The organism is Nonomuraea glycinis (assembly GCF_014646515.1).
In the GTDB taxonomy this organism is placed as follows: domain Bacteria; phylum Actinomycetota; class Actinomycetes; order Streptosporangiales; family Streptosporangiaceae; genus Nonomuraea; species Nonomuraea glycinis.
The window spans coordinates 763,701-821,145 of sequence record NZ_BMNK01000001.1 but is presented as its reverse complement, the minus strand read 5'-3'; the positions used below and the strand labels follow the sequence as shown (position 1 = coordinate 821,145).

50 protein-coding genes and 1 riboswitch (1 of these 51 running past the window's edge) are annotated in these 57,445 nt (G+C 70.4%); of the genes, 20 read left to right on the top strand and 30 right to left on the bottom strand.

Going from position 1 to position 57,445, the window contains the following annotated elements; translation table 11 throughout:
* A protein-coding gene (locus IEY87_RS03745) for a VWA domain-containing protein (protein WP_189137018.1) crosses the window boundary here: on the top strand, positions 1-920 show its 3' portion. Its footprint begins 262 nt before the window's first position; 920 of the gene's 1,182 nt are visible here — the last part of the coding sequence; its start codon lies off the left edge, out of view; the stop codon is at positions 918-920.
* Positions 917-1,819 (top strand): amidohydrolase family protein, encoded by a 903-nt coding sequence (locus IEY87_RS03740; RefSeq protein ID WP_189137017.1) that lies wholly within the window; start codon positions 917-919, stop codon positions 1,817-1,819. The genes IEY87_RS03745 and IEY87_RS03740 overlap by 4 nt, the downstream gene beginning before the upstream one ends.
* A 15-nt stretch (positions 1,820-1,834) precedes the next feature.
* Here IEY87_RS03740 and IEY87_RS03735 read toward each other — a convergent pair whose 3' ends face one another.
* The 13 genes from IEY87_RS03735 to IEY87_RS03680 form a co-directional block, all read right to left on the bottom strand.
* Positions 1,835-2,716, bottom strand: coding sequence for a radical SAM/SPASM domain-containing protein (locus tag IEY87_RS03735; protein WP_189137016.1), 882 nt, complete (start codon positions 2,714-2,716; stop codon positions 1,835-1,837).
* Positions 2,716-3,651 (bottom strand): hypothetical protein, encoded by a 936-nt coding sequence (locus IEY87_RS03730; protein WP_189137015.1) that lies wholly within the window; start codon positions 3,649-3,651, stop codon positions 2,716-2,718. The genes IEY87_RS03735 and IEY87_RS03730 overlap by 1 nt, the downstream gene beginning before the upstream one ends.
* Positions 3,652-3,661: 10 nt before the next feature.
* Positions 3,662-4,696, bottom strand: a complete 1,035-nt coding sequence (locus IEY87_RS03725) for a hypothetical protein (RefSeq protein ID WP_189137014.1) — start codon at positions 4,694-4,696, stop codon at positions 3,662-3,664.
* Positions 4,693-5,742: a hypothetical protein gene (locus IEY87_RS03720; RefSeq protein ID WP_189137013.1), complete on the bottom strand. Its 1,050-nt coding sequence runs from the start codon at positions 5,740-5,742 to the stop codon at positions 4,693-4,695. Before IEY87_RS03720 ends, IEY87_RS03725 begins: the two co-directional genes overlap by 4 nt.
* Positions 5,739-6,956: an MFS transporter gene (locus IEY87_RS03715; protein ID WP_189137012.1), complete on the bottom strand. Its 1,218-nt coding sequence runs from the start codon at positions 6,954-6,956 to the stop codon at positions 5,739-5,741. The genes IEY87_RS03720 and IEY87_RS03715 overlap by 4 nt, the downstream gene beginning before the upstream one ends.
* Positions 6,946-8,397: a DUF885 domain-containing protein gene (locus tag IEY87_RS03710; RefSeq protein ID WP_189137011.1), complete on the bottom strand. Its 1,452-nt coding sequence runs from the start codon at positions 8,395-8,397 to the stop codon at positions 6,946-6,948. The genes IEY87_RS03715 and IEY87_RS03710 overlap by 11 nt, the downstream gene beginning before the upstream one ends.
* Positions 8,398-8,409: 12 nt before the next feature.
* Positions 8,410-9,927 (bottom strand): amino acid--tRNA ligase-related protein, encoded by a 1,518-nt coding sequence (locus IEY87_RS03705; protein WP_189137010.1) that lies wholly within the window; start codon positions 9,925-9,927, stop codon positions 8,410-8,412.
* Positions 9,924-11,273, bottom strand: a complete 1,350-nt coding sequence (locus tag IEY87_RS03700) for a radical SAM protein (protein WP_189137009.1) — start codon at positions 11,271-11,273, stop codon at positions 9,924-9,926. The genes IEY87_RS03705 and IEY87_RS03700 overlap by 4 nt, the downstream gene beginning before the upstream one ends.
* 1 nt (position 11,274) lies before the next feature.
* A complete protein-coding gene (locus IEY87_RS03695) occupies positions 11,275-12,075 on the bottom strand; it encodes a class I SAM-dependent methyltransferase (protein ID WP_189137008.1) in 801 nt (266 codons plus the stop codon).
* Complete coding sequence (locus IEY87_RS03690; RefSeq protein WP_189137007.1) at positions 12,068-13,309, bottom strand: coproporphyrinogen-III oxidase family protein; 1,242 nt, start codon at positions 13,307-13,309, stop codon at positions 12,068-12,070. Before IEY87_RS03690 ends, IEY87_RS03695 begins: the two co-directional genes overlap by 8 nt.
* Before the next feature lie 174 nt (positions 13,310-13,483).
* Complete coding sequence (locus IEY87_RS46560) at positions 13,484-13,612, bottom strand: hypothetical protein (RefSeq protein ID WP_263651050.1); 129 nt, start codon at positions 13,610-13,612, stop codon at positions 13,484-13,486.
* Between the two features lie 121 nt (positions 13,613-13,733).
* Complete coding sequence (locus tag IEY87_RS03685) at positions 13,734-14,705, bottom strand: threonine ammonia-lyase (protein WP_189137006.1); 972 nt, start codon at positions 14,703-14,705, stop codon at positions 13,734-13,736.
* Between the two features lie 20 nt (positions 14,706-14,725).
* Positions 14,726-16,078 carry a helix-turn-helix domain-containing protein gene (locus IEY87_RS03680; RefSeq protein ID WP_189137005.1) on the bottom strand — a complete coding sequence of 451 codons (1,353 nt, stop codon included), beginning with the start codon at positions 16,076-16,078 and terminating at the stop codon, positions 14,726-14,728.
* A 182-nt stretch (positions 16,079-16,260) separates the two neighbouring features.
* Here IEY87_RS03680 and IEY87_RS03675 point away from each other — a divergent pair, with 182 nt between their 5' ends.
* A complete protein-coding gene (locus IEY87_RS03675) occupies positions 16,261-17,262 on the top strand; it encodes a helix-turn-helix transcriptional regulator (RefSeq protein WP_189137004.1) in 1,002 nt (333 codons plus the stop codon).
* Positions 17,263-17,270: 8 nt separating this feature from the next.
* On the opposite strand, the gene IEY87_RS03670 is transcribed toward IEY87_RS03675, so the two are convergent.
* Complete coding sequence (locus IEY87_RS03670; protein ID WP_189137003.1) at positions 17,271-17,543, bottom strand: hypothetical protein; 273 nt, start codon at positions 17,541-17,543, stop codon at positions 17,271-17,273.
* Positions 17,544-17,901: 358 nt separating this feature from the next.
* Here IEY87_RS03670 and IEY87_RS03665 point away from each other — a divergent pair, with 358 nt between their 5' ends.
* A complete protein-coding gene (locus IEY87_RS03665) occupies positions 17,902-19,056 on the top strand; it encodes a DUF455 family protein (RefSeq protein ID WP_189137002.1) in 1,155 nt (384 codons plus the stop codon).
* Positions 19,057-19,093: 37 nt separating this feature from the next.
* On the opposite strand, the gene IEY87_RS03660 is transcribed toward IEY87_RS03665, so the two are convergent.
* The 5 genes from IEY87_RS03660 to IEY87_RS03640 form a co-directional block, all read right to left on the bottom strand.
* Positions 19,094-19,540 (bottom strand): cupin domain-containing protein, encoded by a 447-nt coding sequence (locus IEY87_RS03660; RefSeq protein ID WP_189137001.1) that lies wholly within the window; start codon positions 19,538-19,540, stop codon positions 19,094-19,096.
* Positions 19,541-19,549: 9 nt separating this feature from the next.
* Positions 19,550-20,104, bottom strand: a complete 555-nt coding sequence (locus tag IEY87_RS03655) for an EF-hand domain-containing protein (protein WP_189137000.1) — start codon at positions 20,102-20,104, stop codon at positions 19,550-19,552.
* Between the two features lie 337 nt (positions 20,105-20,441).
* Positions 20,442-21,023 carry a C40 family peptidase gene (locus tag IEY87_RS03650; protein ID WP_225276780.1) on the bottom strand — a complete coding sequence of 194 codons (582 nt, stop codon included), beginning with the start codon at positions 21,021-21,023 and terminating at the stop codon, positions 20,442-20,444.
* Between the two features lie 3 nt (positions 21,024-21,026).
* Positions 21,027-21,164, bottom strand: a riboswitch (cyclic di-AMP (ydaO/yuaA leader).
* A gap of 378 nt (positions 21,165-21,542) precedes the next feature.
* On the bottom strand, positions 21,543-23,030 hold the full coding sequence (locus IEY87_RS03645; protein WP_189136999.1) for a carboxylesterase/lipase family protein: 1,488 nt from the start codon (positions 23,028-23,030) through the stop codon (positions 21,543-21,545).
* A complete protein-coding gene (locus tag IEY87_RS03640) occupies positions 23,027-23,953 on the bottom strand; it encodes an MBL fold metallo-hydrolase (protein ID WP_189136998.1) in 927 nt (308 codons plus the stop codon). Before IEY87_RS03640 ends, IEY87_RS03645 begins: the two co-directional genes overlap by 4 nt.
* A 179-nt stretch (positions 23,954-24,132) precedes the next feature.
* Between IEY87_RS03640 and IEY87_RS03635 the strand changes: the two genes are divergently transcribed.
* The gene (locus IEY87_RS03635) at positions 24,133-27,105 is read left to right on the top strand and encodes a helix-turn-helix transcriptional regulator (protein WP_225276781.1); all 2,973 of its coding nucleotides are present in this window, start codon (positions 24,133-24,135) and stop codon (positions 27,103-27,105) included.
* Here the strand turns inward: IEY87_RS03635 and IEY87_RS03630 are convergent.
* The 4 genes from IEY87_RS03630 to IEY87_RS03615 all read right to left on the bottom strand — a co-directional run bounded on the left by IEY87_RS03630 (position 27,102) and on the right by IEY87_RS03615 (position 32,893).
* Positions 27,102-29,018, bottom strand: a complete 1,917-nt coding sequence (locus IEY87_RS03630) for an FUSC family protein (protein WP_189136997.1) — start codon at positions 29,016-29,018, stop codon at positions 27,102-27,104. The two genes, IEY87_RS03635 and IEY87_RS03630, sit on opposite strands and share 4 nt — an antisense overlap.
* Before the next feature lie 181 nt (positions 29,019-29,199).
* Entirely contained in the window at positions 29,200-30,417 is a 1,218-nt protein-coding gene (locus IEY87_RS03625) for an FAD-dependent monooxygenase (RefSeq protein WP_225276782.1), read from the bottom strand.
* A 159-nt stretch (positions 30,418-30,576) separates the two neighbouring features.
* Positions 30,577-31,461, bottom strand: coding sequence for an RNA polymerase sigma factor SigJ (sigJ, locus tag IEY87_RS03620; protein WP_189137308.1), 885 nt, complete (start codon positions 31,459-31,461; stop codon positions 30,577-30,579).
* 220 nt (positions 31,462-31,681) lie between these two features.
* Positions 31,682-32,893, bottom strand: a complete 1,212-nt coding sequence (locus IEY87_RS03615; RefSeq protein WP_189136996.1) for an alpha/beta hydrolase family protein — start codon at positions 32,891-32,893, stop codon at positions 31,682-31,684.
* 266 nt (positions 32,894-33,159) lie between these two features.
* Between IEY87_RS03615 and IEY87_RS03610 the strand changes: the two genes are divergently transcribed.
* Both IEY87_RS03610 and pdxR read left to right on the top strand, forming a co-directional pair.
* Positions 33,160-34,494, top strand: coding sequence for a cytochrome b (locus tag IEY87_RS03610; protein ID WP_189136995.1), 1,335 nt, complete (start codon positions 33,160-33,162; stop codon positions 34,492-34,494).
* 80 nt (positions 34,495-34,574) lie between these two features.
* Positions 34,575-36,020, top strand: coding sequence for a MocR-like pyridoxine biosynthesis transcription factor PdxR (pdxR, locus tag IEY87_RS03605; protein WP_189136994.1), 1,446 nt, complete (start codon positions 34,575-34,577; stop codon positions 36,018-36,020).
* On the opposite strand, the gene IEY87_RS03600 is transcribed toward pdxR, so the two are convergent.
* Together IEY87_RS03600 and IEY87_RS03595 are read right to left on the bottom strand one after the other, a co-directional pair.
* Positions 35,992-36,885, bottom strand: a complete 894-nt coding sequence (locus tag IEY87_RS03600) for an NAD-dependent epimerase/dehydratase family protein (protein WP_189136993.1) — start codon at positions 36,883-36,885, stop codon at positions 35,992-35,994. The two genes, pdxR and IEY87_RS03600, sit on opposite strands and share 29 nt — an antisense overlap.
* A gap of 11 nt (positions 36,886-36,896) precedes the next feature.
* On the bottom strand, positions 36,897-37,295 hold the full coding sequence (locus tag IEY87_RS03595; protein ID WP_189136992.1) for a cupin domain-containing protein: 399 nt from the start codon (positions 37,293-37,295) through the stop codon (positions 36,897-36,899).
* Between the two features lie 170 nt (positions 37,296-37,465).
* Between IEY87_RS03595 and IEY87_RS03590 the strand changes: the two genes are divergently transcribed.
* The 6 genes from IEY87_RS03590 (at position 37,466) to IEY87_RS03565 (ending at position 46,435) form a co-directional block, all read left to right on the top strand.
* Complete coding sequence (locus IEY87_RS03590) at positions 37,466-38,194, top strand: sigma factor (RefSeq protein WP_189136991.1); 729 nt, start codon at positions 37,466-37,468, stop codon at positions 38,192-38,194.
* Between the two features lie 54 nt (positions 38,195-38,248).
* On the top strand, positions 38,249-39,190 hold the full coding sequence (gene sigJ / locus IEY87_RS03585; RefSeq protein ID WP_189136990.1) for an RNA polymerase sigma factor SigJ: 942 nt from the start codon (positions 38,249-38,251) through the stop codon (positions 39,188-39,190).
* A gap of 181 nt (positions 39,191-39,371) precedes the next feature.
* Complete coding sequence (locus IEY87_RS03580; RefSeq protein ID WP_189136989.1) at positions 39,372-40,304, top strand: ABC transporter ATP-binding protein; 933 nt, start codon at positions 39,372-39,374, stop codon at positions 40,302-40,304.
* Positions 40,301-41,113 (top strand): ABC transporter ATP-binding protein, encoded by an 813-nt coding sequence (locus IEY87_RS03575; RefSeq protein ID WP_225276783.1) that lies wholly within the window; start codon positions 40,301-40,303, stop codon positions 41,111-41,113. The genes IEY87_RS03580 and IEY87_RS03575 overlap by 4 nt, the downstream gene beginning before the upstream one ends.
* Positions 41,114-41,129: 16 nt before the next feature.
* Positions 41,130-44,327 carry an FtsX-like permease family protein gene (locus IEY87_RS03570; RefSeq protein WP_189136988.1) on the top strand — a complete coding sequence of 1,066 codons (3,198 nt, stop codon included), beginning with the start codon at positions 41,130-41,132 and terminating at the stop codon, positions 44,325-44,327.
* Positions 44,324-46,435: an ABC transporter permease gene (locus IEY87_RS03565; protein ID WP_189136987.1), complete on the top strand. Its 2,112-nt coding sequence runs from the start codon at positions 44,324-44,326 to the stop codon at positions 46,433-46,435. Before IEY87_RS03570 ends, IEY87_RS03565 begins: the two co-directional genes overlap by 4 nt.
* 78 nt (positions 46,436-46,513) lie before the next feature.
* Here IEY87_RS03565 and IEY87_RS03560 read toward each other — a convergent pair whose 3' ends face one another.
* From IEY87_RS03560 to IEY87_RS03545, 4 genes are read right to left on the bottom strand one after another with little or no spacing between them, the layout of a single operon-like run.
* Positions 46,514-47,554 (bottom strand): LysR family transcriptional regulator, encoded by a 1,041-nt coding sequence (locus IEY87_RS03560; RefSeq protein ID WP_189136986.1) that lies wholly within the window; start codon positions 47,552-47,554, stop codon positions 46,514-46,516.
* A gap of 32 nt (positions 47,555-47,586) precedes the next feature.
* Positions 47,587-48,717: a CaiB/BaiF CoA transferase family protein gene (locus IEY87_RS03555; protein ID WP_189136985.1), complete on the bottom strand. Its 1,131-nt coding sequence runs from the start codon at positions 48,715-48,717 to the stop codon at positions 47,587-47,589.
* Between the two features lie 7 nt (positions 48,718-48,724).
* On the bottom strand, positions 48,725-49,552 hold the full coding sequence (locus tag IEY87_RS03550) for an enoyl-CoA hydratase/isomerase family protein (protein ID WP_189136984.1): 828 nt from the start codon (positions 49,550-49,552) through the stop codon (positions 48,725-48,727).
* Positions 49,549-50,790: an acyl-CoA dehydrogenase family protein gene (locus IEY87_RS03545; protein ID WP_189136983.1), complete on the bottom strand. Its 1,242-nt coding sequence runs from the start codon at positions 50,788-50,790 to the stop codon at positions 49,549-49,551. The genes IEY87_RS03550 and IEY87_RS03545 overlap by 4 nt, the downstream gene beginning before the upstream one ends.
* Before the next feature lie 194 nt (positions 50,791-50,984).
* Between IEY87_RS03545 and IEY87_RS03540 the strand changes: the two genes are divergently transcribed.
* Genes IEY87_RS03540 through IEY87_RS03525 form a run of 4 tightly spaced genes read left to right on the top strand, consistent with a single transcriptional unit; the run spans position 50,985 to position 55,164 of the window.
* Positions 50,985-52,124: an acyl-CoA dehydrogenase family protein gene (locus tag IEY87_RS03540; protein ID WP_189136982.1), complete on the top strand. Its 1,140-nt coding sequence runs from the start codon at positions 50,985-50,987 to the stop codon at positions 52,122-52,124.
* Entirely contained in the window at positions 52,121-53,101 is a 981-nt protein-coding gene (locus IEY87_RS03535) for a tripartite tricarboxylate transporter substrate binding protein (RefSeq protein WP_189136981.1), read from the top strand. Before IEY87_RS03540 ends, IEY87_RS03535 begins: the two co-directional genes overlap by 4 nt.
* Positions 53,102-53,115: 14 nt before the next feature.
* Positions 53,116-53,604, top strand: coding sequence for a tripartite tricarboxylate transporter TctB family protein (locus IEY87_RS03530; RefSeq protein ID WP_225276880.1), 489 nt, complete (start codon positions 53,116-53,118; stop codon positions 53,602-53,604).
* Between the two features lie 15 nt (positions 53,605-53,619).
* The gene (locus IEY87_RS03525) at positions 53,620-55,164 is read left to right on the top strand and encodes a tripartite tricarboxylate transporter permease (protein WP_225276784.1); all 1,545 of its coding nucleotides are present in this window, start codon (positions 53,620-53,622) and stop codon (positions 55,162-55,164) included.
* 32 nt (positions 55,165-55,196) lie between these two features.
* Here IEY87_RS03525 and IEY87_RS03520 read toward each other — a convergent pair whose 3' ends face one another.
* Positions 55,197-55,580 (bottom strand): winged helix-turn-helix transcriptional regulator, encoded by a 384-nt coding sequence (locus IEY87_RS03520; protein ID WP_189136979.1) that lies wholly within the window; start codon positions 55,578-55,580, stop codon positions 55,197-55,199.
* A gap of 123 nt (positions 55,581-55,703) precedes the next feature.
* On the opposite strand from IEY87_RS03520, the gene IEY87_RS03515 reads away from it, so the two are divergent.
* The 3 genes from IEY87_RS03515 (at position 55,704) to IEY87_RS03505 (ending at position 57,400) form a co-directional block, all read left to right on the top strand.
* Positions 55,704-56,534 carry an enoyl-CoA hydratase/isomerase family protein gene (locus IEY87_RS03515; protein ID WP_189136978.1) on the top strand — a complete coding sequence of 277 codons (831 nt, stop codon included), beginning with the start codon at positions 55,704-55,706 and terminating at the stop codon, positions 56,532-56,534.
* A 16-nt stretch (positions 56,535-56,550) separates the two neighbouring features.
* Positions 56,551-56,715: a hypothetical protein gene (locus IEY87_RS03510; RefSeq protein WP_189136977.1), complete on the top strand. Its 165-nt coding sequence runs from the start codon at positions 56,551-56,553 to the stop codon at positions 56,713-56,715.
* Between the two features lie 286 nt (positions 56,716-57,001).
* A complete protein-coding gene (locus IEY87_RS03505) occupies positions 57,002-57,400 on the top strand; it encodes a hypothetical protein (RefSeq protein ID WP_189136976.1) in 399 nt (132 codons plus the stop codon).
* The last annotated feature ends 45 nt before the right edge of the window (positions 57,401-57,445 follow it).

Genomic DNA, 57,445 nt, shown 5'->3' with positions numbered 1-57,445 from the left:
AAGCGGACGACGGCGGCGCGCGGTCCCCCGGAGGACCCGGCGAGGACGATCCGCCGCCCCGCGACGCGCGGCCGGGCGACGGTGCCGAGGCCGCCGCCCTGAGCGTGCACCACACCCGCGACTTCGGCCGGACCGGCGAACACCGGACCGCGCTCATGCGCGCGCTCGAAGCCGCCTGGCCCGCCGTGCTGCCCGCCGTACCGTCACGGCGGCGGCGCCCGGCCCGGTCGGGAGACCGGCTGGACGTACGGCACGCGTGGCGACGGGCCCTCCGCCACGACGGGGAGATCATCCAGCTGCGCCGCCTCGCCCGCCCGCCGCGCCCGCGTCGGCTGCTGATCCTCATCGACGTCTCCGGCTCGCTCCGGCAGCACACCCCGGATCTGCTCCGCGCCGCGCACACCGCGCTGCGCGCGGCGCCGGCCCGCACCGAGGTGTTCACCTTCGGCACCCGGCTCACCCGGATCACCGCCGCGCTCGCGCGCCCGCACGCCGACCAGGCGCTGCGAGCCGTGTCGAGCCTGGTCACGGACGCCGATGGCGGTACGGCGATCGGCGCGGCGCTGGAATGCTTCCTGGGTAACCCGCGTTTCGTGGCGCTCGCCCGCGGAGCGCTCGTGATCGTGCTGTCCGACGGGCTCGAACGCGGCGACCACGCTCCCATGGTGCGCGCCACGGCACGCCTGTCCCGGCTCGGCCACCGGCTCGTCTGGTGGTCCCCGCTGGCCTGTTCGCCGACCTACCGTCCCGTCACCCGTGCCATGGCCGCCCAGCTCGCGAGCCTGGACCACCTCGGCGGCGTCCGGGATCTGCGCACCGCGCTGGAGGAGGTCCGCCGCCTCCCCGCCGTCCTGTCCGGCCCCCGCCACCTCGCGGCGAGGCGCTGGTCCGTCCCACGACCCAGGGGAACAACCCGATGACCCTCTCCCCCACCCACGAGATCGTCGACTCCCATCACCACATCTGGCGCGCCGCCGACCTGCCCTGGCTGCGAGGGGAGATGGTTCCGCGCATCTTCGGCCCGTACGAGCCGATCCGCCGTGACTATCTCGCGCCCGAGTACGCCGCGGAGGCCACCGCCTGCGGCATCACCTCGGCGGTCTACGTCCAGGCCAACTGGCCGCTCGACCGCTGCGTGGACGAGGTGCGGTGGATACGCGACGTCCACGCCGAGACCGGCTGGCCCTCCGCGGTGGTGGGCTCCGCCGACCTGTTCGACGAGGGCGCGGTGGAGGTCATGCGCCGCCAGGCCGCCATCACCCCGCTCGTCCGCGGCACCCGTCTGCAGCTGCACTGGCACGAGCGGCCGGAGTTCCGCTTCGCCGCCGCCCCCGACCGGATGAGGGACCCCGTCTTCCGGCGTAACATCGCGGCGCTCGCCGACCTCGGCTGGCTGTTCGAACTCCAGGTGTTCCCCGCGCAGCTGGCCGACGCCGCGGACCTGGCGGAGGAGTTCCCCGGCGTGACCTTCGTGCTCGTCCACGCCGGGATGCCGGTAGGCCCGGAGCCGGCGGCCATCGGCGAGTGGACCCACGGCATGAGACTCCTGGCCGAGCGGCCCAACGTCGTGGTGAAACTCACCGGTCAGGGGACCTTCGTGCACCGTGTGGACCGGCCGCTGATCGAGAAGGTGACGGCCACCTGCCTGGACCTGTTCGGCTCCCGCCGCTGCATGTGGGGCAGCAACTTCCCGATCGAGAAACTCTGGACCGACCTGGCCACCTTGGTCTCCACCTGGCAGAGCGTGCTCTCCGGCCGATCGGAGGAAGAGATCCGGGACGTGTTCACCGCAACGGCCACCCGGGTCTACCGCCTGTGAGATGCGAGCCCGCGATCAGGTGAGCGAAAGGCATCCCGTGCTCGCGCACGGTCCGGCCGGGCGGCGCGCGAGCACCGCGCCCTTGCCGGCCAGGAGCTCCGGCAGTGACACGTCCCTGATGTTCCCCAACGACATGTCCCCGCGATGGGCACAGACCCAGATCTCGCCGTCGGAGTTCACGAACACGCCTTCCTGGCCTGTCACGCACGACCGGATCATGGAGATTCGGCCGGCGGTCAGGAAATGCCGCAATCTCTCGAAATACACCCGGCTTTTGAAAACGTCCGCCGACTCGTCGATGACACGCAGCAGCTCGGTGCGTTCAGCATGGGTCAAGGTGCTCATGCTCAGCGGATGGCGGGACGGCACCGACACCGCGAGCAGCTCGACCTGCCAGGTTCGATCCCGCGCCCGGCGGACGAGCTCCTCGACCTCCCTCCAGTTGAGACTGGTCACCACCATGACGATCTGCAGCGGCACGCCCGCCGCGTCGAGACGTTCGATGCCCGCCAGGGTCGCTTTCGTGCCACCGCGAACCTGGTCGGCCGCGTCAGGACTCACATGATCGATGCTCACGTCAGCGCTGCATCCCACCCGCGCCAGCTCCTCGGCGATCTCATCGGTCACGCGTACCGCGTTGGTGAAGACGCGGACCATGTCGACGTGCCGGCGCGCCACGGCCGCCAGCTCCACGAGGTCCGGTCGGAGCAGGGGTTCGCCACCGGTGAGCGCCACGCTCCTGACAGGCAGGTGACTCGTGCACCGCCGCAACCAGCGGTCGTAGTCGGAAGCCGTGAGCCGGCTGGGCGTGTAGCTGTACTCCCCTGTCTCGAAATAGCAGTAGGTGCAGGTGAGGTTGCACTGGTCGGCCACCATCCACATCTGATGGGTGAGCATCACCACTCCTTGTCGAGGGAGGAGTCACGGGAGAGCGGCAGGTCGAAGTGGAGCCGTTCGCGGCGGCTGCCGCCGATCAGCCCGCTGTCGCCGAAACCCACGTGCAACCGCCCCTGGCTCTTTTCGAACAACGTGGCAGGCGGAAGCCAGGGTGCTGCCTTGTTGAGACCTATGCCGAGCTCCACCATCGGAGCATCGAACTCGGGCAACGCCCCAGCGCCCCCCTCATGTGAGAGCCTTCCGCGACGAACCCGGGCGCGTACGTGCCTGCCGCGGCCCGTGGACAGTTCGACGGCTCCATCGAACGACTCCGGCGGAGCCACGACCCACACCTCTCCGTACGGCAGTTGCAGCACGGGAACGTCGAGAAGCGCGGAGGTGAAGTCATCCCGCACCTCGAACGGCCGGCTGACCTCCAGCACCCCTGTGCTCCCCGATCGCACCCTGAGCCGTGTGCTGTCCTGGAGCACGGCGCGCAGTTCCGCACCGGCCGCGACCACGGTCTCCACATCGGCCGACAGCGCGCTCAGGTAGGCGCTCCGCAGCGGATCGGCAGCCACGGCAGAGGTCATGCCGTGCGGGAAGTCGACGAAGACCACTTTGACCCCGCAGTCCAGCAAGCGGTAGAGGGCCTGGAGGTCAGCGCCGGGACGCCCCGGGCCGAAGGGGTCGTGATAGATGAGCACGTCCGCGGCGTAGGCCCGGCCGCCGACGAGCAGGCGGCCGCGATCGTCCGGAGCGGGGGGCGCCCAGCAGCGGTCCTGCGGGGGCAGCCGGACATCGCTGACCTCCATGCCCAGCTCCCGTAGCGCCGGTGGCAGGCCGGTCCAGAGAGGATCGTCGCCGCGCCGCATGAGCACAACCGTCGCCATGCGTGGGTCCAGTCGCGTGACGGCGTCCGCGATCGCGGCGATCGCCTGCTTCTCTGGCGGCATCACGGACATCTCACCCCTGCCGTGCCGGGAGGAGGCGGGCGTCGGCCGGGCTGCGCAGGCCGCACAGGACGGTGATGAGCCGTTCCCAGAACACGTGAAGGAGGACGCCATCGCACTCGGCCACTCGATATCCGCCGAGATGCAACCAGTCGCGGCTCGTACCGTCCCCGGGAGACACCCAGGTCGGACACCACTGGCGGGGCAGGCCGTGCTCCTCCCGCAGCGCGGTGCTGCCGGCGAGATCGAGGAATCTGGCCACCGCCACGGGGTCACCGCCGCACACCGCCAGCCGGGTCCGGCCGTCCGGTAGCGGGATCCTGACCGGCTCTGCCCCTACGGCGTGCAGCCGTCCGGTCAGCACGGCATGGGCTTGGGCGGGCCAGGACGAAGGAGGATCGAAGAACGCCGGCGACCGTTCCGGGGTGGCGAAGCGGCCGAACGCCCCGGCCGGCACACCGTCGCCCGCTGTCTCCGCCAGCCGGCGGATCAGCCCGCTGCCGAGGTCGGCCAGGTGGCCGGGCACGGCGGTCGTGTCCGCCACCACGAGCCGCTCCTCCTGCCCGGCGTCCTCCTCGGCTTCGTCGCCGGCGGAGCCGTGCGGGAAGGGCGGCAAGGGCGGGAAGGGCGGGACGAAGGCGAAGAAACGATCCAGGCCGTCGCCGATGGCCGCCACGATGGCCGCGTCACCCGCCGTGACAGGCAGACTCACCTCGGGAAACTCCCGCCTTCTGAGCTCGACGTGGCAGGCCAGCCTGATATCGCTGGCCGGCTCGAGATGCGGGACGGGGTTGGCGATGAAGCGGGGACGCACCGGGCGACCGAGCCGGCGCCCGCCGCGCCCTTCGATCCTGGTCACCTGCAGGGTGTTCCGCGGGCCGGCACAGCCATCGACCAGGACGGGAGACTCCGGCCGGAGCCCGAGGTCGCGCAGCCGGCCGGAGTCGACGCCGAGCAGGCGCAGCCAGCCGGTGGCCATCGCGAGGTAGAACGAGCCCTTGTCCCTGACGAGCCAACCGGCATGCGTACGTGCCGCTCCCGCGTTCATGGCAGCGCCACGACTTCCCCGACCAGCGCGGCCACCTGCGCCCCCGTGAACTCGGCCGGCTCGGCGGCGAGTGCGCGAACGACGTCGTGCAGAGCGCGGGAGTCGGCCTGGAAAGCGGACAGCCACCGCCGGGTGCCGGCGGCGAGCAGGTCGTGATAGCGATCCAGGGAAAGGTCCGCGCGTTCGGCGGGTCCGACGCTGAACAACTGCTGGAGACGGCGTTCATCGTGCCGCTCGGGATAGGACCGCGTGATCACGTCGTAGGCCGCACTTCCCCAGCGCTCCCTGACGTACAGCGCCTGCAGCGCCTCCGGCAGGCACTCCTGCGGCCAGAGGAACCCCGGGCCTGTGAAACGGATCCGGTTGCCGAACCATTGATGCGACAGTTCGTGCGGCAGGAACTGGCCGAACAGTGTGGCGGGGAAGTCGAGCAGGCCGGGGTGGACGGCGATGATGCCCGGGTAACTGTAGGCGTAGGCACCGGGCACCGCCACGTCGACGACGCTCACGTCGTCGATCGGCCCCAGCCAGCCGGTGAGTGTCCGGAGAATACGCGTGACCTCGCTGCCCGCCCGGCGGTCGGTCGTGACGACCTCTCCCTGCCTCACCTCGACCCGGAGGCGGGGCTCGTCGCCTGGTGGCCAGGCCACGACGAACGGGACTCCGTGGTGCGGATCCGTGCCACAGAGGAGACCGCCCTCGCCGATCACCCGAGACGTCGTCCTGGTGACGTGGCAGTCACGCCCGGCCGGCCGGGCCAGCCATGGCTGCTCCGGCGCCAGGCCGACTCGTGCGCCGACCGGAATGGCGTAGGCGATGTGTACGCTGCTCGCACCATCCGAGCCGACCAGAGTGAGCCGGTCCCCCTCGTGCCGCCACAGCATCGGCGAGCCGTCCCCGCCGCGGCACTCCACCACCTGGCAGCCAGAGCTCAGCGACACCACGAGCGCGTCGCCGGGGTCGCGCTCGATCCGCGTCTCAACGTGGAGGACATCGCGGTCGGAGCACAGGCTTGCCGAGACGAGCGCGCGGTTTCGGGTTCTCACGACAGGCTCCCCTCAAGCTGGGCCGATACGGCGACGCGCCGGCGAAGGGCGAGGAGCGGCAGCAGGGCGAGCGCCGTGATGGCCGTCGCCGCGAGCCAGACCTCGCGGAAACCGAACACCGAGATCAGCCCGCCGGCGCCGAGCGTGCCGACGATGCCGACCAGGGTCTGGATGCTCGACCTCGCCGAAGTCCAGCTCGTCCGCTTCTCGGCGGGGACGAGGTCGTGCAGCCAGCTGCTGAAGGCCATCAGGTCCAGCCCTAGCCCGATCTCGTAGCAGACCAGGCCGGCCGCCCACAGCGACCAGTGGGGGGCGAGGCTCATCGTCAGGTATCCGGCGGCGCATGTCAGCACGCCCGCCACGGACAGCGCCGCCAGGCCCCACCGGCGGCTGAGCAACCCGGCGAGCCAGGTCCCCAGCGCCATCGCCGCGATCGAACCGGCCAGCACCACACCGATGCTGCTCTGCGGCAGCCCGAGCTCCTGGGTGGCGAACAGCTGGTAGCTCAGCAGGAAACTGGTGAAGCCGATATGGACCAGGGCGCTTTTGTACATGACGAGCCTCATGGTGGGATCGCGGACGACCAGCCGGGCGTTGGTCCACACCGTGGCGGGGAGGTTCGCGATTCTGCCCTGCGGATCACGGTTGTCCGTACCCATCAGCAACACCACCGCCGTGACGAACGCCAGCGCGGCGGCTGTGAAGAGCACGAAGTGCGTGCCCTGGCTGAGCAGCGGAACTCCCACGAGGAGCGCCGCCAGCGCGCCGGCGACCATGGAGATGGTGGCGGCCCTCGACAGAACCGTCGTGCGCCGGTCCCCCGCGCCGGCGCTCTCCAGCCGGTCGACGAGCCAGGCGGTGGGAGCTCCGGTGATCAGTGCCATGCCCGCGGCCCACAGCGTCATGGCCACGATGAAACCGGGCGAGTCGGTGGCGAAGCCGTACATCAGCATGCCGCTGCCCACGAGGACCGATCCGGCCGCCGCGGTGCGCTTGCGACCCCACTGATCGGCGAGGTTGCCGGCCGGGAAGTCCACCACGGCGAGCACCACGGACCCGAAGGTCAGAACGAAGGCTATTTCCGCCGGCCCGAGCCCCTGCTCGTTCATGCGCAGGATGTAGCCCGTGCCGAAGAGCTTGTCCACGACGCTGATCAGCACGCTGAAAAGGCCGAAGGACAGGGCCAGCCGGCGCACCGATGGGTCATTCTTCACTGAGTCCCCTTCCGAGCAGGTCGACGGCGCCGTGCTGGGCCACCATGGCCTCCATCTCTTCTTCGCCGCGCTCGGCGGCGAACGTGCGCAGCGCCAGATAGCCGGCGATCGGCGCCGTTGCCCGCCAGGGATCGAAGTAGGAGTGCAGCACGAGGGAGGGGGCGTCGGCCGAGCCGCAGGCATCCATCGCGGTCAGGTTCTCCGCCACTTCTCCGAACGGCCTGTCGCGTGCGTGGACGAGCAGGGCGGCGAGCGCCTGGCCGCAGTACTTCGCCATCCTCGCGTGGAACCGGGCGTTCACCGAGGGGTCCTGGGCGAGACCGGCGTACAGTCCTTCGCACCAGCGTCCCCATCCCTCGACGAACGCCCGGTTGCCGTGCCGGAGGCAGAGCAGGTGACCGTGGTGTCCACGCACCTGGGCGGTGTGCTGCCAGTGATGGCCGGGGAAACACTCGTGGGCGAGATCCAGTTCGAGGTCGGCCCGATACGCGTAAACGGCCGGCCGGACGAAGACGACCGCCGATCCGCCGCCACGTGACCCGGCGTTCTGGTAGCTCGCCGAGGTGACTCCCGGCACCGCGTCATCGGACACGGCCAGGCGCAACGTGCCGAGGCATTCGCCGCCGCCGAACCTCGGCGCGAAGATGCCCGGGAGCCGTGCGATCAGCCGGCTGATCTCGGCCGCGGACCCCGGTATCGGGCCGGAGACCGGTGCGCGGCTGCGCGCGATCTCCCGCCTCGACCGGTCGAGCTGGTGCCGCAGGGCATGTTCGAGTTCGTCGGGACCGCACTCGACGCCGGTGGAAGCCCGCAGGCCCGCCTCCCAGACCCGCGCTCCCATGGGGCGCAGTGAGCGGCCTTTCCCGATGGCCTGTGACAGCCATGCCGAGAACCCGTCGATGGCCGCATCCGCACGGGCCGCCTCATCCGCGCATCCCCCGCCGGCGGCATCGCCCACCTGCCTCACCAGGCAGCGGCTGGCGGCCAGATGGCGTACGGCGCGCCGGAGGTCGACTTGGCCGCACTCCTGGCGGTCGAGGTTCGTCATCGCCGAGTCGAAGAGGCCGGGCAGGTTCGCCAGGAAGGCACGAACCCAGGCCGGCGGCAGCGGCCGATCACGGAGGTTGCCCGCGGCCATCTGCGCGAGAACCCCATAGCACTGGCGATCCACCCAGAACTGTGGATCACGCTGCCAGCTCAGCGCGGTGTCCAGTTCGAAGCGGCAGCCGTCCAGGCACCAGCGCAAGAGGCGCACCTCGTGATCGTCCGCCGAGTCGGACGCCTGATCCACGTGGTCGCTCATCGATCGGTACGCCTCGCTCAGCGTGGCGGGGGCGACGGGCGTGGGCGAGATGGCGAACTCATCCCACGCGAGCGCGTATCCCGGATGGTGCGTGACCGCGACCGTGAAATATCGCTGTACGAGGTCGGCCCATGTCATGCTCGACCGCCCTCAGCCCTTGACCGGCAGCCCGGTGACCGCGCACTGCCCCGATCCCGTCTTCGGCATGATCATCACATCTCGCATGGGGACGCCGAGCAGCAGGGCCATCAGCCGTTCCCACCCGATCGAGGTGTTGTGCAGGGGCGGCGCGCCGAACCGGAGAGCATCGAGGTAGTACCCGTAGGTCTCCTCCGGATCCGCCACTCCCGCGTCGGAGAAGTTCTTCAGCGCCTGACCGTGATCCACCTCGTTCTGGCTGCCGCTCAGCAACTCGACCCCGTTGACCACCAAGTCGTACGAATCGGAGAGTTCTCCCTCGGGGCCCAATCGTCGCCCGAAGAGGCATCTGCTGTGGTGCGCGTGCTCCTCCTGCTTCTCGTCGGACAGGAACGGCTGGCGCCGGATCCACACCGGGCCGAACGCGGGTGGCCGCTCGTTCGTGACGAGCGGGTAGAGGGCCTGCGCGAGCATGCGTACGAACGCCTCGGCGCGCGCCCCGTCCGCGCAACCCACCAGCGCCACCGGCCCGGACGGGACCAGGTCGGGGATCATGGCGCCGAGCGTGCCCGACCCGTCGAAGTCGTGCTGGAAGACCGCTTCCGCGCCCAGATGCCGTTCGGCCATGCTCCGCAGTGCCTGGGCGATGTCCGCGCCGCACTCGGGGACGATGAGCGCCCGGATGCGCTGGCCAGGGCGGCCGAGAGGCCCCCCGTCCAGCACGGGCGTGGGGAAGGCGGCGTAGCGGTAGTCGGGGGTGTCCGAGCCGAACCTGCGTATGCAGGCATCGTGGTCGATGACCGGAAACGGCGCCTTTCCCCAGGAAGGGCGACCCAGGGCGCTGCTCACCGTCTCGAACAGGCCTTCCAGGAGGCGAAACTGCTCCTCCACGGAGGTGAACGTGACCGCGAGGTTGAGCTGGGTGAATTCGTACGCCTTGAGCGGCGACGCGCTCGGTTCCGTGCGGAAGCACCGGCTGAACTGGAAGGCGCGGTCTATGCCGCCGATCGCGCACAACATCGCCGGTACGGTCGGCGACTGCTGCAGCCAACTCCCCGACTCCCGGTCCGCGGGGTCGGTCACCCGCAGTTCGGGCTCGCCGTACTCCCTGGTCGACCGCCAGAGCTGCGGCGTGTTCGCCTCGACGAAGTAGTGCCCCGCCAGATGGCTCCTGGCGACCGTGACCGCCCGATCGGCGGCTCTGAGCAGGTCGACCGCCTCTCCGCTCCTGAATCTGAGGTAGGAGTACGGCGAATCGCTCCCGGTCACGTCCTCCGGCAGGGCGGCCGTCGCGGGCCAGACGCGTGCCGACGCTCCGACGAACCCGGTGGCCGACCTGGTCGCCCGCACCTCGACGGCGTCGCCGGTCCGGACGCCGTCGAGCTCGGCGCAGGGCACGACGGCTATGGACCCGGTCGAGTCGGCCACCCGCACGGCGTCCGCGGTTCGATCGGTCACCCAGCCGCACACACGGATCTTGCTGCCTGGCGGCATCGCCGCCGCCTCGGCGGCCATGGTGCGGAGAGTCATGGCCGCGGGCCGATCGACGACTGGGTGAGTACGAAGGGCACCATGGTCTTGAAGAACTTGCAGCGGTCGGGGTTGAGACCGCCGCCGTTGAAGAGCCGCTCCAGCGTGCAGGGCCCGCCGCACACCATGCCGGCGATGCAGCCGTCGCAGTCGTCCGCGGTTGTGGTGTCGTAGTGCCAGTCGGTCACGCGCTTCTTGGAGATCTGGTGCACGCTCGGGGTGGTGACCCGTTCGTCCTGGTGCCACACGATGCAGAACGACAGCGACCCGTCCGCTGCGACGTATCCGCCCCAGTGCGCTTCGGTGCCTGTCGGGTTGCCGTCGAAACAGCGGTCGGGCTGCGGCCTGCGCTTGTTGATGAGCTCCACCAGGAACGCGCCCAGCGAGTGGAACTCCACCCCGCGGCTGTTGCAGAACAGCCATGACTCCTGCACGGAGCGAGAGAGCAACAGGCCGTCCACTTCCCAGCCGTCCGCCGTCGGCTGTGGAGCGTTCACCGCCACGCTCTTCGCGCCGAGCTCGTCGACCACGAAGCGGACGATCTTCGGCAGGATTTCCACGGTCTCGGGCAGCAGTGTGATGAGAAAGCGTGGCTCACCGCCGGCGGCCCGTATCTCCTTCACCGCCTTGATCACCAGGTCGTAGCTACCGCGGCCGTTGTGGAACACGCGATGGCGGTCGTTGATCTCCTTCCAGCCGTCCAGGCTGATGGTGAGGCTGGCATCGTGCTCGACCAGCCACTGGGCGCGTTGACTGGTCATCAACGTGCCGTTCGTGGTCATCTCGTGGGTGAATCCCGCGATGCGCCCGGCCGCCACGGCCTCTTCGAGCGCTCGGGTGGTGTCCTGGATCAGATCCCACCTCAGCATCGGCTCCCCGCCGAAGTACTGCACGGTCGGCCACCCGCCCGGGTTCTGCTGGATGAGCCATTCGACATGCTCGAGAAAGCGCTCGGCCGGCGCCGGCTGCTTGGGCAGGTCTTTGTAGATGACCTCTTCGACGAAGCAGTAGTCGCACTTCAGGTTGCACTTCTCCGTCAGGGACATGCGGAGAAAGCCGAACTTGCCGTCGCGGGTCTTCCGCTGCGTCAGGCGAATGTCGGTGAGCTTGTCGAGCAGGCGGCGCTCTTCGACACGGTCCACGGGAACCAGCAGGCCAGAGCCCACGAGCACCTGCTCCGTCGCCGCTGACGCGTCTTCGATCGGGCGTGGCCGCTCGAACGAACGCCACACTTCCGCGTCGTCCTGATCACCCTCGAGCACCTCGAGCGTCAGGCTGTTGAAGAACGTGACACCCGCCTCGCTGCTCAGCACGTGCCCATATTTCGACTGCTTGTAGATGGTCAAGTCATTCACCTCGCCTTGCCACGACCACTTGCGGGCCGTCATACGCTGACTTCCGTTGTCCGGTGGCGTAGTCGCCCACCAGTTCACACAGCCGCAACTCGGCGACCTTGAGCAGCAGCAGCATTTCCGCCGGATGCACGTAACGCATGGTCAGTTCCGTGAACAAGGCGGGGCCGAGCACCCCGTCGGGTTCTATCCGCCGGTGCGTCATGCGGAGTTTCTCCCGCTGGGTGAGCCGCTCCACCTGCACGGTCTGCTCCGCCAGGTACTCCGCGCCGTCGGGGGTCTGGAATCGGTGGGACCGGACGGCGGCCGATCCATCGGCGAGGAGGCGGAGATCCGGCGTGAAGATGTCGATGACCACGACCCCGTCATCGGTGAGGTGGCGGCGCATGGTCGCCAGCGTCGCCAGTTGGTCGCGTTGCGTCAGGTTGTAGAGGAACACGTTCCCCGGCATCGCGATGAGCGGGAAGCGCCGGCCGAGGTCGAGGTCGCGCATATCGCCCGTTTCCAGCGACAGCCGCCGTCGCACGTCGGCGGGCTCTGCCTCCATCCGACGGCGTACGGCACCGAGCATGCTTTCGGAGACATCGATCCCGACGACTTCGTGACCGTCCCTGGCGAGCGGGAGGGCGAACTGGCCGGTCGCCACCCCGATCTGGAGCACCGGGCCGCCGTACTTGGCCGCGAGCGAACGAAGGTGGCCGATCGCCGGATTGCCCGCCCCGTCGGCCAGCAGCGGGGAGTGGTCGTAGAGGGCGGCCAGTTCGTCCCCGTACCAGTTCCCTGGGTGGTCAGCCACAGCACGTCCCCGCTTCCGCCACAGAGTGATCGGCGGGCGCCAGAGCCTCTTCGATGTCGCCCAGCCGCAGAACTCCCTGCAAGGTGAGCTCCAGATGATCTGCGGTCGCGTCGACCAGTTTCTCGGCGACCATCCACTCGATCTCGGGTCCGAAGACGTCGTGCGGCGATGAGCCGAACCGGGCCTCGAACGCGTGGAGTGAATACCGCCGTTCGCGAATGCCGTAGGAGAAGTGCCGGACCATCCGCGCCCGATGGTCCAGGTGATCGGCCGTCACGGCGGTCTCGGCGCCCGTGTCGGCCAGTGCCATATACCTGTTGATGTTGCGATCGTTCTCGTAGACCACGTCGTTCAGCTGGCTCGCGGCCGCCTGGCCCACTCCCAGCCAGTCCCGTCCCCTCATCTGCCACAGCCCGTACTGGTGGTGATGCTCGGGACCGCGGCTGTAGTGGAAGCTCGTGTATCTCTCGTACCCGGCGGCGCGCAGCATCGAGTCCGCGACCAGGAGTTGCTCCTGCCGCTCCAGGAACTCCGTGCCGGATCGCCTGCCGGTCTCGATGAGCGAGTTGAGGCGCGTCTGCGGATAGACCCACAGCGGGTACAACGCGATGTGGTCGACCTCGAAGTCGAGGGCCGTCCGTACGTCCGCCGCGATCACATCGGTTCCGCCGCCGGGCAGGCCGTAGATCAGGTCGATGCCGACAGAAGGCAGACCGGCTTCTTTCGACTGGGTGATGGCGCGCATCGCGTCTTCACGCTCGTGCCGGCGTCCGACGGCCTCCAGCACCTCGTCGTTGAAGGTCTGCACGCCCATGTTGAACTTGATGTTGCCGGCGGCCCTGAGGACCTCCAACTTGTCCGGGGTCACGGACGTGGGGAATCCCTCGACCAGTATCTCCGCATCCGGGTTGCCCCTGAGGTAATGCCGCATCCGAGCCAGCACATCCTCCAGTTGGTGCGGGCTCAACATGGTGGGTGTCCCGCCACCGAGTTGGGCGGTCTCGAACGGGGCGGCGCCGAAGGCGCTGTCCTCGGCGTAGAGATCCAGCTCCGTGTTCAGCGCTCTGGCGTACCGGTCGATCAATTCAGGAGTCACGCTCTTCCCGACGACGGTCACGAAATCGCAGAAATAGCATCGCGTCACACAGAACGGCACATGGACGTAAAGCGCCAGCGGGTCGGATCCGAGGCGAACCTTGCGCACCTGGTCGACCTGCTGTTCAGTGCTCGGCATTTTCGGCTGGAATCTGACAGGAAAGGGCAGGGAAGTCTTGCTCGATCCCCTGCTCGTGCTTGGGTCGTCGGCCATTGGCGCAGATCCTTGAGAATCGTCACACGCGGGTCAGGCGGCGCTCACCGAGCTGCTGGCCAGGGAGCGCCGCCCCTTGCTGCATCGACGACTATGCGACTAGTCGTTTTCCTGCCGGCCGTCAGCGATGGCGCTGATCAGCTCCTGCTCGAAATCCCCGAAATCGGCGAAGTCGGATTCAAACACGTGCCCGGACCGGGAGCACGGATTACCCTCGGGGGCGGACATGGTAATAACCTTTGACTTCAACATTTTGACACCTCCTTCGTTTCTTCCTGCTGTTTCGAGCATAGAATCCATTTGAGCTGACAACCGGCAATTACGTCGGCAAGATGCGGCGTTCCCGGCGCTATCGCGAATCGAGCAGGGACCGATGCCAGGCGGGGCTGACGTTGCCGCCTGACATCACGGCCGCAACCGGTCCGCGGTCCCTGCCACGCCCCCGGAGCATCGCCGCGCAGGCGACGGCCCCGCTGGGCTCCGCGACGATGCCCTCGGACTCGGCGAGCAGCCGCGCCGCCCGGGTGATCTCCGTCTCCGAGACGGTCTCCATGGCATCGGCGAGCCTGCGCACCAATGGCCACGCGTAGGGCCCCAGGCTCGGCACCCGCAACCCGTCCGCGACGGTTCTGTAGGTGTCGGCGACAGGCCAGGCGGTCAACTCCCCCCGCCGGAAACTCTCGCAGGCGTCCGCCGCCAGCTCCGGTTCGACGCCGATGACCCTGGTCGTCCCCCCCAGCCCCTTGAGGGCGACCGCCGTACCGGCCAGCAGACTTCCCGTGCCCGTAGGCAGGTAGACGGTGCTCAGTTCCCGGCACTGCGCCGCCAGTTCCAGGCCCACAGTGCCCTGCCCCGCGATGACATCGGGCAGGTCGCAGCCGATCAGTGCGAGACCGTGCCGATCACGGATGTCCACGGCGACGGCGTCCAGGGAGCCGGGGTCGGTGACGACGACTTCGGCGCCGAGCGCTCTGAGCGCGTCGATCTTCACCTGCGGCGCGCTGTGCGGGACCACGACGATCGCCGCGACCTTCAGGATCGCGGCGGAATGGGCGACCGCACGTCCGTGATTGCCCGATGACGTCGCGACCACTCCCGGCAGCGCCCTCGCGTCGTGGAGCTTCAACATCGCGAAGAGGGCTCCGCGGATCTTGAAGGAGCCCGTCGGCTGCCCGTGTTCCGCCTTGAGCCAGACCGGACGGTTCCCGGCCGTCCGCAGCCGGTGCAACGGGGTACGGGGAAGGTGCGGTTCCAGCCGTTCAGCCGCTTCGAGGACATCGTCGAGGACCACGACGTCGGCGGCGGTCAGGGGCGGTTCCATGAGACTCTTGCCATCTCCGATCATGGTACGGAGGCCAGCAGGACGCGACGCACCAGGTTCAGCAGGACGATCTCCGGCGACGTGCCGCGGTTCTCCACGCGTACAAGGCCGACCGCGGCCATCGCGTCGACCAGGTCGATGGCCGCGGAGATGGAGAGCTCCAACTCGACCGCGACGTTCTCGATGGACCACCGCTCAGCGCTCCGCGCCAGCAGGCGTGCGTGTTCGCGCTGGGGGCCCGCCAGGAAATCGCAGCTGATCGCGATCACTTCCCAGACGGGACCGAACTCGCCAGGCAACGTCTGGTCCGACGTGCCACCCGCGGTCGTGATCAGGTTGTGGAGCAGCACTTCCACGCTGAGCTCCGCGCAGCGGGCGGCCGCGAGTTCCAGGGCGAGCGGGATGCCGTCCAGGCGCCGGCACAACTCGGCCACGGCCACCGGGTCCGCATCGGGGAGGCCCGAGCCGGATCGCCCCTGGTGCATGCGGTCGAAGAACAGCCGGACGGACTCCGTCTCCGTGACCTGTGCGGGAGCATTCCAGAGGTCTCTCGATGGGACGGCGAGTGGTGCCAGCCGGAGCGACATCGCTCCTCTCGCCCGCCACGGAGCGGTCGTCGTGGCCAGCACCCGCAGCCGGGGACAGGCACGGAGAAGGGCGAAGGCGAAGCCCTCGACGGAGGAGCCTCCGGGCATCCCGTCCAGAACGATCAGCGCGTCGTTGCCGCCGATCAGTCGTGCCAGTCTGGCGCTCGATCCGGCATCACCGCGGATCGCGTCCACGGCGAGGTCTGCGGCGGGCGCCTGGGGGAGCCCACCGTCCCCACTCTCCCCCAGAGGGACCCAGAGGACGGGCCAGCCGTTCTGTTCACGCAGACGCAGCGCCACCTCCATGGCCAGCCGGCTCTTCCCCACGCCACCGAGGCCGCTGATCACCGCGAGACGGCTGTCTCCGGCGGTCAGCGTACGGGTGATGGCGTCTCTGTCACCGAGCCGGCCGACGAACGAACTGAAGGGGTGCGGAGGGTGGAGATCGAGGCCGCCGTCGGCGGGTTCGGATCGTTCGGCGGCGTCGTTCAGCAGGGCGCACGAGATTCTGTCCAGCTTGAGCGTGTCGGCGAGCAGGCTGAGGGTCTGCCGCCGCGGCTTTCTGATGCACCCGGATTCGATATTGCGAACGGTGCGAACGCTTACTGTGGAGAGATCCGCCAGATGCTGCTGGCTCAGTCCACGTTGCTCCCGATGCTCTCTCAAGAGGTCACCGAGCTCCAGAGGCCGCAGCACAGGCTCGGCAAATATGTTGTCGAATGGCGCAGAAGAAGGCACGGAAACCCTCCCGTGGCAAACATCAGTGGTGTTGCCGGAGGCCTCCATCGTCGTTAGCTCGAGTTCGCCCGCGTAAGTGGTCAGTTGCTGCCTGTGGCATGAAGCGGCCACCCGCACTGTTGCCGGACGTATACCGGCGTTGTACTGACGTTGTACTGACCTCATACCGTCGTCCGCTAGACAGGACGAAACGGCTCTGCTCCGAACACGCCGACGCGCAGGGAGGGGTCATGTTCGAGGCGCTGGGATTCAACGATGTGGCCGAATCGGTGTACCTCGCGATGCTCGAGCATCCCCAGGCCGGGGTCGAGGACCTGATGCAGAACCTCGGCATGGAGGAGCACCAGATCCGTCAGGCCCTGGACGACCTGGCACGCATGTCCTTACTGCGCATCTCCGGGTCCGCTCCCGAAGTCTTCGTGCCCGTCAACCCCAGGACCGGGCTCGCGGCCTTACTGGCCCGGCAGCAGGCTGAGCTCGCCAAGCGGCAACAGGAGCTAGAGGAGAGCAGGGCCTCGCTCACGGCGCTGCTGGACGTGTACGCGGGGAGCCGCGTGCACACGTCCGCGACCGGGGTCGACTGGATCGAGGGAATCGACACCATCAGAGCAAGGCTCCGCGAACTGGCCGAGACCTGCACCTGGGAGGCCGCTTCCTTCGTGTACGGCGGCGCCCAGTCGGAGGCGAGCATGGCGGCCAGCAGGCCCCTGGACAGAGACGCGATCGACCGTGGGGTCCGCCTGCGCACCATCTATCTGGACAGCGTCCGTAACGACCCGGCGACCTGCTCCTACGCCCAGTGGCTCTGCGACCTGGGGAGCGAGGTCCGCACGACCTCCGTGCTCCCCATGCGGATGCTCATCGTGGACCGGCGGATCGCGGTGGTGCCCGTCGACATGGAGAAAACCAGCGCCGCCGCGGTGGAGGTCACCTGCCCCGGCTTGCTCACGGGACTGGTCGCGCTGTTCAGCTTCGCGTGGAAGAGCGCGGTGCCGTTCGGCGCACGGCGGCGCCGGGACGGCGATGGGCAGACCGCACAGGAGAAGCAGGTACTGAGACTGCTCGGCCTGGGCCATACGGACGAGATGGTCTCCAGGCGGCTCGGCGTGTCGGTCCGCACGGTCAGGCGCACCGTGTCCGCGCTGCAGGAAAGACTCGAGGCGAAGAGCAGATTCCAGGTCGGCGCACGAGCTGTCGCCCTGGGCTGGATCGACCCGGACGACCTGGGGTAGCTCACCTGTCAGAGGACTGTCGTCGACCGGATCATCCAGAGGGCGTCCGGCGGCGTGGCGACGGCCATCGCACGACGGCACAGTTGCTCAGCCTTGAGACGGGCCACGTCCAGGTCCGCCGCGCGGAGATACAGGACCAGGGCGAGCAGGCCGTCCCGCACGTCCATGAAGATGTGCTCCGTGCGGTCGTTACCGGCTGCCGAGTCGGTGAGGGCGGCACGCAAACGGGCTCCAGACACTCGCCGGCCGGGCGTGTCCACCACGATGAGAACGCAGTACATGGTCAGGTTCTCAGAGCCGGCGGGTAACCGCGTCACACCTCGAATAGAGCATCTTTCCCGCCGCCTCCGACAGTGGCTACTTCCTGCCACAGGCGACTCCTGTCATTGACTGACCAGCCTGACGAGGAATGGACGATTGCTGCCAGGTGAACAATTGCCAGTCACAGCCCGCTGATCCTGGGGCGAGCTCTGGTAATACTCGATGAATGAGCCAGGAAACGCAGAGAACAAAGACCCTCACGGTTACGGACGGGTTCGGCTGGGACGACCGGTGAACGTGTCCGGCGCGGATGATGCGGCTCGTATTGCGCCCCCCGGCAAAAGGATGCTCTGAATGACGGAGAAAACTCCCCCCGATGTGGCGGAGAGCCGCCGGTCCATGCAGATTCTCCGGTACGCCTGCGTCCGCCTGCTGGAGATCTCGGCCGGCGTGCTGGTAAGGATCGCCGACTCTCAGACCAAGGTGGCCCTCTCCCGTGATGTGTGGAGCCTCGCGCAGGCGGCCGACCACATCGGCCGGCGACTGCCCGGCCTTCGCTCCTCTGCCGAGGCGATGACGCCTGTCGCCGGATACGCCGAATTCACCAACGGCTTGATCCGGATCAGCGATCCGACGGAGCAGTACGACCTCCTGGTGTCGCAGGCGTTTCCCGAGCTGCGCGACGTCGTCTGCCTCCGGCAGGCCCGGCACGACCAATTGGCGGACGAGGCTTCGGTGTCGTGCCTGAAGAGCGTGGCGGAGCAGTTGGACAAGCTCACCCTGCCGACCGGCGGCGCCGCATCCGGTGGCAGGGGAGAACTCGCGCGCGGCATCGAGTGCCTGGACCGGGACGAGCAGATCCCTCCGCCGCTGTCCGCGTTGGAGTCGATCCCCCGTCGGCCCGGCAGGGAGGCCGGACTTACCGAAGGCACTTCCCGGGCCTCCGGCCTCGTCCGGCACCTGCACGACATGATCTTCGGTATTGAGATCTGCGCAGCCGAGATCTGCGCGGCCCTCATCGCCCATCATCCGGAGGCCCCCTGGGGTCTGCGGTACGACATGGCCAAACAGGTTCGCGACGAAGGGCGTCATTTTGAGCTGATAGCCAACCGCATTTCCGAGCTCGGCGGTCAGATCGGCGACCATCCCATCAAATTTGACGTGTGGGACAAGTTCACCCTCGGCCGTACGCTGCCCGAACGCATCAACATCGAACAGCGCATGGGCGAAGGCATCGGCCTGGACGGCGGCATGGTGATCTACCGAGCCCTCAAGAAGATGGGCGACGAACGCACCGCCCTGCTCTTCGACTACATCAACGCCGACGAGGTCACCCACGTCGGCAACGGCAACCGCTGGCTGCGCGAACTGCTCGGCAGCGACGAAGCCGTCGCCGCCCTCGATGCGGAGACCCGCCGGCTCCTGGCCACCGCGAACTGGCCCACCGCCAGCCCGATGCCACTCAACGTCGAAGATCGCATCTTGGCCGGCTTCACCGAAGCCGAACTGGCGGAGCTACGCCCCGACGCCTGAGCCTGGATCCACTTCCGATCCGAACTCCGCAGAGGCGCTAGTCCGCCGGATCCGGTGGAGTTTGGGTAAGCCGCTGGTGTTCGAGGTCGGGCAGGAGCACCGTGCTCTCCTGCTCGCGCGGGTCGGTGCGGGCCAGCACGACCTCGGCCGGCTCGCGGTCGCTGAGGTTGATCGGCATGTGCGGGGTGCTGGCCGGGATGTAGATGAACTCGCCCTGGCGGGCTTCGAGATAGTGCTGCAGGTCCTCGCCGTACCAGGTGCCCACGGCGCCCTTGATGACGTAGATGGCCGTCTCGTGGCGGTCATGTTTATGGGCCCGGCCACTTCCGGCGGGCGGGATGGTCTGCAGGTGCATGCAGATGTTGCGGGCGCCCACGGTCTCGGCGGCGATACCGGCGAAGAATTGGAGGCGTTGTTTGCCCTCGTACATCACGGCGGAGCGGATGACGCGGCAATGGCCGTCAGGCTGCGCGGAGTGGTCCACGATGTCTCCTCAGAGCCGGCCGAAGATCAGGTTGCCGGGCGCGTCCGGATCGGTGCTGCTGTAGAAGTCGCGCTGCGCGGCGTGGATCTCGCCGACGTCAAGATGGCCGCTGGCGTTGATATCGAGCCGGCCGAACACCTCACGGCGCTCATCATCGGGCAGCGCGGAGATGCCGGGGATGGTGGCGAACTCCTCGTAGGAGATCCGGCCGTCGCCGTCGGTGTCACAGACGGCGAGGATGGACTCGGCGATGCGGCCGGCCGTCACGGCATAACCGTTCGTGCGGAACTCGTCGCCGGCGAGGAATGCCACGAACTCGGCGCGGGTCAACCGGCCGTCGCTGTCATTGTCTGCGCTGTGGATCAGGGCATTCCACATGCTCGCGTACGCAGCCAGCACGTCCCGGCCCTTGGCGGAGTCGGCGGGGACCCCGAACGCCACCAGGAAGCGCCCGGCGGCGGCCTCGAAGTCGTCCTTGGTCAACACGCCGTCACCATCGGCGTCGAACAGAGCGAATCGCTTGTCGAACTTCCGGGTGAGGATGTCAGGTACGGCGAAAGCCATGGCACCTCCGGCCAGGGGAGAAGCGGCGTCTCAGCGGCACAAGCAAACTAACATCACGCAAAGCGACGGTCAATCGCACTCCGTAATCGATAGCGGTGCCGTGGATTCCTGACCGATTCGCCTATCTGAGCGAGGCGGTGCAGCGGCCGTCCCTTGCCGGATGAGCGGTCCGACCATCGTCCGGCCCCGATCCGGGCGGCCGCGCCGGCCGGTTGCCCCACCGCCGGCACCGCTCCCGCCGTGGTGGACGCCGGGCCGAGCAGCGCCAACGTTCGATCGTGCCGTCGTCATCAGCGAGTAGCCCGTAGTCATGGTGAGTCGGCCCGCGCAGATCCGCTTAAGGCAGGGCCTGCCGTGGTCGCGGGGTGGTGGTGAGCGTCGGGGGCTCGGGGGTCGTGCGCTGCTCGATGGACAGCCGCACGCCCTTGGGGTCCGGCCTTACGGCGCCTACGAACGACTCCCGGCGCCAGCCGGAGAGCCGTTCCTCCTTGACCACGTCTCCGGTGTGCGGTGAGTGCACCATGTATCCGGGCCTCGAGATCATCCCCACATGCCCGAGGCCGTGGAAGAAGACCAGGTCACCTCGCTGGAGGTCGTCCCAGGAGATCTTCCGGGAGAACGCGCTGTACTGTTCCGCCGCGGTGCGCGGCAACGTGATCCCGGCGCGCTTGTACGCCTTGAGCATGAGCCCGGAGCAGTCGTAGCCGCTGTCGCTGGTCCCGCCCCAGACGTACGGGATGCCGCGCTTCTTCATGGCGAAGCGGAGGGCGACCTTCCAGGCGGGAGCGGGCTTGCTCTTCTGAGCGAGGTGCTCGATCTCGTGACCGGAAACGGGGGTCGGGTCGGGAGAGGCGTGGGCCGGAGCGGCCAGAGTGAGCCCGGCGATAGCCGACGCCAGGCAGATGGCGATGCGAGCCACTGCTGTGTCCTTCCATGCGGCCTACCGGGTTAGCTGACGGGCTCGGGCCTGGAAGTGGCCCTACGGCGATGCCGATTCGCCCCGGGAAGAAGTTGGGTCCCCGGCTCCACGCAACATGAGTGGATTAGGCGGGACGAACACTAACAAAACGGTCAAAGAGTTGTAAACCATCTAAAACATCGCGGCCCATGGGGGGTGACAGCGCGGTCGCCGGACGCGACGAGCCGATAGGTGCCGCTCCCCTGCCGGGCAAGGAGGTCACGGCGCGGCAGGGCATCGGGGACGATGAGGGCGATCGACCGAAATAGACGATCTGACCACAGCGTTGAGAGCGATCATCGCCAGGAAGATCCAGGAGCGCCCATGGTCAGCGTCAGCGTCGAGACTCCGGAGCAGACGGAGGCGCGTCTGTGCGGTGTCATCGCCCAGGCCTGGATCGTGCGCTGGGCTGAGTGGGGGTGATCTGCACTGAGACATCTCGCCCCGACTGACCCGGGAGATCGCAGGCCATCCGGCCCGTCAGGGCCACGCCTGGAGTTCCTCGCCGTGCGGGTCGTTCACCACGCTCCACTCGCCGTCGATGCGCATGGTGGCCCGGCGCGCGGTGTCGTAGCGATCCCAGCCGGGATCGCCGGTCGTGGCGAAGGACACCCAGGCCGCGTGCATCCGGGCGGTCAGGTCCGACGGCGGCTCGTCCGGACCGAGCAGGGCCTGTGCACCGCGCAGCCGGGGCAGGCCGGTGATGTCGAAGACGAACGGCAGCTCCACCGTGTGGGTGGCGCCCAGCTCGCCGCCCAGCGCGGTCGAGCGCCACGCGAACGAGTAGCGGTAGGTGGCGGCGCCCCTCCCCGCATGTGCGTCGGCCAGGCGCCGGCTGCCCACGCCGAACAGGGCGTCACCCATGATGGCCGAGCGCAGCTCCCCTTCGGACGCCTGCGGCCTGGCTTTGCGGTAGATCTCGACGAGGCGGGCGGGCCGCGGGTGTGAGCGAGCCGCGGCGGCGTCCACGTCCGCCGTCGTCGAGGTGGACAGGCTCCCGAACGGTGCCAGGTAGAGGTTGCCCTCCTCCGTGTTGGTGCCCACCAGCAGGTCCACGCCCGCGCCTCGGCCCGCGGCGACGGCCTCGGCCGGCTGCCGGTCGAGCACGACGCTGAACGGGCTGAGCCCGATGAGCGGGTCACCATGGGTCTCGGTCCGTAGGTCGATGCCCGACAGTTCGGATGTGACCTCGACCAGCCGCCGGTCGGGAATGCCCGCGAAGGCGTCGGCATGCGGCTCGACCCCGAGTGCATGGGCTGTGGCGCGGGTCACGCGGGCGGCCTGCTCAGGCGTGAAGGCGCCCAGGCCGCTGCCGCTCTGTACGATCGCGCGCCGGAACAGCCCTTCGGCCTCGGGCGCGGCCAGCACGCCGCCCACGATCGTGGCGCCCGCGGACTGGCCGGACAACGTGACGCGGGCCGGGTCGCCGCCGAACGCGGCGATGTTCTCCCGTACCCACCGCAGGGCGGCGATCACGTCGAGCAGGCCGCGGTTGGCGGGCGCGCCGGGCAGGTCGAGGAAGCCCGCGACGCCCAGCCGGTAGTTGAGTGTCACGAGCACGACCCCGTCGCGGGCGAAGGCGGAGCCGTCGTAGATCTCCGACCGGGTGGAGCCCGCCACGAACCCGCCACCGTGCACGAACACCATCACGGGCAGCCGTTCCCCGGAGACGTCCGGCGTCCACACGTTGACGGTCAGGAAGTCTTCGCCGGGGATCCAGCCCGGCCCGAAGTACGGGGTCATGTCCACGCTGCCGAGCCGGCGTTCGGCCTGCGGCGCGGTCGGCCCCGGCTCGGTGGCGGCCCGTACACCGTGCCAAGGGGCGTGCGGGCGTGGCGCGGCGAAGCGGGCGGCGCCGGTCGGCGGAGCGGCGTAAGGGATGTTCAGGAACGCGGTCGTCCCGTCGCGCCTCAGGCCGCGCACGGCACCTTGCGCTGTGACGACGACGTCCCCCGCGTGGTGGTTCATCGGGCGGCCTTCTCGGAGTACGCGGCGAACGGAGCCCAGTTCTTGATGGCGAACCCGCTCCCTTCGCGGACCACCTCGGCGGCGCCGTGCCCGCCCAGGTGTGCCGGGATGACCAGGGCGTTGTTGTCGGCGGCCCAGCCGAGGACCTTGCCACGGGAGGCGCGGGCGGCCGCGGGGTCCTCACAGAAGCAGCTGTTGGTGTCCGGCTCGATGAGCTGCACCGGGTTGTGCAGCATGTCGCCGACGAACACCGCGAGGTCGGTGCCCGATCGGAGGGTGAGCGCGGAGGACCCCGGGGTGTGCCCGGGCGCGAGGTCCAGGCGCAGGTTGGCGTCGATCGTGTACGTGTCCTCCCACAGCAGGGTCAGGCCCGCCTCGTGGACGGGGACGACGCTGTCCTCGAACACGTTCTGGTTGCCCCGCCCGAACACCGTCGGGTGCTCGTTGACCGGGTTCCAGAAGTCGAAGTCGGCCTTGGGGATCACGTACGTGGCATTGGGGAAGGTCGGCACCCAGGTGCGGCCGTCCAGGTAGGTGTTCCAGCCGACGTGGTCGATGTGGAGGTGGGTGTTGATCACGATGTCCACGTCCTCGGGCTGCACGCCGGCGCGGGCCAGGTTGTCGAGGAAGTCGGTCTCAAGGTGACCCCAGACCGGCGCGTAGGGCCGCTCCTTGTGGTTGCCGACGCCGGTGTCGACGAGGATGTTCCTGCCTTCGCTGCGGAGCAGCCAGGTCTGGATCGCGGAGTTGACGATCCGCGTCTCGGGGGCCACGAAGTGCGGCTCCAGCCAGGAGGAGTGCTTCTCCCACGTATGTGGCGAGCTTTCCGGGAAGAACGTCTCGGGCGTCATCTCGACGGGCCCGAAGTATTCCCAGATACGCGTGATCGTGACGTCACCCAAGGTGATCTGGTTGGTAGGCATGAGTATTCCTCGATCAGACGAGTGGTGATGAGTGCGGTGAGATCCGCCGCCCGTCCATCGTGCGCCGCCGCCCGGGGCCGGCGGTATGCGTCAGGTGACTGCATCCGCTGCGCGCTTGCTACCGTGGCGGGAAGGGGAACGGGCCTGTGGTCCTGCTCAATGAGATCTTTGGAGGGCCTGTGCACGAGCGGGCGCCGGGTTCCCGCGTCACGGCGGGACGTGACGCGATCGTCGGGCGGGACGCCGAGGTCGAGCGGCTCGCCGCGCTGGCGGCGGACGCGTCCGGTGGCGGCCGGGTCCTGCTCATGTCCGGAGCCGCGGGGATGGGCAAGAGCACGCTACTGGAGTACGCGGCCCGCCGCGCCGTGGTGGCAGGCCGTCGGGTGCTGTGGGCGAGCGGCCGCGAGTCGGAGAGGGACCTGGCCTTCGCGGGCCTGCACCAGCTTCTCCGGCCGGTGCTGGACGAGGTGGCCCACCTGCCGGATCGGCAGCGCCGGGCGCTGCTCGGCGCCTTCGGCTTCGTGCCCGACGCCCCCGATCCCCTGCTGACGGGAGTCGCCGTCCTGACCCTGCTGTCCCAGGTGGCCGAACGGGCGCCGCTCGCGATCGTGCTCGACGACGCCCAGTGGCTCGACTCCCCCTCCGCCGACGTCCTCGCCTTCGCCGCTCGCCGCCTGGCCGACGACCCCATCACCCTGCTGGTCGGCGTACGCGACGACGACCCCGTCGCACCGCCGCTCGGCGTACGCGACGGCGGCCCGGACTTCGACCCGGGGCCGGGCTTCGACCCGGGGCCGGGCTTTGGCCAAGGGCGAGACTTCGACCGGGAGCCGGGCTTCGGCCAGGAGCGGGACTTCGACCGGGGGCGGGGCCTCGGCCAGGGGGCGGCGACGCTTGTGCTGTCCCCGCTCGACCGCGCGGCGTCCCGGCGGCTGCTCGGCCTGCGGGTGCCCGGCCTGACGGGCAGGATCAGGGAACGCGTGCTCGACCAGGCCGCAGGGAACCCCCTGGCCCTGCTCGAACTGGCCGAACACGCCTCGCTCACCCCGGATGACCACGGCCCGTTGCCGGTCGGCCGGCGGCTGGCGGCCATCTACGCCGCCCGGCTGGCGGAGCTGCCGGAAGCCGGCCGGCGGGCCTTGTTGCTCCTGGCCGCCGCCGACTTGGAAGATCCCCCCGATGCCGTGCTGGCGCTCCTGCCCGACGCCGACGACAAGGCTTGGCCCGCCGTCGAAGAGTCCGGGCTGATCCGCCGGGCAGGCCGTCACGTACGGTTCCGTCACCCGCTGGTCCGCTCCGCGATCTACCACGCGGCGCCGTTCGACGCCCGCATGGAGGCCCACCGCGCGCTGGCCGGCGCCCTGCGTGACGAGCCGGACCGCCGTGCCTGGCATCTGGCCGCCGCCACCCTCCACCCCGACCCGGAGGTCTCGGCCGCCTTGGAGCAGACGGCCGACAGGGCGCGCAGGCGAGGCGGCTACGCGACGGCCGCCAAGGCGCTGGCCCGCGCGGCGGAGTTGAGTCCCGGGCGCGACGACAGCGCCCGGCTGCTGGCGGACGCGGCCGGCCTGGCCGTCTTCACCGGGGACCTGTCCTGGGTGGAGGCGCTGGCCGACCGGGCCCGCGCCCGTACCGACGACCCCGTCCTGCTCGCCGCCGCCGCACTGCACGTCGGGCGACTGTCCGCGCTGACCAGGCAGCACGCCGCCGGCTTCAACGGCATGGCCGCGATCGCCGACGAGCTGGCGGCCACCCACCCCGCCATCGCGCTCGACGCGCTCGCCGCCGCCGCGGTGCTGCGCTTCTACTCAGGCGAGGAGTCCCAGCGGCGGATGATCGACCGGCTCCTGCCGCGCCTGCCCGCCGGAGCGCTGCGGGAGTGGGCGCGCATCGTGTCGGACCCGTTCGGCAGCGGACGCGACCTGGCGCCCCGGCTGCCTGACATGATCGCCGCAGCCGCGAGCCGCTCCGGAGCGGCCGATCGCGGAGGGACCAGGGCCGGCGGCCTCGGAGAGGCCGGAGCGGGCGATCGCGGAGAGGCCGGAGCCGGGGGCCGAGCCGGGCAGTTGACCGCGCTGGCCATCGCGGCGTGGGTGCTGGACGAGACCCCGCTGGCGGTCCGGACGTTCGATGAGGCCGTCCGGTCGTGGCGCACCGCGGGACCGCTCCCCGACGGGCTCGGCGGCGTGGTCGCGCTGGCCTACTTCGAGTACGGCCGCTGGGATCAGGCCCGTGCGGTCTGCGCCGACCTCGGCGCGCTGCCGGCCGCGGCCGGGCTCGACCACGCCGTCGCGTGCGCGCACGCCATCGAGGCCATGGTCGTGGCCTCCCAGGGCGACGCGGCAGGCGCCCGCGCACTCGCCGACGAGGCGTTGCGCCTGGTGGACCCGCTGGAGAGCCGGTCGGTCGCCGTGTACGCGCACCGCGCCCTGACCGCCGCCGCCATGGTCGAAGGCGACCACGAGGCCGCCTACGAGCACGCGCGGACGGTCTTCGACACCAACGGCGATCCCGTCCACTACCACGCCTCCTACCCGGCCCTGCCGGAGCTGGCCGAGTCCGCCGCGCGCAGCGGCCATCACGCCGAGGCGACCGTGATCGTCGAGCGCTCGGCCCGCGCCCTCGCCCGCGGCGGCTCGCCCCGCCTGCGGAGCCTGGTGCACCGCAGCCGCGCGTTGCTCGCCGACCCCGAGCACGCCGAGCCCGCCTTCCTGGCGGCCCTGGCCGATCCCGCGCTGGAACGCTGGCCCTTCGAGCGCGCGCAGACGCTGCTGGACTACGCGGAATGGCTGCGCCGCCGTCGCCGGATCGCCGAGGCGCGGCCGTTCCTCACCGCGGCGTACGACATCTTCCGCCGGCTGGGCGCGTGGCCGTGGCGCGAACGCGCGCAGGCGGAGCTGCGAGCGGCCGGTCTGGACGTCCACCCGGCCGACCACGGAGCCATCGCCGGCCTTTCTCCGCAACAGCAGCAGATCGTCCGGCTCGCCGCCCGCGGGCTGACCAACCGCGAGATCGGCGAACGGCTCTTCCTGTCGCCGCGTACCGTCGGCTCCCACCTCTACCGCACCTTCCCCAAGCTGGGCGTCACCGCCCGTTCCCAGCTTCGCGACGTGGTGGAGGCGGCGGCCGTGGACGGCGGCATGCCCGGCTAGGTCATCACGCAGAGGCCGCCGGCGAGGGTCCGTGCCAGCTCGGCCGTCGCCTGGTCCAGGCGGTCCACATGAAAGAGCTCGCGCGTCGTACGATCGCCGCGCCACCGGCGGTCCGCGGCCAGCCGCGCCAGCGTGCGGCGGTCGTCGTGGCAGGAGATCGCGGGCCACTCGCCGGCCTCCAGGAGGCGGATCGCTTGGTCCAGGTTGGCCCGGATGCGCTCGACGGCGCGGACCTCGCACCCTGCCTCGCCCGGCTGAGCCACGGCGCTCACGGCGGCGAGGCTGCGGGCGTGGTACGCGCACGATTCCAGCAGGGCGAGCAAGTGGCGGGCGCGGGCGCGGCGCGGGTTCAGCGGGTGGGTCAGCGGGCGAAGGGCGCCGCGCAGGTCCTCCAGAGCCCGATCCAGCTCATGGGCGTCGAGCGGCGCGTCCCCGCCCAGGGTGCGGGTACGCCGAAGGGCACGCAGCACCTCGATCAGCCGCTCGCCACCGGCCCGGCGCACGGTCGTGGGCAGCACGAGCGCCCCCGCCAGCACCCCGCACAGCACCCCGAGCGCGGTCTCCCGCACACGCAGCGCGAGCAGTTCGGCCGAGAACGTGCCGAGCAGGACGAACGCCATGGCGATCATGCAGGTGATGAAGAACGTCACGGCCCAGTACGCGTTCGGCGAGGTGCGGAAGATTCCGAAGACACAGACCAGCGACACGCTGAGCGCCAGCGGCAGGTCGCCACCGGCCACGACGGCGATCGACAGCCCGCACGCCACGCCCAGCACGGTGCCCAGCAGGCGCTGGAAGCCCTGGACCAGCACCTCCCCCGAACTCTCGGTGTTGACGAAGACCACCCATGCGGTGAGCACGGCCCAGTACCAGTGTGCGGAGGACGACAACTCGCCGATCACGACGGCGATGGCCGCCGCCGCGGCGGCCTGGACGGCCTGCCGCGTCGCGACACGCCTCAGCCGGTGAGCCGCGCCCTTCGTACGAGGGCCGCGGTACGAAGAGGCGTCGGCGGCCGATCGGAGCCCGTCCACGGCACGCGTCAGCTCGACGATCGCGTGGTGGACGTCCAAGAGGGCGGCAGGGCCTCCGTCGCGCGTCGTCCCCGTGAAGGCCGCGACAGAGCGGACGGCCAGCACCGCCAGCCGCTGCGCGGCCACCTCGGCCCGCACGATCCCCTGCCGCACCGGGTCGGCGGTTCCTCCCCGATCAAGGAAATCGGCGATCTCCAGCGCGCTCCGGTGCAGGCCCGCGACCCGGCGTTCCAGTGACCGTGTCAAGCGGGTGTCGTCCCGTCCCGCCTTCACCACCTCGATCGCCCCGCGCACGACCTGCTCCAGGTGAAGGTCGAAGGCGCGCCGCAGCCGCCGCAGTGTCCTCGCGGGGGTCGTCCGCAACAGGCCGTACAGCAGGCCGAAGCCCACCAGCGCGTCGGCGGCGAAGCCGACGCCCACGGCGGCGTACAAGCCGGGCAACTGGTTCAGCCGTACGTCGAGGAACTGAGTCAGGAAGTACGCCATGAAGGCGAAGATCCCCAGCGCCTGCCCTCGTTGCCCGTACCGGCGGACGAACACCGCCCAGAAGATCAACAGGACGAAGACGGCCTCGGCCGCCACGCGGAAGGGCGCGAGCGCGCCACCCGCGAGCAGGACGGCGGACACCAGCGGAACGGCCGCGCCGACCATGAACACCTGATCGCGCGCGGGGCTGTCGCCGGCGGCCAGCGCGACGGTGAAGGGGGCGAAGCAGCCCGCGACGAGGAACGCGGCAGGCAGGTCCATGAAGGACAGTACGGCCAGGGTGAGCGCGATGCCCGCGACGGCTCTGAGCGCGGTGGTCGTACGGACGAGCCTGGGATCGCCTGCGGCGAGGCGACCCCACGCGCGTGCCGCCCGCCGGAGTTGAGTGCCCATCGGTTTCCTCGTGATCGTCCGGTTCTCCGGTCATCATGCGGACACGCGACCCGCCCGGGGTATCGGTCGCATGACTGCACTTCACGAGGACAGGAAACGCGTTCGGGAGGATTCGCCGACGACATCGTCGCCGAATATCACTTTCGGTAGTGATCATTCTACGACGGCAGCTCCTCCAGGCTCAGACCGCCGCGACGTCCGCATTCTTCGAAACCCTGCCGCGCATGAAGAACTGCCGGACCCAGCGGCCGATGACGGGCCAGTCCTCGCCCCGGGTCCAGAAAAGGCGCAGCAGACTCTCACGGCGGCCCGACGGGTTGAACCACTGACGCAGCCCTTCGGCCGTGCCCTGCCACTCGGCGATGACCGGTCGTAGCTTGCCTTCCCACTCGGTCAACGCCGTTTCGAGGTCGTCCGGATGCCGCCGCAGCATGGAGCCGAGCAGATCCGCTCCGACCAACCCTGCCGAGACGCCCATCCCGGCGTAGAGGGTAACGCACCACGCCGCATCACCCATCAGAACCACCCGCCCTCGGTGCCAGGAGTCCATCCGCACTTGTTCGGCCGAGTCGAAGAGGATGTCCTGCACCTTGTCGGCCTCGTCAAGGACAGCGCCGAGCAGCTTGCCCGTCGGCCGGTCGCCGAAGACCTGACGCAGCCGCTGAGCCGGAGGCAGGCGGAACTCGGAGTCGATATCGTCGGTGCGGTACGTGAGCATGACCGTGGGGATCCGGTCCTGGAATCCGAACACCCACATGGCGCGGTCGTGGTCCGGTTCCAGCAGGACGGCGGTGTCCTCCTGCGCGAGGCCGGGCAGGGGCTTGGAGAGCTGGAAGGCGCAGGTGATCCCGCCCAGCCGGTGCATGTAGCGCTCGTGCGGGCCGAACACCAGGCCGCGCACGGTCGACCGTAGCCCGTCCGCGCCGACGACCAGGCCGAACCGCTCGGTCACGGTGTCGCCGTTCGTGGTGTCGCGCAGGGTCACGTCGACACCGTCGGCGTCCTGCTCGATCTCTGTCGGGACAGTGGAGAAGCGGATCTCGACGTCGTCGGGCAGCGCTTCGAACGCGGCGTTCTCGACGTCGCCCCGCAGCATCATGCGCGGACCGTCAGGAAGGCTGCCGAGAATGGCCATGCTGGTCCGATTGTCGCGGCGGTCGATCTCGTAGTGAACGGTGTCGGGGGCGCCGTGGTCCGGCACGCCTGACCCCATGCCCAGCCGCTCGGCGCTTGCGCGTCCCGCTCCCCACAGGAGCACGAAGTAGCCTCCCGTCCGGCGCTGCGGTGCCCGTTCGACGACGATCGGCTCCCAGCCGATCTGACGCAACCGGATCGCCGTGGCCATACCGCTGATTCCCATTCCGACGATGAGTGCGCGTCGGTTCTGTTCGGTAGTCATTTCTTCAGCATAGAAACCGATTGACCATTTTTCCCATTCGGCCGATAGGGCATATCTCATGGCCGCGCGACCTCACATTTGACGCCGCTGTATCGTCAGCGGAATTCCTGTGGGCCGCCGCGTCCCGGCGCCGACGAGTAAGCGGCCCGGGATGCCCTTTCAGCGGTTGGAGCCTTTCCAGACCTGGAGTTTGTCCGGATTCACTATCAACCAGATGTCGGTGATACGGCCGTCGCGGACGGCAATGGCCATGACACCGTTGATTTCGCCGTCGGCATGGGTGGCCAATCCGGGGCGGCCGTTGACGCTCTCTTCGGTGATCTCCTGGCTGAATTTCTTCCGGCGCAGGCCGAGAAAGTAGCGCGCCGCCTTCTCGGAGCCGGCGATCGGGTGCAGGGCCGCCCGGACCTTTCCTCCCCCGTCGGTGCGAACGCTGACCTGGGGGTCGAGGAGGCTGATCAGGGTATCGAAGTCGCCGTGCTCGCAGGCGTCCTTGAAGGCGGAGACGATGCTGCGATGCTGCTGAGCATTGACGGCGAGGCGCCGGTCGCGCTGAAGGTGCCGCCGGGCCGAGGCGGCGAGTTGGCGGCAGGCCTCCGGAGTACGCCCGACGATGTCGGCGATCTCGGTGTGCGGCAGGTTAAAGACATCGTGCAGGACGAAGGCGACCCGTTCTGCCGGGGTCACGGATTCGAGCATGACGAGCACGCCCATGCTGACGGAGTCGTCGAGAGTTACCCGCTCGGCGGGATCGCCCTGCTGGGTTCTCGCGGTGCTGGCCCACCGGGCTTCGCCGGGAAGCGGCTCAGGAAGCCAGTCCCCCACGTACCTTTCACGGCGTGCCCGGGCCGAGGTGAGCTGGTCCAGGCAGATCCTGCTGGTCACCCGCACGAGCCAGGCGATCTGCGAGCGGATGGCGCGCCGTGCGTCGTCGGACAGGGCATACCACCGCGCGTAGGCGTCCTGCACGACGTCCTCGGCGTCGTGGGTCGAGCCGAGCATTCTGAACGCGAGATTCATCAAGGTGCCGCGATCGTTCAGCATCACGGCGGCGCGCTCGTCGAAGATCGAGCTCAGCGGGAGGGCGGCCTGCCCCCAGTGGCGTGGCACGACGGCTCTCCTTCCGCGGTTCACGTGGGCGCACCACGAGATCACACCCGGCTTACAGAGGCTATGCCGCTTTACACCGCATTCACCCCACATCCGAGGCAAAAGCCGGTCCGTACCCCACAGTCAGGACGATGTGCGCCTACCTGCCCAGCCGTCATCGACCCTTGTGGCCGTTGAGCCAGTTGATGACGTCCGTGGCCGCGCCGCCTTCGCTGTGCGGGGTCAGCACGGTGTAGTGGTCCTTGCCCGGGTAGACCCGGAACGTGGCCGCGGTGCCGGCCGCGCGGGCGTTGCGAACCGCCTGCTCGGTCACTGCGATCTTGATGGACGGGTCCCGATCACCCTGGAGCAGCAGCATCGGGCCGGGAGTCTTCCCACGAGGCACACTCTGCGCGTCCAGCAGAGGCTGCAACTTCAGCGCGGCCTCCAGGGTCTGGGGCGTGAACTGGAAGTCGTTCAGCTTGTCGCCGAGGTCGGCGGAGAAGTCCTCCCAGATCTTCGCGGTGCACTCCTTCTCGGCCACGGGCAGCATGCGCATGGCCTGGGCGCCGAGGTAGTCGTCGTACCGCAAGCCGGGGTGCAGCGTCTTCAGACCTTGCAGCGCCAGCAGATAGAAGCCGCGGTCCACGGGGCCGGGCGAACCGTAGTTGTAGGCCTGACCGACGTCGGTCACCGGCGCCAGCCCGACCGTGCCCCGAAAATCGAGGCCCCGGCCCCAGGTCTTGGCGAGCTCCCCGGCGGCGATGGCGGCCTGCCCGCCCTGGGAATGCCCGACGGCGAACCACGACTTCGACAGCGTGGGCTCGGCCTGGACCGCGGCGCGAACGGCATCGATCATGCCACGGCCTTCGCTGTCAGCCACGATGTAGGGATGCTCGCCACGGGTGCCCAGGCCCTCGTAGTCGGTCGCGGCCACCGCATAACCGGCTTTGAGCAGTTCGACGATGAAACCGCTGTAACCGTACAGGTCGACCTTGCCGTCCTTGTTCGCCGTGCTGGACGGAGCGCACTGGTCGTTGGTGCCGGAGGACCCGTGCCCCCACGACACCACGGGCCAGCCTCCCTTGGGCGCCCTGCCTTTCGGCTTGAGGAGCACCCCGCTGACCACGATGTCATCACCGTCCAGCGCCCGGGAGCGATAGGTGATCCGATCCGCCCGCCCGGCCACCGACGCCAGCACCGGGTCGAGGGTGGCGACGGCCTTGGCCGACACCAGCTCCCCCGCGCCCTGGGAACCGGTCACCGCGTGTCTCTGCGCTGTCACCGGCTGTTCGTCGCTGTTATGGGCGGCGAGCGGCGTCCCCGCGGCCAGGGTCGCGGTCACGACCGCCCCGAGGGCGAGACTGCGGAACTTCGTTGCTTGCATCGATGATCTCCCCGATCGCTCCCAGCCGTTGCAGCAGGCCAGGAATCCTGATGGCTACGACTGTCTCGACGACAGGGACGGGGCCGGTGTGATGATTCACCTCGAACTGTGAGCGAAGCCACATGCGGAAAGGCCCCTCCAGAGCACCTCAGCCCTCGGCCACGGTCTGAGGGCCGTGACGCGAATCACCGTCTCCGACGCGTCATCGCCGTCACATCGACCCGCCCCATTCCGTCATGTGAATGAGGCAAGGTCAGGGGGACCACATGCGTTCGTTGCCGGTCAAACGCCGCTCGTTTCAGTTCTCGCACTGGTCGTTCATGTTCGCGCAGATCGCCGTCTGGTCGTTCGTCGTTCTGGCGGTGACCGGGGCGGTGCTGATGGTGTTCTACGACCCCAGCATGGCCCAGGTGACCTATGACGGCTCCTACGGTCCGCTACGCGGACTCCTCGTCAGCAAGGCCTTCGACTCCACCATGCATCTGAGTCTGGAGGTGCGCGGCGGACTGCTCATCCGCCAGGTGCACCACTGGGCGGCGCTCGTCTTCATGGCGGCCGTCGTGGTGCACCTGCTGCGGATGTTCCTCACCAGCGCGTTCCGCCGCCCGCGCACGAGGCAGTGGCTGATCTGGGTGACGCTGCTGGCCCTGGGCATGGCCGCGGGTGAGAGCGGCAACGCCCTGCCGGACGACCTGCTGTCGGGTGGAAGCCTGTGGCTGATCATGTCAGTGGTGCAGTCCGTTCCCGTGGTGGGAACCTGGGCGTTCTCGCTGCTGTTCGGCCCGGACTTCCCCGGCGAGCGAGTCATTCCGGTCCTGTACGGGGGGCACCTGCTGATCGCGGTCGTCATGGCCGCGCTGCTGATCGCCCGTGAACTGCTCCTGCGGCGGCACGGCCACTCCCGGTTCATCGCCGCGGTGCCTGCGCGACGGAGCGCAGGTCCGGCGATGGCGCTCGCGACGATCGGCACACTGATCATCCTCGGGTTCGGTTTCCAGATCGCCCCTATATGGCTGTACGGCCCCGCCATGCCGACGCAGAGCTCGGCGGGCTCGGTTCCCGACTGGTACATGGGATTTCTCGACGGCGCCCTCCGGGTCATGCCCGCGTGGGAGCTCACCATCGGCGACCACACGCTCAGCCTCTCGGTCCTCGTCCCCACGCTGGTGATACCCGGGGTCTTCTTCACCGCCCTGGCCGCCTACCCGGCGGCCGAGCGCTTCCTCCTCTCGCGGCGCAGTCGCCGGGACACGCTGAACCGCCCCGAGGCCACGAGCCGCATGACCCGCGAGACGCTCGCGCGTGACCTGCTCGACCGGCCACGTGACACCCCGGTGAAGAGTGCCATCGCGGCCGCCGGCGTCACGTTCTACGGCCTGCTGTGGACGGCCTCGGCCAACGACCAGATCGCCCACCAGTTCCACTTGACGGTCGAGACGGTGACGCTCTTCTTCAGGTACGCCGTGGTCATCGGCCCCGTCATCGCCTTCGTCATCACGCGGTGGATCTGCCTCGCGCTTCAGCAGACGGATCACCTCGTGGCCGAGCACGGCGTGGAGACGGGGATCATCACGCGCTCCCCGCAGGGCGGATTCCACTGAGGATCGACCTAGGACAGCAGGTGGAAGTCATGCGGGTTCCAGCCGAGGGCATAAGAGGCGAGACCAGAGGAGGACGGTCGATGCGAGGCTCACCGGACGACACCCCAGCCGACCTCAGGTCAGGGCTCGACCTGCATCTCGACCTGACCGGCGACCGCGGGGTCGGGCGGTCGCTGGAGACCGCCCTGCGCGAGGCCGTGCGGCGGGGACGGCTGACCGCGGGCACCCGGCTGCCCGGCACCCGTAGCCTCGCCGCCGACCTCGGCCTGTCCAGGGGCACGGTCGTCCAGGCCTACACGCAGCTCATCGCCGGGGGGTGGCTGACAGGCGTGCCCGGATCCGGCACCCGGGTGACCGACGTGCTGCCGGAGTCCGACACCAGCGAGACCGCCGACCACGGTCCTCCGGAGCTCCGCGCCACGGCCCTCGGCGACCTGCGTCCCGGCAGGCCCGACGTCAGCACGTTTCCGCGCGCGGACTGGGTTGCCGGCGTCCGCCGGGTGATGGCGGCGATGGAGTCCGAGCAGATGGGCTACCCCGATCCGGCAGGCATGCCCGCGCTGCGCTCGGCAGTCGCCGAATACGTCTCACGGACTCGTGGAGTGTGGGCGAGCGCCGGATCGACGGTGATCACCGCCGGGTTCACCCAGGCGCTCGCGCTGCTCGCACGCACCTTCCGCGGTCTCGGCACCCGGCGCGCCGCCACCGAGAACCCGGGGTTCGCGGCGCACCGAGAACTGCTGGCCGCGGCGGGGATCGACCCTGTGCCGCTGGCGGTGGACGCTGGTGGCTCCGATCCGGCGCGCCTGCCGGATGGCGCGGGGTTCGCGCTGCTCACTCCCGCCCACCAGCACCCGTGGGGCGTCGTGCTGGCGCCCGGGAGGCGCTCGGCGTTCATCGACTGGGCCCGGCGGAACGACGCCTACGTGATCGAGGACGACTACGACGGCGAGTTCCGCTACGACCAGCAACCGGTTGGCGCGATGCAGGCGCTGGCACCCGACCGGGTGATCTACGCGGGCAGCACCAGCAAGACCCTGGCACCGGGGGCGCGGCTCGGCTGGCTGGTGGTGCCCGCCCCCCTGCGCCGCCCGCTGCTGCGGACCGTGCGAGAGACCGGCTCGACACCCCCGGTGATCGACCAGCTCGTGCTCGCCGACCTGCTCTCCCGTGGGAGCTACGACCGGCACGTACGGCGGGCCCGGCTGGCTTACCGGCGCCGCCGTCACGAGCTGGCCGAACGGCTGGCGGTGGTCACCGACACGCCGCTCACGGGCGTCGCCGCCGGGTTGCACACGCTACTGCCGGTCGCCTCGGAAGCCGCCGAACGCGAACTGGTCGCCACGGCGGAGCGCGCGGGCCTGCTCCTGCAAGGCCTGCACACGGCGGATTACTGGTACCCGATGGACGAGGAGCGGCCCGCCGCCCTGCTCATCGGCTACGCCACACCGCCGCAGCACGCCTGGCGTCAGGCGCTCGACATGCTGGTCTCGCTGGTCAGCGGGCCGTCCCGAACAAGCGGGTAGGGGTGCCACCGGCGAACGCCGCGAAGCCGTCCCGCCACGAGGGATACCCCGGCACCCAGCCGAGGTGCTTGCGGGCGTAGTGGTTGTCCGCGCCGCGCGCCCACCCGGGCCGGCCGGGGTCCGCAGCCGGCGGAGGTGGCGCCCCCACAGCCGCGCAGAAGGCGGGCACCCACTCCCGGCCCGACACCGGCTCGTCGTCGCAGATGTTGACCGCATGACCGGCAGGCCAGGTCAGCGCCTGCACTGCCGCGATGGCGGCGTCATCGGCGTGAACGAAGGAGACCACCTCGTCGTCGGCGGCCAATCTCCCGGCCCGCGCCATGCCCGCGGTGAGGCCGTCGGGCGCATGCCATGTCCCGGGGCCGTAGAGCATCCCGTAGCGCAGCACGACCCACTCAGGCATCTCGTGGACGGCCGCCTCCAGCGCCGCCACGCTCCGCACCTTGCTTCCGCGCTCCCCCGGTGCGGCGAGATCGAGCGGCGTCGTCTCATCGGCCGGCTCGTCTCCGGCCTCGTAGAACCACGCGACACTCTGTGCCACCATCCGGCGAGCGCCGGCGGCGAGCGCCGCATCGACCAGGTTACGGGTGCCCTCCCTGCGCAGTGCCGCGTTCGCCGCGACATCACCCGCGGCAAGGTCGGTGAGCTGATGCATCACGATGTCGGGGGCAGCCGCTTCGACGGCGGTGGCGATGGCCACGCGGTCGCGGACGTCGGCCACCACCGGCTCCGCGCCCAAGGCGCGCAGCGTGGCGGTCCGGTCGGGTTTCCGGGTGAGGGCGGTTACCTGGTGCCCCGCGGCGATCAACCGGGGCACCACCCGCCGGCCGATGACTCCTGTCGCTCCCGCGAGGAAGATCCGCATGCCGGTCCCCCTCACGACGGACGGGGAGCGCGGCGGTCACGGCGGGCCGCGAGCTCCTCGTCGTCGACGTAGGTGAGCATCGGCTCACCGGGCACGCAGAACATGACCACGACGAACCGGCTCCACCGGTCGGACAGGTTGTTGGCCGCCTGGTAGTGGATGACGTCGCCACCGGGCTCCCAGAACGCCTCGCCCGCGCGGATCACCCGTTCCGGCTCACCCTCGAGCTCGAAGAGCATCTCCCCTTCGATCATGTAGCCGTAGACCGGGCCCGAGTGCCGGTGCGGCGGAGAACCGGAGTCGCCGGGCGGCAGCTCGATGAGCACGGTCATCGTATGGGCAGGATCGGGAAGCCTGAGCGGCGTCCCGTCAAGAAGCAGCGTGAGTTCTGAGTTGCTTTTCAGGTCCATGCCATCGACGCTAGTTGGCGAACGGACCAGTGAACTAGTCCACTTACGGGCTGCTCGACTGCACCACTTGCCTCAGCCGAGCGGATCACAAGCAATCACCGGTGCATGGTCAGCCACTGGCTGATCCCTGTGCGCCTCACACGGGAACACCCCTACGTCGTCGTAGAGGTATGAACGTCACACAACCATTTGAGCCCGACCGGCCCGGGCGCTGGTCCGACGTGGGGATCAGCACCATCGTGGGCGAGCGGCGTCTGCTGGGTGCGATCGCTGAGCGTCTGCTCGGCTCGGCGCGGGACGCCGAGGACGTCGTACAGGAGACCTATGCCCGCTGGTACGCGATGCCGGAGGATCTGCAGGACGAGGTCGGTTGGCCTACCGCCTGGCTCACCAGCGTCGCGAGCCGCCTGTGCTTCGAACGGCTGAACGGGGCGCGTGTGAGTCCGCCGCTCCTGGCCGAATCCCGTCACCCTGGCGAACACGCGCCCCGTAGCGGGCCGATGACGCCCCCGGGGGCTGTCCACCGGTATGACCGCATCGTCCAGGCGTTCAAGATGGCTTGCGAGGGGACGGACGGGGTCGGCGAGTTGACCGTACTGCTCGCTCCCGACGTCACGGTGATCACGGACAGCGGCGGCCGGGTACGCGCGCCTCTCCAGCCGATCACCGGCGCTGAGCAGGTCGCGCGTTTCGTCGTCGGCCTGTTCGGCGGGCAGGCCGACGTGACCTTGGTGGAAGCGTCGATCAACGGCGGGCCGGGGCTCGTCGTCCGTGTGGACGGCGCCACGGCTGCGGTCGTCATGCTGCGCACCTGTGACGACCGCATCCAGGACGTGTGGATTGTGATGAATCCTGAGAAACTTCGCGCATGGCGGAGAGACGAGGACCCCCGCCGATGACGGTGTGCCGGGCCCACGTCCTCACGTTCACGCCGGCCACCTCGTCATAGAGGCATGAAAGACGATGTGCGGCAGGGGGCGTGGGCCCTTGACCATTCGGTTCCCGCCGAACAGCGGGCCCTGTTGGGGCTCGCGTACCGGATGCTCGGTTCCACCCACGACGCCGAGGACGTCGTACAGGAGACGTATTCACGCTGGTACGCGATGCCCGAGGAGGAGCGGCGCGACATCAGAGCGCCCCTCGCCTGGCTGACGCGGGTGGCCGGGCGGATCTGCCTGGATCAGCTGACGTCGGCGAGGGCGCGGCGGGAACATTACGTGGGCGAGTGGATTCCCGAGCCGGTGCGAGACCTCGGGGTGTGGACCAGCGTCGTGGCCGGGCTGGATGACCCTGCCGACCGGGTGACGCTGGACGAGTCCGTCAGCATGGGCATGCTGGTGGTCCTCGAGTCGTTCACACCCGCGGAACGAGTCGTGTTCGTGCTGCACGACGTCTTCCGCCTGCCTTTCACAGAGGTTGCCGAGGTGGTCGGCCGAAGTCCGGCGGCCTGCCGCCAGCTCGCCGTCAGCGCGCGGCGGAGGCTGGCGGGGAAACGGGCGCGCCCCATGGCCGAGGCCGAGCAGCACCGCGATCTCATCTCGGCGTTCAAGCGAGCCTGCGAGTGCGGAGACTTCGATGCCCTGATCACCATGCTGGATCCCGGCGTGATCGTCCACACCGACGGTGGAGGCAAGGCGCACGCGGGGCGGCGCCCGATCGTCGGCGCCGGCAAGGCGGTCCGTCTGTTCCTCGGCCTGCTGCGCAAACGACCACGCATGGAACTGTGTGAAGAGGACGTCAACGGACGACCCGGCGCCGTCATCCGCATCGACGGCGCCACCGTGGCCGTGGTCGCGACCGAAGCGCGCGGCGACGTGCTCACCCGGATATGGCTGGTCGTGAACCCCGACAAGCTCCGCGGCTGGGACAGGCGCGCCGCAGTTGCCTGGCGTTGACGATGCGGATCCGGTCAAGGAGCCCTCGGCGCAGGCCCGTGGCCGGCGCGACGCGGAGCCGGACCGAGCCCGGCTCTTTCGGCGCACGGTGAGATCCGCGGGGTGAAAGGTCTTGGGTCCGATTTGTCAGGACGATAGAGTCTCGCCCTGAAGCAGCGCCGCGCCGGGGTCGAGGAGGGGCATGTCCAGCACGCCCTTGTCCCTGCCGCAGCCTCCCGCGAAGGCGCCGGAGTTCGGGCGAGACGCGCTGATCGCGTGCGAGAGCCTGGTGCGGATCTACCAGTCCGGGTCGGTCGAGGTGCAGGCACTGCAAGGGCTGGACCTGGTCGTGGACAGCGGGGAGATGGTGGCCGTCGTCGGCGCGTCCGGGTCGGGGAAGTCGACGTTGCTGTCCATCCTGGCCGGGGTCGACGCACCCACCGCCGGGCGGGTGCGGGTCGATCAGTGGAATCTGCTGGACATGTCGCGGGCCGATCGGGTCCGCTACCGGCGGCACACCGTGGGACTCGTACGCCAGCAGACGGCCGCCAACCTCATCCCCTACCTGACCGCGCGGCAGATGGTCGACCTGCCGATGACGGCGGCCCGCACTCCCGGCCGGGTACGCCGCAAGCGTGCCGCCGAGCTGCTGGACCTGCTGGGCGTCGCCGACTGTGCCGAGCGGCGGCCCGCGGAGCTGTCCGGCGGGCAGCAGATGCGGGTGGCCATCGCGGTGGCCCTCGCCAACGAGCCGAGGGTGCTGCTGGCCGACGAGCCGACCGGCGAGCTGGACAGCGCCACCTCGGCCGCGGTGTTCGGGCTGTTACGGGAGACCAACCAGCGGCTGGGCGTCACCGTCGTCATCGTGACCCACGATCCCGCGGTCAGCGGGCAGGTGGAGCGGACGGTGGCGATTCGCGACGGGCGCACGAGCAGCGAGGTGTTGCGGCGTACCGCCACCGGGGACGACGGCGCCCCGCAGGTGATCGCCGAGGAGTACGCGGTGATGGACCGGGCGGGGCGGATTCAGGTGCCGCGCGACTACCGGGAGGCGCTGGCGTTGACCCGACGGGTCCGGCTGGTGCTGGAGGCCGATCACGTCGCGATCCGTCCCGACGGCGGCGGGGCCGCGTGAACGGCGGGCCCCTGGTCGGTGTGCGGGGCGTTCACCGCCGGTACGGCAGCGGGGCGACCGCCGTGCACGCGTTGCGGGACGTGACGTTCGAGCTCGCGGCCGGCACCATGACCGCCCTGGTCGGGCGGTCCGGCTCCGGCAAGACCACGCTGCTCAACATCATCGGCGGCCTGGACCGCCCGGACTCCGGTACGGTCCACGTCGACGGAACGGACGTCACCGCCCTCGACGAGGACGGCCTGTCCCTGCTGCGGCGGGAGAAGGTCTCCTACGTCTTCCAGACCTTCGGCCTGATCCCGGTGTTGTCGGCCGCGGAGAACGTGGGCGCCCCGCTGCGGCTGGCCCGCGTACCTCCGGTGGAGCGTGAGCGGCGGGTCGCGCTGCTGCTGGACCTGGTCGGACTGGCCGCCCATGCCGAACAGCGGCCCGGTGAGCTGTCCGGCGGGCAGCAGCAGCGGGTGGCGATCGCGCGGGCGCTGGCCGCCTCGCCCCGGCTGCTGATCGCGGACGAGCCGACCGGGCAGTTGGACGCCGAGACCGGTCTGTCGGTGATGGCACTGCTGCGCGGGGTGGTGGAGTCGGAGGGGGTGACGGCGCTGGTCTCCACGCATGATCCGACGATGCTCGCGCTGGCGGATCGGGTGATCCGCATCAACGACGGGCAACTCGACGAACATCCCGGCATACGGTCCGACGGGCGGCTCGACGAACATCCCGGCACGCGGTCCGATGGGCGGCTCGACGAGCATCCCGGCATGCGCTCTGATGGGAAGCTCGACGGACGTGCCAACGGTCGGGGCGATTCTTGATCAGTGAGAGCTGCCCGTGCTGAGGCTGGTCGCCCGGCGCGCCCGTGCGCAATGGCCCCTGCTGGCGGCCCTCCTGGCCGTCGCCGTGGTCGGCCCCACGCTGCTCGGCACCTGCGCCCTCCTGCTCACCCGTACCGCCGAGCAGGCGCTGGAGACCGCCGCCTCCCGCGCCACCCCCGACCAGATCGACGTCACCGCCTACACCGTCACCATGCGCGGCGAGCACGCGAGATCCGTCGCCGATGACACCCGCGCCGTGCTGACCTCGGCCCTCGCTCCGTTCGCGACGACGACGGCCGCGCGCGGGGCGTCCGTGATGCGGTCGCTCCCCCGCGCCGGTGCTCCGGCCGTGGCGTACCTGTCGGGGGTGGAGGACCTGCCGGCCCGCGCCCAACTGGCCGGCGGACGTCTGCCTCGGGCGGGTGCCGTGCCGGCGGAGTCCGTGGTCCTGGAGAGCACCGCGCGGCACCTCGGCCTGACCGTCGGCAGCCGGGTCGGCCTCGGCAGAGAGCTGGCCGACGATCCCGACCAGGGGATCGAGGTGAGGGTGGTCGGGATCGTCCGCCCGCTGCCGGGCAGCGGCTGGGAGCGTGACCCCCTCGCCGCCACCGGCTACGATCCGGCCTATCGCGACGGCCGCTCCGCACAGCCGGTGCACGCGTACGGGCCGTTCATCGTCGACCTCGCCGACCTGCTCGGCGGCGGCTCCACCCTCGACCGGCTGGAGATCAGCGCCCTCCCCGACCTGTCCGCCCCCTCCGGCCGCGACCTCGACACCGTCACCCAGGCCGTGCTCGGCGCCGACCGCCGGCTGGGGCGGACGCTCGGCGACCGGGTACGCATCCAGCGCGTCGCCTCCCGGCTGCCCTCGACCCTGCTGGCCGCGCACGATCAGCAGCGGGTCACCACGGCCGCCGTGCTCGCCGTCGCCGCCATCGGACTCGTCCTGACCGCGACCGCCCTCGCCCTCGCCGGCCGGCTCAGCGCCGGGGTGCGCGGTGACGAGACGGCCCTGATGTCCGCGCTGGGCGTCGGCCGCGGTCAACTCGCCGGCGCGGCGCTCGTCGAGGCCGGCGCGCTGGCCGTGCTCGCCACCGCGGTGGCGATCCCGGCCTCGTCCGCCCTGCACGCCGGGCTGACCCGGCTGCCGCCCATGGCCGGGGCCGGGCTCGCCACGCCGTTCGGTGTGAACGCCGCACAGGTGGTGTCCGTCGCCGGCGGCGCGCTGGCGCTGGCGGCGGTGCTCGTCGTGCCCTCGCTGCGGACCTCCTCCCCAGGGGTGCGCGGGCGGCGGGAACTACTCGCCCGCTCCGGCGCCGACCTGCTGCTCGTGGCGCTCGCCGCCGTCGGCTGGTGGCAGTTGCGCGATCAGCCGACCGGTTCGGGCTCTCCCATCGACGCCGTACGGGTGCTCGCTCCCGCGCTGCTGCTCATCGCCGGATCGGCGGTGACGTTGCGCCTGGTGTGGCCCGCGTTGCGCATCGTGGAACGGCTGGCCGTCCGGGCTCGCGGGTTGATGCTGCCGCTGGCCGCGTTCGAAGCCGCCCGCAGGCCACAGGCGGTCGCGGCGGGGCTGCTGATCGGGCTGGGCTGCGCGGCGGCCACGTACGGGATCGGGTTCGACGCCACCTGGCAGCGCTCCCAGCAGGACCAGGCCGATCTGTCCGTCGGCACCGATCTCGCGCTCACCCTCACCGCCCCGCCCGCCGCCGGGCAGGGCCGGGTGGTCGGCGCGGCCACTGGCGGAGAGGTGAGCCCCGCCACCGATCGGGGCGTCGCGGTCGGGCAGTGGCTCGGCGGTGCCGGTGACCCGCCGCGGCTGATCGCCGTGGACACCACGCGTGCCGAGGCGCTGCTGCGCGGGCGGCTGAACGACGGTCGCACCTGGAAAGCCGTGGGCGCCGTTCTCGCGCCGCCGGCGCGCGCCGCCGGTGTGCCCGTCCCGGCCGGAGCCGCGCTCTCGCTGGCCGGGAAGGCGACCGGTACGACGCCGCTCACCGTGACGCCCCGGCTGCTGCTGCAGGATGCGACCGGGCTGCGTACTCCGTGCACCGGCGCGCCCGTTCCGCTCGACGGACGAGCGCATCCGCTGCCGGACTGCGCGACGGCCGAAGGGCTCCGGCTGGTCGCGGTGTCCCTGCCGTTCGCGATCGCGACGGGGAACGTGGGCACCGGCTACTCCAATGCCCTGACGGAACCCCCGGCGGGCGACAGCCGGGTCGCCGTGACGCTCACCGTGGCGGGAGCGGACTCTGCGGCATCGTCGGCGGGAGCGGACTCTGAGGTAGCGTCCTGGACCGCCACCTCGGCCGGGCCGGCCCCCGGGCAGCTCGGCACCCCGGCCGTCGCCCTGACCGGCACCGCAGCGGGCGCCGAGCTGAAAATGACCACGACCGTCGCGCTGAAGGGCCCGCCGGACGCAGCCAGGACCCTGGTCGCCACCGCCTTCCCGGCTCCGGGACCGGTGCCCGTCGCCGTCTCCGCCCGCTTCGCCGCCGAGGCGGGCGCCCGGCGCGGCGCCCGGCTCGACCTCACCGTCGGGCTCACCCCCGTACAGGTGAGCGTGGCCGAGGTGCTGCCGGCCGTGCCGTCCGCTCCGGGCGCGGCGGCCGTCCTGGCCGACTTCGACGCCCTCTCCCGGGCCCTCGCCGTCAGCGGCGACTTCGACGTGCCCGTGGACGCGTGGTGGGTCGGCCGTCCCACCGGAGGCGAGGTGGCCGATCTCCGGCTCGGCAGCGTCACCACGCGCGCGTCCGAGACCGCCCGGCTCACCGGCGGCCCGCTGCGGGCCGGGCTGCCGGCCGTGCTCCGGCTGCTCGTACCGGCCGCGGTGCTGCTGATGATCGCCGGAATCGTCCTGCACGTGACGTTCGATCTGCGGGCCCGCGCGGTCGAGGTGGCGCGCCTGCGGGGTCTGGGGATGACTCGGCGCGAGATCCGTGCGGTGCTGCTCGGCCAGCACGTCGGCATCCTGGTGCCGCTGCTCGCGGCGGGCGCGGTCGTCGGCGCGCTGGCCACCCGCCTCGTCGCGCCACTGCTCGTCCGCTCCGACACCGGCTCCGCTCCCGTTCCGGAGGTGCTGTCCGTCTGGCCGTGGGCCGCCGAGGCCGCCCTGCTCACCGGGCTGCTGGCCGGGTGCGCGCTGGCGGTGAGCGTGGTGGTCGTCGTCCAGGCCCGGCTCGCCGACGCCGCGCATCTGCGGGTGGCGTCGTGAGGATCCCGGCACCGCACTGGCCCAGCGTCGCCGGCCGCGCCCGCGCGGACGCCGGGCCGTTGCTCCTGGCCGCCGTCGTGGTGGTGGCCATCACGTTGCTGGCCGGCGCGATGCCGCCGCTCCTGTCCGCGACCGCCGACGCCGCCGTAAGGGACGCGGTACGCAGCAGCGGCGGCGACCTCCAGGTCCACAGCCGCATGGAAGGCGACGACGGGCCGAACGGCAGCCGCGTCCGGCACCCCCGCCTCGCCGAGGACGTCGACGACTTCCGGGCCAGGGCGACGGATGAGCTCGGCCCCGGCCTGCGCGCCGCTCTGCATCCACCCGTCGCCACCGTCATCAGCCCCACCCTCAAGATCACCGATGGCAGCGTGCTGCGTACGTTCCAGCTCGCCTATGTAGCCCGCGACGGCGGGCCCGACGTGACCTGGATCGCGGGCGGCCCGCCCCGGCCCACCGACTCCGAGACGGCGGCGGTTCCCTACGGCGCGCCGCCGTGGCCGGTGCAGGTGGGCCTGTCGGAGGCGGACGCCGCCGCTCTCCGGCTCCGTCCCGGCGACCGCCTCCCGCTGGCCGACGACCAGGGGAACGTCAAGAAGGTTCAGATCAGCGGCGTCTTCCGGCCTCGGGACAGCGCCGATCCCGCCTGGCGGCTCCTCCCCTCGCTGCTGAGTCCCGTCGCCGGCGCGGACGGCGCGGGAAGCACCCGGTTCGCCGGGCTGCTGTCCCGCGACTCGCTGCCCGACGCCCGGCTCGCCTTCGGACAGGACGAGTTGCGGCGTACCGTCTGGTTCACGCCCGACCCGGCCCGGCTCACCTGGGCCGTGGTCCCGTCGGTCGCCGCGAAGGTGGTCGGGCTCAAGGCGGCCTCCGGCTCCTCCGGCGCCCGGGACGGCTCGCTGAAGTGGGAGACCCGGCTCGACGGGGTGTTGCGGAACGTGAGCGCCCAGGTCCACGCGGCCTCCGCGCAGGCGTCCGTCCTGCTCATCACCCTGCTCGCCGTCGCTATCCTGGTCCTGCTGCTCGCCGCCGACCTGCTGGTACACCGCCGCGCCCCCGCCCTGACGGCCGCCCGGCAGCGAGGGATGTCGCTGCCGGTGATCGGTGGCGAGCTGCTGCTCGAATCCGCCGTGTCGGCGCTGCTGGCCACGGCGGCCGGGCTCGGCCTGGCCCGGGCCGTCGCGCCGGGGGTCTCCTGGGAGTGGATCGCCCCCGTGGTGGTCACCGCCGTCGCCGCGGGACCGGCGTTCGGCACGCTCACCGCCGCCCGCGCCACCCGGGATCGCCGCGTCCCGGCCAACCGGAGTGCGCGGCGGTGGATGCGGAACACCGGACGACTGCGGCGGGCCGCCCTGGAGACCGGGGTGCTGGTGGCCGCGTCCGGCTCCGTCATCGCTCTGTACCAGCGTGGCATCGGTGGCGGGGTGCTGCCCGCGAGCGCGCCCGCCCTCTGCGCGCTCGCCGGCGGGCTCCTGCTGGCGCGGGCGCTGCCCCTCGGGACGCGCTTCGCGCTCAAGCGGCTGCTGCGGTCGCGCCGGCCGCTGGCGGTGTTCGGGGCCGCGAGGGCGGCGGCGACCTCGGCCCGGGTGCTACCGCTGCTGGTGCTCGTGACCTCCGTCGCCCTGGCCTCGTACGCGCTCACCCTGGGCGCCGCTGTCGGCCACGGGACCGCGGCCGGGCCGCTGGCCGCGGGACTGCTGCGGTTGGCGTGGGTCTCGGCGGTGACCCTGCCAGTGCTGGGCCTGCTGGGACTCGCACTCGGCGCGGCGGCCGGCGCGCCGGAGCGGTGGCAGACCCTGACCCGCCTGCGCACCCTCGGGCTGCGGCCCCGGGAGGCTCGCTGGGTCGCCGCGGGAGAACTGCTGCCGCCGGTGGTGGTCGCCGCTGTGGGCGGTCCGCTGCTCGGGGCGGTGCTCGTCCGTCTGACGTTCGGCTCGCTCGACCTGCGCCTGCTCACCGGGGCCGATCCGGCCCTGGCGTCGCCGTGGTGGGGGCTCGGCCTGGTGGCGGTCGTCTTCCTGGCGGCGGTCGCCGTCGTGGTGCCCGTCGAATCGGCGCTACGCCGCCGACGACGGCTGAGCGAGGTGCTCCGCGCGGGCGGCAGCTGAGCCGCGGGCGCCGGCTGAGCCGCTCGGCGCGGGCGCCGGCTGAGCCGCTGGACGGGCGGCGACCCTGACGTGTGCCGCTCACCGCCCGCGGATCCCGGAGTCCAGCGGCGGAAGCGGTGCGGATGAGGAGGTCATCGGCTGGTAAGGGGGCTCCTCCAGACGCTGATATGCGGCTTCGATCACGTTGTCGGCGTCGATGGACGCCTCCAGCAGCGTCATGCCCCGGTCGGTGCGTCGGGTCACGGCTCGCCGCCAGCGATCGAGGTTCTCCCTGCTGAGTTCGAGGAATCTGCGGGCCGGTATCGACAGCGGGGAGGTCGAGGTGATGGCGTAGATCGCTCGTACGGTCAGTGGTTCGATCATGCGCAGGCTCGCTCCCCTGCGTCGAGCGTCCAAGGCCTGGCGCATCGGCAGGACGGCGGCTCCCGCGCCGGCGATGATCAGCGGTACCAGTCCGGCGGGATCACTGACATCGACGACGACGGTGGATTCGACGCCGATGGAGTCGAGGTACGCACGCCCGAATCCCCGATCGACGATCATGGGCAGGCCGCCGAGCAGGGCGGCCGGGATCGGGTCGGGGAACTCGGCGCGCCAACTGGGCGGCAGCGCCAGCACGACCTCGCCCTCCCCGATGCGGAAGCAGTCGATTCCCTGCCGGGACACGGGCGCGACCGCATAGGCGAGCTCGGCCTCACCCGACCTGATCAGGTGGACGATCTCGTCGGTGTCGCCGTCGTGCTGCTTGAGCCGGACCGTGAACCCGGGATGCTCGCGGCGGAAGTGGCCTACCCACGCGGCCAGGAAGTTGGACGTGAGTGAGGTGGAGATCGCCAGGTCGACCCGTCCGCGCTCCAGCCCTCGGTAGCCCTCGGCGACCTGGCGGGCATGGTGCAGGTCACGGACGACCTGGCGGGCCGGCCCGACGAGCGCCTCACCGGCCGGGGCAAGCACCAGTCCGCGCCCGACCCGGCGGAACAACTCCACGCCGAGGTCGCTTTCCAGGCGGCGGATGATCTGTGACAGGGACGGCTGTGCCAGGTAGAGCGCGGAAGCGGCCCGGGTGATGCTGCCCTGGTCGACAACGGCGAGAAAGCATTCGAGCTCGCGGACGTTCATGGTGCGATCCAATGGGGACCCCGCTCACCAGGTCAAGCGCCGCGCCAGCCGGGCGCATCCGAGTCGGCCCCGGCGCGGGGCACCGCTCGGTCCGCCTCGACGGTGACACCGTCGAGGGTGAAGGGCAGCGACGGAACGGTGTAGCGGTCACCGTCCGGCCCGACTCCCGTGGTCAGGACTCCGCTGGCCAGCACGTCCGGCGCCTCGGCCACGTCCTGGTAGGTGCGCACCTCCGCCGCGACGATGCCGTGGCCGGCCAGCATCGCGAGGCACTCCTCCGTCCGCAGGACGCCGAGGGCCCGCGAGATCTCCGCCAGGAGCGCCTCCCGGTTGGCGACCCGGGCGGGGTTGTCGGCGAAGCGGGGGTCGTCGAGCATCCACTTCCGGTCGATGAGCCGGCACAGCCGCGCGAAGTGGTCGGCGGTGTAGGCCGACAGCACGATGGTCCCGTCAGCGGTGCGTACGAGGTCGGCGGCGGGGGCCACGGTCGCCTGACCGTTTCCCTTGCGCCGCGGCTCCTGGCCGGAGGCGTGCCATTCGCCCCACATCGCCGACTGCAGGTGGATCGCGGCATCCAGCAGCGAGACCTCGGCCACCCCGCCCTCGCCGGTGCGCTCCCGGCGCAGGAGCGCGGCGAGGACGACCTGGACGACCGCGTAGCTCGCGGCGACGTCGGCGACGGGGAAGCCGACCCGGAGCGGATCACCGTCGAGCTCGCCGGTGATCGACATCAGCCCGCTCTCGGCCTGCGCGGCGATGTCGAGCCCGGCCCGGTGCGCCGAGGGGCCTCGGGAGGTGAAACCGCGGATCGAGACGTACACGAGCCTGGGGTTGGCCGTCCGCAGGTCGTCGGGCCCGAGCCCGAGGCGGGCCAGCGCGTCGGCCCGCAGGTTCTGCACGACGACGTCCGCCTCCGCGATCAGGCCCAGGGCGGTCTCCCTGTCGCCGGCCTGCTTGAGGTCGAGCACGATCGAGCGCTTGCCGCGGTTGTAGGCCAGGACGATGCCCTCGCCGTAGGCGCCGATGCCGCGTGCCTGGTCGCCGGTGGGTGGCTCGATCTTGATGACCTCGGCGCCGAGGTCGGACAGCATCTGGGTCGCCGCGGGCGCGGCGATGTAGTGGCCGAACTCGACGACGCGAACTCCCGCGAGAGGGGGAATCATGCCGCTCCTACTCTCCGGTGAACACCGGTTTGCGCTTTTCCAGGAAGGCTTGGGCGGCCCGCCGCGCGTCACCGCTGCGGGCGCACTCGACCATACGGGGCACCTCCCGCCGCAGGTAATCGGGCAGCGTGGCCGATCCGGCGTCGGCCAGGTTCTCCTTGGCGTACCGCATCGCCTTCGGCGCCTGCGCGGCGAGCTTGCCGGCCAGCGCGCCGACCCGGGCCGCCAGATCGGTCGTGGTCTCGGTCACGAGTCCCAGGCCGGCCGCCTCGGCGGCGGTGAGCTTGGCCGGGTCGAGCAGCAGCGCCCGCGCGCGAGCGCCACCCACCGCGCGGGTCAGCAACCAGGCGCTGCCCAGATCACCGGACACCCCGGCGCTGACGAACGCGGTGTTGAACACCGCCTCCCGCGCCGCGAGCCGGAAGTCGGCGGCCAGCGCGAGGCTGAGCCCCGCGCCGGCGCAGGCGCCGTTGATGGCGGCGATCGTCGGCGCCGGGAAGTGCGCGAGCGTCTCCACGATGGCCGAGGCCCGGCTCAGCCGTTCGCGGTCGTCGGCCACCGACCGTCCGCGCAGGGTGCGCGTCTCCTGGTCCTGCGCACTGTCCGAGCCGACCCGCGCGAGGTCGGCGCCGACGCAGAAGTCGGCACCGGCGCCCGTGACGACGAGAACGCGCAGGTCCTGCTCGGAGCCGGCCCGCTCGATGGCGGCGAGGAGATCCTGTACGAGCTGCCAGGAGATCGCGTTGCGCCGCTCGGGCCGGTTGAGGGTCACTGTGCCGACCCCGTCGTGGAGCTGGAACAGCACGGTTCCCGAGCCGATCGCCGTCGCGCTCATCGGGGAAGGTCCAGCAGGTCGCGGGCGATGATCGTACGCTGGATCTGCGCGGTGCCGCCGGCGATCCGCTGGCCGCGTACATGAAGGTGGCGCCAGCGGAGATGGCCGAGATGCCCGCCGTCGGACTCGGCGCTCAGCCGGTCGTGATGCCGGCCGTCAGGCTCGGTGCTCAGCTGGCCGTCCACGCCGAGGATGTCGGCGCCCAGGTCGGCGATCGCCAATCTGGTCCGTGACCACAGCAGCTTGGTGACCGAGGCGTCGGCGCCCAGGTCCTGCCCCCGGGCCGTGCGGGTCATCGCGTCGTAGCCGCGCACGCGGAGCAGCTCCAGGTCGGCCCGGCAGCGGGCGATCCGGGTCCGGATCTGTGGGTGTTCGATGGCCGGAAGGCCGTCTTTCCAGGTGTGCCGGGCCGCGGCGATCACGTCGTCGAGCTCGTGGCCGAACTCCACGTACTGGCTGATCGGCGAGGCGTTCCGCTCGACCGAGAGCAGATAGCGGGCCACGGCCCAGCCGTCGTCGATCCGGCCGACCACGTTGCCGTCGACGGGCACGCGTACCCCGTCGAAGAACTCCTCCCCGAACTCGTACGAGCCGGACATCTGACGGATCGGGCGCACGTGCACCCCCGGCAGCGTCAGGTCGATCAGCAGGAAGGTGATGCCGCGCCGTCGTGCCGCCTGCGGATCGGTGCGGACCAGGGCGAACATCGCGTCGGCGTGGCGCGCCAGCGAGGTCCAGGTCTTCTGGCCGGAGACCACCAGGACGTCGCCGTCGCGCCGGGCGGTGGTCGAGAGGCCGGCCAGGTCACTGCCGCTCTCCGGCTCGGAGAACCCCTGGCACCAGATCGTCTCGCCGGACAGGATCCGCGGCAGGATCGTGCGTTTCTGCGCGTCGCTGCCGTAGCGCAGCAGTGTGGGGCCGAGCAGTGCCGTGCCGAGGTAGGTCAGGCCGAGGAAGGGACCGATCGGTGCCCGGGCTCGCGCCATCTCCTCGTCGTGCACCGCCCGGATCTCGTGATCGGCCCCGCGCCCGCCGAACTCGGCGGGCCAGTCGACACCGGCGAAGCCGTTGTCGAACCGGTCCTTCTCCCAGCGACGCCGCAGCTCCAGGGACTCCTCACTCCCGTCCCGGTCGATCCAGAAACGCGGCCGGCGCCGCTTCGCCGGCACGGACTCCTCCAGCCATCGACGGATCTCCCGCCGGAATCTCTCCGCCGCCGGCGAGTATCGAAGATCCATGCCGTGCACCACTCCTTGTCCGACTCGGCCCTGTGCGCACGCCCATCCTGAGCACCGTCGTCCTGGAGCGTCAAAGAGCAAAACCCATGACCGACTCATTGTGTAACGCAATGAGTCGGGGTGAGTTCACGTCTTTGACGTACTACACCCATGCATTGTGAACTGTGTGCCATTCGCGAAAGTGGACCGGTGACATGGACTTCAGGCTCAGTGAGGAGCAGGTGGCGATGGGCGGCGCCGTACGGCGCTGGCTCGATCGCCACCTGGACCTGGCGTGCGTGGCGACGTACGCCGACACGCCCTCGGCGGGGCTCGACGCCGGCCTGCGACGCGCGGCGGCGGACCTCAACTGGCTCGGGGTGACGGCCGCGCCGTCGGATGGCGGACTCGGACTCGGGCTGCTCGACCTTGCCGTGGTCGCTGAGGCGCTGGGGGCCGGCCTCGCCCCGGCGGGCGTCGGAACGGCCATGGCCGCCTGCGACGTCCTCGCGACCTCGATCGACCCGGAGCAGCGGCGTCGCTGGCTCGCGCCGATGGTCGCGGGCGAGATCGTCGGCGCGACCGCCCTGCGCGCTCCGGGCGGCTCGTGGGACCGCGCCGGCATCGCCGTCACCGCCACCGGTGACGGCCTGCTCAACGGCGACGCCGGAATCGTCGGCCATGCCGAGGACGCCGACATCGTGCTGGTCGCCGCCACGTCGGCGACTGGCCCCGCCGTGTTCGTCGTGGCGGCCGGGCATCCCGGGGTGTCGATCCGCGCGGTCGAGACCGTCGACCGGACCGTGCGTGCGGCCCGGGTGACCTTGGCCGATGTGCCCGCTGAGCCGCTGAGCTGGGCGCACGACGAAATCTTCGAGCACATCGTCCGGCGGTTGACCGTGCTGGTGAGCGCGGACCTCGTCGGTGCCGCGGGCACGGCGATGCGGATCACTCTTGATCACCTTCGTGCGCGCCGGCAGTTCGGCCGGGCGATCGGCGGCTTCCAGGCGATCCAGCACGAGATGGCCGAGCTGTACGTCGCATGGACGACGATCACCCACGCGTTGTGGTACACCGCCCACGCCCACGACACCGGGCGCGACGACGCGGCTCTGATGACGTCAGTGGTCAAGAGCCGCGCCGCCGACCTGGCCCGCCAGATGTCCGCCGCGATGGTGCAGTTCCACGGCGCGATCGGCTTCACCTGGGAGCACAGCGCGCACCTGTTCTTCAAACGGCTCCACCGAGACGCCTACGACTTCGGCGACGACGGCTGGCACGACTCGATCATCGCGACGGCCGCCATCGGGCCGGGAACCCATCCTCCCCTGTCCCTCCCAGGAGGTGCCCCATGAGTGTTCTTCCGGCCGGCAGACGCGGCCGTACCGCGTTGCCCACGGTCCTCGCGGCCGTCGTACTCCTCACCGCGGCATGCGGTGCGCCCGCTTCCCAGGGCGGCTATCCGACACGGAACATCCAGCTCATCGTGCCCTATCCGGCCGGAAGCGCCATCGACGCCACGTCCCGTGCACTGGTCGAGATCGTCAACGGCGAGGGCAAGCTCGGCCGGCGCGTCCAGGTGGTGAACAGGGAGGGCGGCGCGGGCTCGGTCGGCACCACGGCGACGCTCAGCGCCAAACCGGACGGGCACACGATCGGCCTCGTGCCGGACGGCCCGCTGACCCTGCTCCCGCGTACCGAGAAGGTCTCCTACGACCCGGCGACGGTCTCGGTGATCAGCGAGGTCACCACGTCGCCGGTGCTGTTCGTGGTGCCCGGCGACTCGCCGTACAAGAGCATCGCTGATCTGGTCGCGGCCGCCAAGGCCCGCCCCGGAGCCATCACGATCGCCGAGGGTCCGCTCAATTACGCCATCCCTGCCCAAAAGTTCGAGCAGCTGACGGGCACGCGGTTGAAGCACGTCAAGTTCGATGGCGACCAAGCGACCGTCACGGCCCTGCTCGGCGACAACGTCGAGGTGGGCGTCATGCAACTGGCCGGCGGGATGGCGCAGCTGAAGGCCGGCAAGCTTCGCGCGCTGGCGATCGCCTCCGCCCAGCCCATCGAGCTCGCCCCCGAGATCCAGACCTTCGACCAGCAGGGCGTCGCTCTGGAGTGGGAAGCCTACAACGTGGTGATCGCGCCGCAGGGACTGCCCGGCGACGTCCAGCGGAAGCTGAACGAGGGGTTCGGCTCGGCCGTCAAGAGTCCGAAGTTCGCCGAGGCGGCGCGGAAGCTGGGGCTGGTCGTCAGCGGGGCCGACGGTGAGACGGCCAAGGCACGGCTGGCCGAGAAGTCCGCTGAGGCGGCGAACCTGATCGCGCCGAAATGAGACGCTTGGGTCTTGTGCGAGAGAGCGCCAAGCCGGATGTGATCGTCGCCGGGTCGCTGCTGGTGCTGGGCCTGCTGTACGGCGCGCTGGCGCTCGGTGAGGGCTTGGGGACGATGGCGGACAGCGGGGCGGGCTTCTTCCCCTTCATCGTCGCGCTCGTCCTGACCGCCGCCAGTGTCACCGTCCTTGTGCAGAGCCGTCGGCGGACGCCGGGCGGCGGCACCCCACCGGAAGACGGCGTAGAAGACGAGGGCGAGGGCGAGGTGCGCTGGTGGCGGATCGCGGGTGTGCTGGCCGCCGCCCTGCTGGTGCCGGCGGTGGGCGAAACCGTGGGGATGGTCGTGACGTTGGCGAACTCCTTGGTCCTGATGGCCAAGGTCATGGGGGTCTCCCGGTGGAGCAGAGCCGTGATCTTCGGGTTCTCCTTCGGCGCCGCCACCTGGTTGATCTTCGTTCGCTGGCTGTCGGTCCCCCTGCCGAGCGGCACGCTCGGCCTGTTCTGAACGGAAGGACGCCCCGTGGGTGACGCGATCGACAACCTCGGCGCGGGCTTCGCCACCTTCGCCGATCCGGCGTACATCATCCTCGCGCTGGTCGGCGTGGTGCTCGGCACGGTGGTCGGCGTGCTGCCCGGCATCGGGCCGATCGGCGCGATGTCGGTCCTGCTCGGGATGACCACGCAGTTGGGCCCCACGGGATCGCTGATCCTGTTCGCCGGCATCTACTTCGGCTCCACGTACGGCGGGTCGACGACCTCGATCCTGCTCAACGTCCCCGGTGAAGCCTCGTCGGTGGTCACCGCGCTCGATGGCCACGAGATGACAAAACGGGGCAGAGCTGGGCCCGCACTGACCATCGCGGCGGTCTCCTCGTTCCTGGCAGGCACCATCGCCATCTTCGGTCTCATGATGTCGGCGCCGTGGCTGAGCGGGATAGCGGTCAAGCTCGGTCCGCCCGAGTATCTGGCGCTGTGCGTCGCGGGACTCCTGCTGCTGGCGGCGCTCGCCGACGGCTCCACCGCGAAAGCGGTCGTCATGATCTGCGCCGGCCTGGCGATCGGCACGGTCGGGATCGACCCGGCCGGCGGTCACTTGAGGTTCACCATGGGGTCCGACGCCCTGGCCGAGGGCTTCAGCTTCATCGCCCTGGTCATGGGGGTCTTCGGCGTGGCCGAGGCACTCACGATGGTCGGCCGGCGCCGGCGCCCGGATCCTGTCAAGGCGCCACGGCTCAGGGAGCTCCTGCCCAGCAGGCAGGAGTCCCGGCAGGCGGCTCCGGCGGCGGTGCGTGGCTCGGTGATCGGCTTCCTGCTGGGGCTGGTGCCCGGCCCTGCCGCCGTACTGTCGACGTTCGCCTCGTACGTCGTCGAGCGGAAGATCTCCAAGGACCCCGGCAGGTTCGGCAAGGGCGCCGTCGAGGGGGTGGCCGGCCCGGAGGCGGCCAACAACGCGGCGGCGGGCGCGGCGTTCGTCCCGTTGCTGGCGCTCGGGATCCCGTTCGCGCCGACCATGGCACTCGTGCTCGCCGCGCTGCTGCTCAACGGCATCGTTCCCGGCCCGACGTTCGTCGAGGATCAGCCCGAGCTGTTCTGGACCGTGATCGCCGCGATGTACATCGCCAACCTGATGCTGCTGGTGCTCAACCTTCCGCTGGTGGGACTCTTCACCCGCCTGCTGTCCATCCCGCCGCAGGCATTGATGCCGTTCGTGATCGGCCTGTGCGTCGTGGGCGTGTACGCCGAGAACAACTCGATGTTCGACGTCATGGTCATGCTGGTCGCGGGACTGCTCGGATTCGTGCTGCGCCGAGCCGGGTACAGCATGGCCCCCTTCGTGCTGGCGGTCGTCCTCCAGCCCACGCTCGAAGTCTCCCTGCGCCAGACCCTGGCCTTCTCCGACGGAAACCCCGGGTACGTCCTCGGACGGCCCGTCACGATGGTGATCCTCGGTCTCGTCGTCCTGGCCGTGGCCTGGTCGGCTCGGCGAGCGCTCCGCGCGCGCAGGGGCATGAGGCAACGCCCCGGCCGGGTCACGGACCAGCGCACGCCCACCCCCGGCGGGTGACGCCCCGCGTGTAGCGCGTGCGCATCGAGTTCTCAGCTCTGGATGTGCTGGTCGTACTGTCTTTGATGCTGTTGGATCTCGTCCGCGTTGTCGACCGTCCAGTCGTACAACCGGCTGAACGGCTCCCGCAGCGATTCGCCGAGCGGCGTGAGTGAGTATTCGACGCCGACCGGCGAGGTGGGCAGCACGCGGCGCGTGATCATCCCGTTGCGCTCCAGGCGGCGCAGGGTCTGGGTCAGGACGCGCTGGGTGACACCCTCAAGGCGGCGCTTGATCTCGTTGAACCGCCTGGGCTCGTTGAGGACCGCCATCACCATCATCGACCACTTGTCGGCGATCTGGTCGAGGATCGGGCGGCTGGGACAGTCGGCCCGGTAGACGAGGTCCACCGAGGTACCGGCTTCGGGAATGGCCATATCGGTATCCTTCGCGATCCTTGAGATGCCAGAAGTGCGTTATTGACGGCTGATCACCCACCACCGCATCGTAAGTATGCATCGGGAACCTAGGTGCCTACCAGATACGGATCGGGGATCTCCATGAACGACGCCTACACGACCCTGCGGGTGCGCCGCGAAGCCGGCATAGCCCGCGTCACCCTCGACAATCCACCTGTCAACGTCCTGGACGCCGCCCTGATGGGCGATCTCCGGCGCTTGCTGACCGCGTTGCGGGACGACGACTCGGTTCGGGTCATCGTGTTCGACAGCGCCAATCCCGACTTCTTCATCGCCCACGTCGACATGTCGCTCGGTGACACGCCGGACGCGTTGGACGAGTTGGCGCGAGACCTTCCGGATGGTGTCAACATTTTTCAGGCCGTGGGGGAACTGCTGCGGCACCAGCCCCAGGTGACCATCGTCAAGCTCGCCGGGATGGCGCGCGGCGGCGGGGCGGAGTTCGTCGCCGCCGCGGACATGACGTTCGCGGCGATCGGCCGTGCGGGGATCGGCCAGATCGAAGCCCTCATGGGCATCGTGCCCGGTGGAGGGGGCACGCAGTATCTCGCCACCAGGGTCGGCCGCAACCGCGCGCTGGAGGCGGTGCTGAGTGCCGACCTGTACGACGCCAAGACCGCGGAGCTCTACGGCTGGGTCAACCAGGCCGTCCCCGCCGACGAACTCGATGACGTCGTCGACCGGCTCGCCCGCAACATCGCCGCCTTGCCCGAGGGCGTGATCGCAGCGGCCAAGCGCGCCGTCCTGCCGGAGGACCTGGCCGAGGGGCTCCGGCGGGAGAACGACGCCTGGATGGGACAGATCATGCGCCCTGCGGCCACAGAGCTGATCCGCGACGGACTGGCCCACGGCGCCCAGACCCCCGACGGCGAACGCGATCTGGAGGGCCTGCTCCGGAGCCTGGCCGGCTAGGACCTGGAATCGTCAGGTGCGCGCCTGCACGGTCATCTCGATCGAGGTAGCCGAGGATGGCGGACTTCCCGGAGGGCATGGTGTCGGCCACCCGTACGGCGCGGACCAGCTCCCCTATCACCTGACGCAGCTCTTCGGCCAGCGCGTTGTCGTCCATGATCTCCACACCACCGCCGCCTGACCGCAGGCGCATCCGCCGAACTCGGCTGAGGCCGCGGCACACGGTAAGAGCACCCCCGCCGGCGGCCCCCGTTTCCGACCCCCACGCTGCCCGGCCCCGTGGCAAGCGGGGGATGCTGCGAAACGCTCTCCTTTGCCTCACTGGCCTGGGTGCGGCCCGTTCTGATGCCGGGTAGCTACTCAATGAGCATGTACGAATACACAAAGTAGCCTGTGAGGGATCTATGGGACTTCCACAAGGACGGTTCTCCATCTACCGGGGCACGGAGCCACATTCCCAGAGCCGAATGGACTTCGTGTACGGCGCTCAGGGCGCCGTCGGCCACCCTACGCACCTGGTGGACACCAAGTGGCTGTGCTGGGGCGCCGTCAACTCCACCCAGGCACGCTTCCACGTGGTGGACGGCCGGGAAGAAGACGGCGGCTGGAGTTGCCGCATGAAAATCGAGGACGGCCCCTACAACGGTTACTGGCTGGACTCCAGCGACGGCTATCTCTGCGCCGTCGGCTCCACCAGCCAGCGGTGGAAATTCCTGGGCGGCGGCGACCAGTGCGAATGGTGGCAAGACGAACGGCCGGTGGTGATCAGCGACACCAAGCCCTCCGGTGCGGGCAACGGCTATCAACTGCGCGCTCAGTACCGCGCCACCCCGCAGACGTACACCATCAGCCGGATCGACGGCTGAGCGCCGGTCGCCGAGCCCTGCCCCGTCGCGATCACAGCAGCTGCT

Coding starts and splice junctions, on each gene's coding strand:
- IEY87_RS03740 (WP_189137017.1), top strand. CDS start 917: ATGACCCTCTCCCCCACCCACGAGATCGTCGACTCCCATCACCACATC.
- IEY87_RS03735 (WP_189137016.1), bottom strand. CDS start 2,716: ATGCTCACCCATCAGATGTGGATGGTGGCCGACCAGTGCAACCTCACC.
- IEY87_RS03730 (WP_189137015.1), bottom strand. CDS start 3,651: ATGCCGCCAGAGAAGCAGGCGATCGCCGCGATCGCGGACGCCGTCACG.
- IEY87_RS03725 (WP_189137014.1), bottom strand. CDS start 4,696: ATGAACGCGGGAGCGGCACGTACGCATGCCGGTTGGCTCGTCAGGGAC.
- IEY87_RS03710 (WP_189137011.1), bottom strand. CDS start 8,397: ATGACATGGGCCGACCTCGTACAGCGATATTTCACGGTCGCGGTCACG.
- IEY87_RS03705 (WP_189137010.1), bottom strand. CDS start 9,927: ATGACTCTCCGCACCATGGCCGCCGAGGCGGCGGCGATGCCGCCAGGC.
- IEY87_RS03690 (WP_189137007.1), bottom strand. CDS start 13,309: ATGCCGAGCACTGAACAGCAGGTCGACCAGGTGCGCAAGGTTCGCCTC.
- IEY87_RS46560 (WP_263651050.1), bottom strand. CDS start 13,612: ATGTCCGCCCCCGAGGGTAATCCGTGCTCCCGGTCCGGGCACGTGTTT.
- IEY87_RS03685 (WP_189137006.1), bottom strand. CDS start 14,705: ATGGAACCGCCCCTGACCGCCGCCGACGTCGTGGTCCTCGACGATGTC.
- IEY87_RS03680 (WP_189137005.1), bottom strand. CDS start 16,078: ATGGAGGCCTCCGGCAACACCACTGATGTTTGCCACGGGAGGGTTTCC.
- IEY87_RS03675 (WP_189137004.1), top strand. CDS start 16,261: ATGTTCGAGGCGCTGGGATTCAACGATGTGGCCGAATCGGTGTACCTC.
- IEY87_RS03670 (WP_189137003.1), bottom strand. CDS start 17,543: ATGTACTGCGTTCTCATCGTGGTGGACACGCCCGGCCGGCGAGTGTCT.
- IEY87_RS03655 (WP_189137000.1), bottom strand. CDS start 20,104: ATGGCTTTCGCCGTACCTGACATCCTCACCCGGAAGTTCGACAAGCGA.
- IEY87_RS03645 (WP_189136999.1), bottom strand. CDS start 23,030: ATGAACCACCACGCGGGGGACGTCGTCGTCACAGCGCAAGGTGCCGTG.
- IEY87_RS03640 (WP_189136998.1), bottom strand. CDS start 23,953: ATGCCTACCAACCAGATCACCTTGGGTGACGTCACGATCACGCGTATC.
- IEY87_RS03630 (WP_189136997.1), bottom strand. CDS start 29,018: ATGGGCACTCAACTCCGGCGGGCGGCACGCGCGTGGGGTCGCCTCGCC.
- IEY87_RS03625 (WP_225276782.1), bottom strand. CDS start 30,417: ATGACTACCGAACAGAACCGACGCGCACTCATCGTCGGAATGGGAATC.
- sigJ (WP_189137308.1), bottom strand. CDS start 31,461: ATGCTGAACGATCGCGGCACCTTGATGAATCTCGCGTTCAGAATGCTC.
- IEY87_RS03615 (WP_189136996.1), bottom strand. CDS start 32,893: ATGCAAGCAACGAAGTTCCGCAGTCTCGCCCTCGGGGCGGTCGTGACC.
- IEY87_RS03610 (WP_189136995.1), top strand. CDS start 33,160: ATGCGTTCGTTGCCGGTCAAACGCCGCTCGTTTCAGTTCTCGCACTGG.
- pdxR (WP_189136994.1), top strand. CDS start 34,575: ATGCGAGGCTCACCGGACGACACCCCAGCCGACCTCAGGTCAGGGCTC.
- IEY87_RS03600 (WP_189136993.1), bottom strand. CDS start 36,885: ATGCGGATCTTCCTCGCGGGAGCGACAGGAGTCATCGGCCGGCGGGTG.
- IEY87_RS03595 (WP_189136992.1), bottom strand. CDS start 37,295: ATGGACCTGAAAAGCAACTCAGAACTCACGCTGCTTCTTGACGGGACG.
- IEY87_RS03590 (WP_189136991.1), top strand. CDS start 37,466: ATGAACGTCACACAACCATTTGAGCCCGACCGGCCCGGGCGCTGGTCC.
- sigJ (WP_189136990.1), top strand. CDS start 38,249: ATGAAAGACGATGTGCGGCAGGGGGCGTGGGCCCTTGACCATTCGGTT.
- IEY87_RS03580 (WP_189136989.1), top strand. CDS start 39,372: ATGTCCAGCACGCCCTTGTCCCTGCCGCAGCCTCCCGCGAAGGCGCCG.
- IEY87_RS03560 (WP_189136986.1), bottom strand. CDS start 47,554: ATGAACGTCCGCGAGCTCGAATGCTTTCTCGCCGTTGTCGACCAGGGC.
- IEY87_RS03555 (WP_189136985.1), bottom strand. CDS start 48,717: ATGATTCCCCCTCTCGCGGGAGTTCGCGTCGTCGAGTTCGGCCACTAC.
- IEY87_RS03550 (WP_189136984.1), bottom strand. CDS start 49,552: ATGAGCGCGACGGCGATCGGCTCGGGAACCGTGCTGTTCCAGCTCCAC.
- IEY87_RS03545 (WP_189136983.1), bottom strand. CDS start 50,790: ATGGATCTTCGATACTCGCCGGCGGCGGAGAGATTCCGGCGGGAGATC.
- IEY87_RS03540 (WP_189136982.1), top strand. CDS start 50,985: ATGGACTTCAGGCTCAGTGAGGAGCAGGTGGCGATGGGCGGCGCCGTA.
- IEY87_RS03535 (WP_189136981.1), top strand. CDS start 52,121: ATGAGTGTTCTTCCGGCCGGCAGACGCGGCCGTACCGCGTTGCCCACG.
- IEY87_RS03520 (WP_189136979.1), bottom strand. CDS start 55,580: ATGGCCATTCCCGAAGCCGGTACCTCGGTGGACCTCGTCTACCGGGCC.
- IEY87_RS03515 (WP_189136978.1), top strand. CDS start 55,704: ATGAACGACGCCTACACGACCCTGCGGGTGCGCCGCGAAGCCGGCATA.
- IEY87_RS03505 (WP_189136976.1), top strand. CDS start 57,002: ATGGACTTCGTGTACGGCGCTCAGGGCGCCGTCGGCCACCCTACGCAC.